Annotated in this window: 58 protein-coding genes and 1 pseudogene (1 of these 59 running past the window's edge); 11 read left to right on the top strand and 48 right to left on the bottom strand. The window is 39.6% G+C overall.

Features of this window, described 5'->3' with window-relative positions:
• Positions 1-97: pseudogene (locus QL998_RS03140) on the top strand (IS5/IS1182 family transposase); the annotation flags it as partial.
• 569 nt (positions 98-666) lie between these two features.
• A complete protein-coding gene (locus QL998_RS03145; RefSeq protein WP_290192146.1) occupies positions 667-3,258 on the top strand; it encodes a TonB-dependent receptor in 2,592 nt (863 codons plus the stop codon).
• 59 nt (positions 3,259-3,317) lie between these two features.
• Here the strand turns inward: QL998_RS03145 and QL998_RS03150 are convergent, their stop codons facing one another.
• Complete coding sequence (locus QL998_RS03150; RefSeq protein WP_007378637.1) at positions 3,318-3,923, bottom strand: peroxiredoxin C; 606 nt, start codon at positions 3,921-3,923, stop codon at positions 3,318-3,320.
• A 364-nt stretch (positions 3,924-4,287) separates the two neighbouring features.
• Positions 4,288-5,001, bottom strand: coding sequence for a fatty acid metabolism transcriptional regulator FadR (gene fadR / locus QL998_RS03155; protein WP_004335692.1), 714 nt, complete (start codon positions 4,999-5,001; stop codon positions 4,288-4,290).
• A 542-nt stretch (positions 5,002-5,543) separates the two neighbouring features.
• Between fadR and dsbB the strand changes: the two genes are divergently transcribed.
• Both dsbB and QL998_RS03165 read left to right on the top strand, forming a co-directional pair.
• The gene (gene dsbB, locus QL998_RS03160; RefSeq protein WP_007584117.1) at positions 5,544-6,062 is read left to right on the top strand and encodes a disulfide bond formation protein DsbB; all 519 of its coding nucleotides are present in this window, start codon (positions 5,544-5,546) and stop codon (positions 6,060-6,062) included.
• Position 6,063: 1 nt separating this feature from the next.
• On the top strand, positions 6,064-6,366 hold the full coding sequence (locus tag QL998_RS03165) for a DUF6170 family protein (RefSeq protein ID WP_182196604.1): 303 nt from the start codon (positions 6,064-6,066) through the stop codon (positions 6,364-6,366).
• A 24-nt stretch (positions 6,367-6,390) separates the two neighbouring features.
• Here the strand turns inward: QL998_RS03165 and QL998_RS03170 are convergent, their stop codons facing one another.
• Positions 6,391-6,687, bottom strand: coding sequence for a helix-hairpin-helix domain-containing protein (locus QL998_RS03170; RefSeq protein ID WP_024589927.1), 297 nt, complete (start codon positions 6,685-6,687; stop codon positions 6,391-6,393).
• Between the two features lie 314 nt (positions 6,688-7,001).
• Between QL998_RS03170 and QL998_RS03175 the strand changes: the two genes are divergently transcribed.
• Positions 7,002-7,319 (top strand): YebG family protein, encoded by a 318-nt coding sequence (locus QL998_RS03175; RefSeq protein WP_007584105.1) that lies wholly within the window; start codon positions 7,002-7,004, stop codon positions 7,317-7,319.
• 275 nt (positions 7,320-7,594) lie between these two features.
• On the opposite strand, the gene putP is transcribed toward QL998_RS03175, so the two are convergent.
• Entirely contained in the window at positions 7,595-9,073 is a 1,479-nt protein-coding gene (gene putP, locus QL998_RS03180) for a sodium/proline symporter PutP (RefSeq protein ID WP_101217622.1), read from the bottom strand.
• Between the two features lie 332 nt (positions 9,074-9,405).
• On the opposite strand from putP, the gene QL998_RS03185 reads away from it, so the two are divergent.
• Positions 9,406-10,632, top strand: a complete 1,227-nt coding sequence (locus QL998_RS03185) for an HDOD domain-containing protein (RefSeq protein ID WP_290192147.1) — start codon at positions 9,406-9,408, stop codon at positions 10,630-10,632.
• 149 nt (positions 10,633-10,781) lie between these two features.
• Here QL998_RS03185 and QL998_RS03190 read toward each other — a convergent pair whose 3' ends face one another.
• From QL998_RS03190 to ccmA, 10 genes are read right to left on the bottom strand one after another with little or no spacing between them, the layout of a single operon-like run.
• Entirely contained in the window at positions 10,782-11,513 is a 732-nt protein-coding gene (locus tag QL998_RS03190) for a VacJ family lipoprotein (RefSeq protein WP_007585858.1), read from the bottom strand.
• A gap of 9 nt (positions 11,514-11,522) precedes the next feature.
• Positions 11,523-12,773 carry a c-type cytochrome biogenesis protein CcmI gene (gene ccmI, locus QL998_RS03195; protein WP_024606197.1) on the bottom strand — a complete coding sequence of 417 codons (1,251 nt, stop codon included), beginning with the start codon at positions 12,771-12,773 and terminating at the stop codon, positions 11,523-11,525.
• Positions 12,774-13,235 (bottom strand): cytochrome c-type biogenesis protein, encoded by a 462-nt coding sequence (locus QL998_RS03200; protein ID WP_007585854.1) that lies wholly within the window; start codon positions 13,233-13,235, stop codon positions 12,774-12,776.
• Positions 13,235-13,804 carry a redoxin family protein gene (locus QL998_RS03205; RefSeq protein ID WP_007585852.1) on the bottom strand — a complete coding sequence of 190 codons (570 nt, stop codon included), beginning with the start codon at positions 13,802-13,804 and terminating at the stop codon, positions 13,235-13,237. Before QL998_RS03205 ends, QL998_RS03200 begins: the two co-directional genes overlap by 1 nt.
• Positions 13,801-15,771 carry a heme lyase CcmF/NrfE family subunit gene (locus QL998_RS03210; RefSeq protein ID WP_290192148.1) on the bottom strand — a complete coding sequence of 657 codons (1,971 nt, stop codon included), beginning with the start codon at positions 15,769-15,771 and terminating at the stop codon, positions 13,801-13,803. The genes QL998_RS03205 and QL998_RS03210 overlap by 4 nt, the downstream gene beginning before the upstream one ends.
• Before the next feature lie 2 nt (positions 15,772-15,773).
• The gene (gene ccmE, locus QL998_RS03215; RefSeq protein ID WP_002959283.1) at positions 15,774-16,253 is read right to left on the bottom strand and encodes a cytochrome c maturation protein CcmE; all 480 of its coding nucleotides are present in this window, start codon (positions 16,251-16,253) and stop codon (positions 15,774-15,776) included.
• Positions 16,250-16,453, bottom strand: a complete 204-nt coding sequence (gene ccmD / locus QL998_RS03220; RefSeq protein ID WP_002959284.1) for a heme exporter protein CcmD — start codon at positions 16,451-16,453, stop codon at positions 16,250-16,252. The genes ccmE and ccmD overlap by 4 nt, the downstream gene beginning before the upstream one ends.
• Before the next feature lie 2 nt (positions 16,454-16,455).
• A complete protein-coding gene (locus QL998_RS03225) occupies positions 16,456-17,193 on the bottom strand; it encodes a heme ABC transporter permease (RefSeq protein ID WP_002959285.1) in 738 nt (245 codons plus the stop codon).
• Complete coding sequence (gene ccmB, locus QL998_RS03230; RefSeq protein WP_002959286.1) at positions 17,193-17,879, bottom strand: heme exporter protein CcmB; 687 nt, start codon at positions 17,877-17,879, stop codon at positions 17,193-17,195. Before ccmB ends, QL998_RS03225 begins: the two co-directional genes overlap by 1 nt.
• Positions 17,879-18,499, bottom strand: coding sequence for a cytochrome c biogenesis heme-transporting ATPase CcmA (gene ccmA / locus QL998_RS03235; protein ID WP_100218342.1), 621 nt, complete (start codon positions 18,497-18,499; stop codon positions 17,879-17,881). Before ccmA ends, ccmB begins: the two co-directional genes overlap by 1 nt.
• A gap of 103 nt (positions 18,500-18,602) precedes the next feature.
• On the opposite strand from ccmA, the gene QL998_RS03240 reads away from it, so the two are divergent.
• Positions 18,603-21,056 carry a flagellar hook-length control protein FliK gene (locus tag QL998_RS03240; protein WP_290192149.1) on the top strand — a complete coding sequence of 818 codons (2,454 nt, stop codon included), beginning with the start codon at positions 18,603-18,605 and terminating at the stop codon, positions 21,054-21,056.
• Positions 21,057-21,058: 2 nt separating this feature from the next.
• Positions 21,059-21,367 carry an EscU/YscU/HrcU family type III secretion system export apparatus switch protein gene (locus tag QL998_RS03245; RefSeq protein WP_138488715.1) on the top strand — a complete coding sequence of 103 codons (309 nt, stop codon included), beginning with the start codon at positions 21,059-21,061 and terminating at the stop codon, positions 21,365-21,367.
• A gap of 29 nt (positions 21,368-21,396) precedes the next feature.
• Here QL998_RS03245 and QL998_RS03250 read toward each other — a convergent pair whose 3' ends face one another.
• The 31 genes from QL998_RS03250 to QL998_RS03400 form a co-directional block, all read right to left on the bottom strand.
• Positions 21,397-21,798 (bottom strand): DUF2802 domain-containing protein, encoded by a 402-nt coding sequence (locus QL998_RS03250; protein WP_024595394.1) that lies wholly within the window; start codon positions 21,796-21,798, stop codon positions 21,397-21,399.
• A 17-nt stretch (positions 21,799-21,815) separates the two neighbouring features.
• On the bottom strand, positions 21,816-22,313 hold the full coding sequence (locus tag QL998_RS03255; RefSeq protein ID WP_002959294.1) for a chemotaxis protein CheW: 498 nt from the start codon (positions 22,311-22,313) through the stop codon (positions 21,816-21,818).
• A 24-nt stretch (positions 22,314-22,337) separates the two neighbouring features.
• Entirely contained in the window at positions 22,338-23,132 is a 795-nt protein-coding gene (locus tag QL998_RS03260; protein WP_024606202.1) for a chemotaxis protein CheW, read from the bottom strand.
• 3 nt (positions 23,133-23,135) lie between these two features.
• A complete protein-coding gene (locus QL998_RS03265; protein ID WP_002959298.1) occupies positions 23,136-23,906 on the bottom strand; it encodes a ParA family protein in 771 nt (256 codons plus the stop codon).
• Positions 23,907-23,918: 12 nt separating this feature from the next.
• On the bottom strand, positions 23,919-24,878 hold the full coding sequence (locus QL998_RS03270; RefSeq protein ID WP_165742702.1) for a flagellar motor protein MotB: 960 nt from the start codon (positions 24,876-24,878) through the stop codon (positions 23,919-23,921).
• A gap of 1 nt (position 24,879) precedes the next feature.
• Positions 24,880-25,644 (bottom strand): flagellar motor protein, encoded by a 765-nt coding sequence (locus tag QL998_RS03275; protein ID WP_024606204.1) that lies wholly within the window; start codon positions 25,642-25,644, stop codon positions 24,880-24,882.
• The gene (locus tag QL998_RS03280; protein WP_165742703.1) at positions 25,637-26,800 is read right to left on the bottom strand and encodes a chemotaxis response regulator protein-glutamate methylesterase; all 1,164 of its coding nucleotides are present in this window, start codon (positions 26,798-26,800) and stop codon (positions 25,637-25,639) included. The genes QL998_RS03275 and QL998_RS03280 overlap by 8 nt, the downstream gene beginning before the upstream one ends.
• Positions 26,801-26,858: 58 nt before the next feature.
• Positions 26,859-29,081 (bottom strand): chemotaxis protein CheA, encoded by a 2,223-nt coding sequence (locus tag QL998_RS03285; RefSeq protein ID WP_165742704.1) that lies wholly within the window; start codon positions 29,079-29,081, stop codon positions 26,859-26,861.
• Positions 29,082-29,096: 15 nt separating this feature from the next.
• Positions 29,097-29,870, bottom strand: coding sequence for a protein phosphatase CheZ (locus QL998_RS03290; RefSeq protein ID WP_165742705.1), 774 nt, complete (start codon positions 29,868-29,870; stop codon positions 29,097-29,099).
• 17 nt (positions 29,871-29,887) lie between these two features.
• Positions 29,888-30,271 carry a chemotaxis response regulator CheY gene (gene cheY, locus QL998_RS03295; protein WP_004588308.1) on the bottom strand — a complete coding sequence of 128 codons (384 nt, stop codon included), beginning with the start codon at positions 30,269-30,271 and terminating at the stop codon, positions 29,888-29,890.
• A 40-nt stretch (positions 30,272-30,311) separates the two neighbouring features.
• The gene (locus QL998_RS03300) at positions 30,312-31,022 is read right to left on the bottom strand and encodes an RNA polymerase sigma factor FliA (RefSeq protein WP_002959310.1); all 711 of its coding nucleotides are present in this window, start codon (positions 31,020-31,022) and stop codon (positions 30,312-30,314) included.
• Positions 31,023-31,048: 26 nt separating this feature from the next.
• Positions 31,049-31,909 carry a MinD/ParA family protein gene (locus tag QL998_RS03305; protein ID WP_002959312.1) on the bottom strand — a complete coding sequence of 287 codons (861 nt, stop codon included), beginning with the start codon at positions 31,907-31,909 and terminating at the stop codon, positions 31,049-31,051.
• On the bottom strand, positions 31,902-33,383 hold the full coding sequence (gene flhF / locus QL998_RS03310; RefSeq protein WP_165742706.1) for a flagellar biosynthesis protein FlhF: 1,482 nt from the start codon (positions 33,381-33,383) through the stop codon (positions 31,902-31,904). Before flhF ends, QL998_RS03305 begins: the two co-directional genes overlap by 8 nt.
• Before the next feature lie 21 nt (positions 33,384-33,404).
• Positions 33,405-35,516, bottom strand: a complete 2,112-nt coding sequence (gene flhA, locus QL998_RS03315; RefSeq protein ID WP_165742707.1) for a flagellar biosynthesis protein FlhA — start codon at positions 35,514-35,516, stop codon at positions 33,405-33,407.
• Between the two features lie 72 nt (positions 35,517-35,588).
• Positions 35,589-36,719 (bottom strand): flagellar biosynthesis protein FlhB, encoded by a 1,131-nt coding sequence (flhB, locus tag QL998_RS03320; RefSeq protein ID WP_024596365.1) that lies wholly within the window; start codon positions 36,717-36,719, stop codon positions 35,589-35,591.
• 9 nt (positions 36,720-36,728) lie between these two features.
• Entirely contained in the window at positions 36,729-37,508 is a 780-nt protein-coding gene (gene fliR / locus QL998_RS03325) for a flagellar biosynthetic protein FliR (protein WP_024606209.1), read from the bottom strand.
• Between the two features lie 2 nt (positions 37,509-37,510).
• On the bottom strand, positions 37,511-37,780 hold the full coding sequence (gene fliQ, locus QL998_RS03330) for a flagellar biosynthesis protein FliQ (RefSeq protein ID WP_002959325.1): 270 nt from the start codon (positions 37,778-37,780) through the stop codon (positions 37,511-37,513).
• A gap of 40 nt (positions 37,781-37,820) precedes the next feature.
• Entirely contained in the window at positions 37,821-38,561 is a 741-nt protein-coding gene (gene fliP / locus QL998_RS03335; RefSeq protein ID WP_024606210.1) for a flagellar type III secretion system pore protein FliP, read from the bottom strand.
• 4 nt (positions 38,562-38,565) lie between these two features.
• Positions 38,566-38,949, bottom strand: coding sequence for a flagellar biosynthetic protein FliO (gene fliO / locus QL998_RS03340; protein ID WP_007377952.1), 384 nt, complete (start codon positions 38,947-38,949; stop codon positions 38,566-38,568).
• Positions 38,946-39,344 carry a flagellar motor switch protein FliN gene (gene fliN, locus QL998_RS03345; RefSeq protein WP_024599211.1) on the bottom strand — a complete coding sequence of 133 codons (399 nt, stop codon included), beginning with the start codon at positions 39,342-39,344 and terminating at the stop codon, positions 38,946-38,948. The genes fliO and fliN overlap by 4 nt, the downstream gene beginning before the upstream one ends.
• A gap of 20 nt (positions 39,345-39,364) precedes the next feature.
• Positions 39,365-40,456: a flagellar motor switch protein FliM gene (gene fliM / locus QL998_RS03350; RefSeq protein ID WP_024606211.1), complete on the bottom strand. Its 1,092-nt coding sequence runs from the start codon at positions 40,454-40,456 to the stop codon at positions 39,365-39,367.
• Positions 40,457-40,465: 9 nt separating this feature from the next.
• A complete protein-coding gene (gene fliL, locus QL998_RS03355; RefSeq protein ID WP_024606212.1) occupies positions 40,466-40,993 on the bottom strand; it encodes a flagellar basal body-associated protein FliL in 528 nt (175 codons plus the stop codon).
• 57 nt (positions 40,994-41,050) lie between these two features.
• Positions 41,051-43,129: a flagellar hook-length control protein FliK gene (locus tag QL998_RS03360; RefSeq protein ID WP_290192150.1), complete on the bottom strand. Its 2,079-nt coding sequence runs from the start codon at positions 43,127-43,129 to the stop codon at positions 41,051-41,053.
• 89 nt (positions 43,130-43,218) lie between these two features.
• Entirely contained in the window at positions 43,219-43,665 is a 447-nt protein-coding gene (gene fliJ / locus QL998_RS03365; protein ID WP_182196621.1) for a flagellar export protein FliJ, read from the bottom strand.
• Positions 43,665-44,999, bottom strand: coding sequence for a flagellar protein export ATPase FliI (gene fliI, locus QL998_RS03370; protein ID WP_182196618.1), 1,335 nt, complete (start codon positions 44,997-44,999; stop codon positions 43,665-43,667). The genes fliJ and fliI overlap by 1 nt, the downstream gene beginning before the upstream one ends.
• 18 nt (positions 45,000-45,017) lie before the next feature.
• Positions 45,018-45,824: a flagellar assembly protein FliH gene (gene fliH, locus QL998_RS03375; protein WP_165742710.1), complete on the bottom strand. Its 807-nt coding sequence runs from the start codon at positions 45,822-45,824 to the stop codon at positions 45,018-45,020.
• Between the two features lie 3 nt (positions 45,825-45,827).
• The gene (gene fliG / locus QL998_RS03380) at positions 45,828-46,868 is read right to left on the bottom strand and encodes a flagellar motor switch protein FliG (RefSeq protein WP_165742711.1); all 1,041 of its coding nucleotides are present in this window, start codon (positions 46,866-46,868) and stop codon (positions 45,828-45,830) included.
• Positions 46,861-48,576 carry a flagellar basal-body MS-ring/collar protein FliF gene (gene fliF / locus QL998_RS03385; protein ID WP_024594884.1) on the bottom strand — a complete coding sequence of 572 codons (1,716 nt, stop codon included), beginning with the start codon at positions 48,574-48,576 and terminating at the stop codon, positions 46,861-46,863. The genes fliG and fliF overlap by 8 nt, the downstream gene beginning before the upstream one ends.
• Before the next feature lie 20 nt (positions 48,577-48,596).
• A complete protein-coding gene (fliE, locus tag QL998_RS03390; RefSeq protein WP_165742712.1) occupies positions 48,597-48,929 on the bottom strand; it encodes a flagellar hook-basal body complex protein FliE in 333 nt (110 codons plus the stop codon).
• A gap of 156 nt (positions 48,930-49,085) precedes the next feature.
• A complete protein-coding gene (locus QL998_RS03395) occupies positions 49,086-50,552 on the bottom strand; it encodes a sigma-54 dependent transcriptional regulator (RefSeq protein WP_182196615.1) in 1,467 nt (488 codons plus the stop codon).
• A complete protein-coding gene (locus tag QL998_RS03400; RefSeq protein WP_008168789.1) occupies positions 50,549-51,661 on the bottom strand; it encodes an ATP-binding protein in 1,113 nt (370 codons plus the stop codon). The genes QL998_RS03395 and QL998_RS03400 overlap by 4 nt, the downstream gene beginning before the upstream one ends.
• Before the next feature lie 132 nt (positions 51,662-51,793).
• Between QL998_RS03400 and QL998_RS03405 the strand changes: the two genes are divergently transcribed.
• A complete protein-coding gene (locus QL998_RS03405; protein WP_197236509.1) occupies positions 51,794-52,390 on the top strand; it encodes a DNA-3-methyladenine glycosylase I in 597 nt (198 codons plus the stop codon).
• Positions 52,391-52,633: 243 nt separating this feature from the next.
• On the opposite strand, the gene QL998_RS03410 is transcribed toward QL998_RS03405, so the two are convergent.
• Together QL998_RS03410 and QL998_RS03415 are read right to left on the bottom strand one after the other, a co-directional pair.
• On the bottom strand, positions 52,634-53,617 hold the full coding sequence (locus QL998_RS03410) for an IS110 family transposase (RefSeq protein WP_182196609.1): 984 nt from the start codon (positions 53,615-53,617) through the stop codon (positions 52,634-52,636).
• Positions 53,618-53,900: 283 nt separating this feature from the next.
• Positions 53,901-55,337, bottom strand: a complete 1,437-nt coding sequence (locus QL998_RS03415; protein ID WP_101216692.1) for a sigma-54-dependent Fis family transcriptional regulator — start codon at positions 55,335-55,337, stop codon at positions 53,901-53,903.
• A 432-nt stretch (positions 55,338-55,769) separates the two neighbouring features.
• Here QL998_RS03415 and fliS point away from each other — a divergent pair, with 432 nt between their 5' ends.
• On the top strand, positions 55,770-56,171 hold the full coding sequence (gene fliS, locus QL998_RS03420) for a flagellar export chaperone FliS (protein ID WP_182197105.1): 402 nt from the start codon (positions 55,770-55,772) through the stop codon (positions 56,169-56,171).
• 8 nt (positions 56,172-56,179) lie between these two features.
• Positions 56,180-56,494 carry a hypothetical protein gene (locus QL998_RS03425; protein WP_182197103.1) on the top strand — a complete coding sequence of 105 codons (315 nt, stop codon included), beginning with the start codon at positions 56,180-56,182 and terminating at the stop codon, positions 56,492-56,494.
• 94 nt (positions 56,495-56,588) lie between these two features.
• Here the strand turns inward: QL998_RS03425 and fliD are convergent, their stop codons facing one another.
• Positions 56,589-57,671, bottom strand: partial view of a flagellar filament capping protein FliD gene (gene fliD, locus QL998_RS03430; protein ID WP_182197101.1) — the 3' portion only. Its footprint extends 351 nt past the window's final position; 1,083 of the gene's 1,434 nt are visible here — the last part of the coding sequence; its start codon lies beyond the right edge, outside the window; it ends in the stop codon at positions 56,589-56,591.

The raw sequence follows: 57,671 nt of genomic DNA on the forward strand, positions 1-57,671 counted from the left end.
AGGGATAGCCACGCGGTATGAAAAGCTTGAACGAAATTATCATTCAATGCTCGCTTTAGCATTTACTATGATGTGGCTACCAATGTGGGCTGATTGATATATGTACTACAAAGATCAACAGCCCCTAGTTGTTCTAAATAAAAAATTTTTAACGACGTTATAGTGCAATTTAATTCGTTAAATTGATCAAAGATTTATGCAGGTTGATATTACTTAGCCATTATCAGCAATTACTCCTGCATTACCCCACCTCCTGTATCTAGCAGTCGTAAATCAGAAAATTCCAATGCCTTTAGCATCAACTTTAACCCCTCAAATTGATTAAGTATTACTGCGAATTGGTATTACATAATTGAATAAATTAAAAGCAGAAAAACAAACATAAGTTTTAATTTATAGAAATAAATTATTACAAATTATTTCTATCACTAGCTATTCCACACATGGCTTCATCTAGCTATATAATAATTATTAACTCTATGTCCTATTCACGCTTAGTTTCACCTAGAAAAAAAAGTATAAATAAGGTCATAAAACCCACAAAAAAGCATTGTAACTAATACTTAAATCACAAATTAAGCTAATTGCTAACACTTAAGTTACATGATATTAATACCCGCGCTTGTTAAGCAAATAATTTTACAATATATAAACAAGGACTTAAGGATGAAGCAATCAACTGCATTTACACCAAGCATTATTGTGGGCGCAACACTCGCATTATCAGCAGGTTTTACAACAACAGCCTACGCAGCAGAAGAAGCTAAAAAAGTAGAGCGAATTCAGGTTACTGGTTCTCGTATTAAGCGAACTGATATTGAAGGGCCTTCTCCGGTACAATCAATCGGTAGAGCTGAAATCGAAAACATGGGTTACGATAATTTACAGCAACTCCTCGAAAGAATGCCTGTAGCAGGTAGCGGTACTTTCTCTACTCGTGGTAACAACCAAGATTCAACCGCTAACGGTTCAGCTGCAGTAAGCTTACGTGGCTTAGGAGCCGATGCAACACTGGTACTAATTAATGGTCGCCGTGTATCAATTAGTGCCTTTGCTGAAGGTATCACCAACTCATTTGTAGATATTAACAGTATTCCTGTTTCTGCTATTGAGCGTATCGACATACTAAAAGATGGCGCTTCAGCTATCTATGGCTCAGATGCAGTAGCGGGTGTAGTGAACGTTATCTTAAAGAAAGATATTGATGGTGTTGAGATTAACCTAGGCTATGGCGGTACAGATGGTCCAAATTATGAAGAAACAACAGCAAGCCTAGTTTGGGGTACAACAAGCGAAAAAAGTAGTGCATCTGTTATTATCGATTACTTTAAAAACACATCTCTTTCTTCTGATGAAATGGGCAGCCTTGGCACTGCAAACCAAGCACCTTATGGTGGTGAAGATTTCCGTTCATCTCGTGGTTTCCCAGGCTACTTTATTGTCGATGACGTTAAAACAATCGACCCAGCCTGTCCTGCTGAAAATGCAACTTCAAGTGGTAGCTGTTTATTTGATTACGGCCCATATGGATATGTTGCCCCAGCATCGGAGCGTGTAGGCGCTATTTCACAATTTGAATACCGCTTTGATAACGGTATTACTGGCTTTTTAGAAATGGCTGTTCAGCATAATAGCTCTGTCGCGGCAGGTGCACCAACACCACTTGATGAAGATGCAGGCCTTACGGTACCCGCTAATCATCCAAACAATCCATTTGGTGAAGACATTCAAATTGGACGTTACCGTACAGTAGATGCAGGCGCTCGCCAATGGGACATTGAATCAGACACCTTACGCTTCGTTGCAGGGTTGAAAGGCGAAATAAACGATTGGAGCTGGGAGACAGCGGTACAAAAAGGTCGCAGTAAATCACTACAAACAGGCGATCGTACACAAGGCTGGGTACGCACTGACTTTCTACAACAAGAAATTGATGCTGGCAGATATAACCCATTTGGCGGCACATATAACGACCCAGCTGTAATTGACAGAATCACAACCAGCTTAGTGCGTCGTGGTGAGTCTCATATGACCTCTTTTGACGCTAACATTACAGGTGAAGCGTTTAGTTTTGGTGGCGAAGCTGTAATGATGGCCGCCGGTATTGAGTACCGTGAAGAAGATGTAAATGATATCCCTGATGATCAATTTCAACGTGGCTTAATATTTGGTACTGAATCAGTATCAGCTTCTGCTGATCGTGAACAATACGCAGCCTATGTCGAGTTTTCTATCCCTCTTGCTGAAAACCTCGAACTGCAATTAGCCGGTCGTTACGATGATTATAGCGACTTTGGTACAACAACAAATCCAAAAATAGCTCTGCGCTGGGCACCGACTGATAAAGTAACGGTTCGTGGTTCTTGGGCGCAAGGCTTTAGAGCGCCTTCGTTAGCGCAAATAGGCTTAGGTCCATCACAAAAAAGCCAATTTTTTGTTGATACACAGCGCTGTGAACAAACAGGATTAGATTGCCAAGCACTTGATTACAACATTGAGTTCTCTGGTAACCCTGATTTACAAGCAGAAGAGTCAGAATCATGGAACGTGGGCGTTATCTGGGCACCTACAGCTGAGTTTGGTTTAAGTGTTGATGTATGGAGTATTACTCAAGATAATAAAATCGACGAAGAAGAATTTGGTCCTATTTATGCTGCAGAATGTGGTAACCAAAATAGTACCGTATGTGTCCGTTTAGCCCCTACAGGCGGTGCAAGCTTAGGCACAATACAAAAAATACACAGCACATTTAAAAATTTATCATCGCAAGAAGTATCTGGTGTTGATGTTTCAGCAAACTATAACCACTCTCTTGGTGACTTAGGTTTACTTAAATTTAATTTAGAGTGGGCATATCAGGATAAGTTTGAAAAAGATGGTCGTGATTACACGGGTGAATATGGTTACCCAGAGCATCGCTTTATTTTCTCAACCAACTGGGAAATTGGTGAGTTTAACACCAATATAAATATCAGTTATGTAGGCGAATTTGAAGATACGCCTGATATCGACTTTGATGGCAATTTAGACTTTGATAGTAATACTTCACGTATGATTGACTCACAAACGCTTGTTGATTTACAAACGTCGTACCGTATTACTGAGTCAGCTAAAATATCTTTAGGTGTTAATAACTTATTTGATGAAGAGCCACCATTTGCAATTGGTGATGGCGATGGCGATTTATACGGTTATGCATCAGCTGTGCATAATCCTCGTGGCCGCTACTTGTACACTAAAGTAAGCTTTTCTTTCTAAATAAACGACACAAAAAAACCGCCAATTGGCGGTTTTTTTATTTAAAACTAAGGGCTAAATTATAGCTCGCCTTCGTTTTCAGATAAGAACTTAGCAACGCCTTCAGGGCTTGCGTCCATACCTTTTTTACCTTCAGTCCAACCAGCAGGACATACTTCACCGTGTTCAGTGTGGAACGCTAGCGCGTCAACCATGCGAAGCATTTCGTCGATGTTACGACCTAGTGGTAAATCGTTCACTACTTGGTGACGTACATTGCCTTCTTCGTCGATTAAGAATGAACCACGAAATGCAACACCCGCTTCTGGATGTTCAACGTCATACGCTTTACAAATTTCGTGTTTAACATCTGCAACTAGTGCGTATTGAACTTTACCAATACCGCCGTCTGCAACAGCAGTGTTACGCCATGCGTTATGTGAGAATTGTGAATCGATAGAAACACCAATTACTTCTACGCCACGCTTTTGAAACTCTTCAAAACGCTTATCAAATGCAATAAGTTCAGAAGGACATACAAACGTGAAATCTAGTGGATAAAAGAAGATAACTGCTTTTTTACCTTTAATTGTTTCATGAAGGTTATAGCTATCTACAATTTCACCGTTACCAAGAACAGCTGCAGCGGTAAAGTCTGGTGCCTGGCGGCCTACTAATACACCCATTTTATTCTCCAAATATTTTGAGTTTGTTTTCAATTGCTTTCGCAATGCTGGTACTTATATGGGCGCTAAAAATTAAAAACCAATAGCGCACACATATAATTAACTGTCATTTTAAAGTTATTCACTACAAAAGAACAATCGCATTTAACGATGTGAGCAATCGAAAATAACGAACACTTACAACTTGCATTAATCTGCTTGAATAATAGGTCTATTTTGAAGTGTAAATTGCGTTGTAATTAGATAGAACTTTTGACGTTACTGAAGAAAGGTTAATACATTAAATTGTTTAAAAATTCATATAATGTGGTATTAATTTTTACAGGTACAAAAAAACCTGCAAATGCAGGTTTCTCGTTTAGATTTAATCCATTATATCTGAGGGCATATCACCTCGGATTTTTTGCCAAATCTCACCTGTTTGATGACCGTATTTACGCATCATCGAAATAGCACCATCGTGCTCTTTATTTTCTGCCAAGATTGTTAAATCTTTATAAAACTGACGAGCAAGTTCACGAGTTCCAGCATCAGAGAAGTAATGACAACCAATCTTTGAATAAAAACCTCTAAAACCGTTGAGTATTAATACATAAATACGGTTATTACCCGCAACGGCTAATTCGTGATGAACTTTGTAATCGTAGTCAGCAAATGCCTGCGCAGTATCTTCTAGCTCATGACTTTGTGATAAAATTTCAATTACACGTTCAGGATTTAACTTAATTGCAGCACGTGTATAAATAGCACTAATATTAGTACGTGCAGATAAAAGCTGATCTGTCAGCTCTGGCATCTTGTCTTCATCTAAGCGCGCTAGTGTTTCAAGAATATTTAAGCCAGACGTCTCCCAAAAGTTATTTACTTTTGTTGGTTTACCATGCTGAATTGTTAACCAACCATCACGTGCTAAACGCTGTAATACTTCTCTCAAGGTCGTTCTTGTTACACCAATTAACTCTGAAAGTTCTCGCTCGGCAGGTAGAATTGAACCTGGAGGGAAATCGCCGTTCCAAATAGATTCAACTATATATTCTTCAGCAAATCCTGCTGGGCTTTTCGCTTTAAAAATTCTCATCCAGTTCCCACTCGAATTAATCAACACTCATCGTTTTACACGAATAACTGACTGATTGTACCAGACGAAGCATAACTAACAAGTAAAGTCAGGTATATTAATAAGCAAATGAGTAGAAATTAAAGATTAATAAATAATAAAATTTAGGTTTCTCTAATATCGCTACAATGTATAAATATACAGAGCAATATTCATTGTAGGTACATTGTAATTATTGATATTTTATTTACACCATACCTAACTGAATCAACTTAAAACACATAAGTACATTAAAAAGGAACACCTATGCAACAGAGTGTTCTAACCGCAACTTTAAAGAATTGATTAGGCAATGTACCAATGTTGTATAAGTAAGCGATATAACTAAGCTTATGTATCAATGGGAACTAAGTAGAGCGTCATGTAGCCTCTGCTGAGGCTGCATTGAGTGATCAATAATTTCATCTTATAAAAAGCGACTTCGGTAGCTTTTTTTTCCTTTTTGTTGCCGCATACATTATCCTAGGTCATAATCTAACGTCTTATTTAAACGCGGAATTTTTATGAACTGGCTTGCGCAATTACCCACCCAACGTACCCCGTGGCTTTTATTTACAGCTATCGTTTTTTTACTTGAAGTGACCGCCCTTTTCTTTCAATACCAAATGGGATTGGCGCCTTGCATAATGTGCATATATCAACGAACAGCCGTACTGGGTCTATTAGGCGCAGGAATCGTAGGTTCGACTAAACCACAGAGCAAAGCAGTTCGTATATTAGCGTATGTAATTTGGGGTGTATCGAGTGTTTGGGGATATTTAATTGCTCGCGAGCATATTGATATGCAAACCACCACAGACCCTTTTGCATTTAGCTGTGAGTTTGAACCAAACTTCCCATCGTTTATGCCGTTACATGAATGGATACCTAGCTTTTTTCAGGCGACCGGGGATTGTGGAAATATAGATTGGCAATTTGTTGGTTTGAGCATGCCTGCTTGGATGGAAATTATATTTGGGATTTTCTCACTAACACTATTTATTATAGTTATTGGCCGTTTATTAATTAAAAAGTCGATTTGATATGTTTACATTTTTTTCAAGCCAATTAGATGAGCTTAAGCACCTAAAGGTACGCAAGCGCCAAGACGTAATAGCACTTTCTTTAAGTATGTTATCGCCAACTGATAAAGTGTTACTAAGTATTATTAAATTAATATTACTAAGTCCACTATTTTTAATATTCACGGTATTTAAAGGTTGGATATTAATCCCGTTTTTGATACTCGGCGGACTTTGCTACCCACTTTTAACAACACCTATTGAAATCAACTTTGCTAAAAAACACTTAAGCGATGCATTAAAACAATTTAATCAGGGCGCATAGCGCCCTGATTGTTATCTACTGCTATTAAAGTGAAATTTTCCCCTCTAATTTGGCTAATAGTTTTTTACCAATTCCTTTAACTTGCGATAAATCACTAACGCTTTTAAATTCGCCGTTTTCTTCACGGTAATCCACAATTGCCTGCGCTTTTTTCTTACCTATACCCGGTAGCTTAGCAAGCATATCTGCATCAGCATTATTTATACTAATTGTCTCAACTTGAGGCATTTGCTTAGTTACTTCCGATAGTTGTGCATATACGGTAGTTGCAGGTAGTAAGCATAATAAGCTTATTATGAATAAATTTTTTAACGTTTTCATCAAACTTGTCCCTATTCTTCTTTTCTTAATTTTGAATGTTGCTCAGGAAAACCAAAAAGTAAGGAACTGAAAAGCTCATCACTTAAAGTGTACCTAAACGCATTATCACTATGATCCGAAATCCTGAAAATGCAGCTGGTACAACAAAGTGATTGCTTAACTAAAGTAAAGTTACCGTTTTTTGTCAAATTTAAGACACCTAAAAATTAATACTTCGCGCTTGCAAATTTACGCCCAAACCATTACTGTACATAAAAACAGTAATCTAATGGTTTTTACAAACCACGGTGCCAAGCAATTTTGCAGGAGAAATCATGGCTGTTGTTGTTAAATATGTTGTAGAACGAAACGGAGTCGAGCGTATGACGTTTACTACCAAAAAAGAAGCTGATGCTTATGACAAGATGCTCGATATAGCAGAATCACTTGAGCTAATGCTAGAAAAGGTAGACGTACCGCTTAGTGAGCAACAAATTGAATCACTTGCATTAGAAATAGCGAAAAGCAAAGATGACTTTATGACCATATTAAAGGGCGGCAAAGATCCAGTTGTTACCAAAGCGCCAGCAAAAAGTAAAAAGTCAGATAACGTTGCATCAATTGAAGATAACAACGATAAAAAAGCAAGTTAACTCGTAGATTGCCCTCTCCTCGGACGGGACAAACTAAATAAAAAAGGGAGCAACTTAGTTGCTCCCTTTTTTATTATACCAATTCGCTTAATTAAGTGATCTATTTTGAGGATGGAAAAACGTGTTGATAGCTAGGCAAAAAATTTGATATTTAGTTGTTCTAAATGATAATTTTTTAACGCCGGTAACAACACGTTTAGCACCGCAAAATGATTAAGTCTTATCGCGGATTGGTATTACTTACTACTCATTTTAAAATGAATAGTAATTGCTATTTAAAGCTCTTTTTCTACTTCATCAAATAAAGCAGTGATGTTTTGCTCTGGCTCTTTTGTTACTAAGCTAACAACAACAATTGCGATACTCGCTAAAATAAAGCCAGGTACTATTTCATACATAAAGCTACTTAAACTTTCACCATTAATAGTAAACGGACCATAAATCCAAACAAGCACTGTAAACGCACCTACTAACATACCAGATAAGGCGCCAGCAAAATTCATACGTTTCCAATAAAGACTAAACAATACAAGTGGTCCAAAAGCAGCACCAAAGCCTGCCCATGCATTACTTACTAGGTCTAAAATAGAGCTATCTCTATCGTACGCTAAATAAATTGCAAACAGGGCAACAAATGCAACGCTAATTCGACCAACAGTAACTAATTCAAAGTCGCTAGCATCTTTACGTAAAAATGTTTTATATAAATCTTCAGTCAATGAACTTGAGCTTACTAGCAATTGCGATGAGATAGTACTCATAATAGCAGCCAAAATTGCAGCTAGTAAAAAGCCAGCAATAAGTGGGTGAAACAATAACTCAGAAAGAATTAGGAAAATCGTTTCAGGATCTTCAACTACAATATTATTTTCATAAGTATAAGCAGCACCAAATATACCAGTACCAACAGCACCAAGGGCAGCAACAATCATCCATGTCATACCAATACGGCGAGCTTTAGGCATATCCTTAACACTACGTACCGACATAAAACGAACGATGATATGTGGTTGACCAAAATAACCTAAACCCCATGCCATTGCAGAAATAATACCTAATGCAGAGCCTGCTCCAATCCAGTTAAGCATATCTGGATTTACACTATGTAAAGTAGATTCCAGAGGTTGTTCAAGTAAAGAGTATGCAACAGTAGGCACTAGAATCAGTGCGATGAACATGATACAACCTTGCACGAAATCAGTTAAGCTAACCGCTAAAAAACCACCAAACAAAGTGTATAAAACAACAACACCCGTTGTAATGTATAAACCCACTTCATAACTTAAACCAAATGAGCTTTCAAACAATTTTCCGCCGGCTACAACACCAGATGACGTGTAAAGAGTAAAGAAGACTATAATCACAACAGCTGATACAACACGTAATAAGTTTGACTTATCATTGAAGCGATTTGAGAAGTAATCTGGGATTGTTATAGAGTCATTTGCTTTTTCAGTGTACACACGTAATCTAGGTGCAACTAACAGGTAATTTAACCAAGCACCAATCACCAAACCAATTGCTATCCATGTACTACTAAAACCAGTAACAAACATCGCACCAGGTAGGCCCATTAAAATCCAGCCACTCATGTCAGATGCACCTGCAGATAGTGCAGCAACACTTGGTGATAGATTTCGTCCACCTAACATGTAACCTGATACATCGCCAGTAGATTGCTTATATGCATATAGTCCGATACCTAACATTACAACAAAATATAATGCTAGTGAAATAATCATTCCTGTTTCCAAATTAGCCTCCGCATAATTATTAATAACAGGCTCTTGATCCGAATATTGACTCTTAAAATATTATAATAAAGACACTATTAGGATAAAAACCATTCTCGCTGACTATATCATGCCTAACAATAAAATCTCCAACTTGTTGCTTCCAGCTGATACAAAAATACTCATGTTGAATAATTTTAAAGCGAATTGGTAAAATATAATAAATTAAATAGAAGAAACACCTTAATTTATAATGATAATTTATTAATCTAGCAAATATACGTAATGCTATTTTGAGTCTTTTGCCATATATTATTACAATAACTAATTACATTAATCTTACGGAACTATTTATGTATTTTTACGCTGCACGCCAACCAATTTTAGACAGAGATAAAAAGCTCATCGGGTATGAACTTTTATTTCGCGATGGCGTTGATAACGTATTTCCCGATATAGACGGTGACGAGGCAACTACACGACTTATAGAGGGTAGCCAGTTTAATTTTGGTTTAGAAGATTTAACCGACAATAAACCTGCCTATATAAACTTCACCCTAGAAACACTATCAAAGGGTTACCCTACACTACTAGGTAAAGACACTATAGTTGTAGAAATACTTGAAACTATCCAGCCTGGTAAGCGTTTATTAGCTATCGTTAAAGATTTAAAAGATAAAGGTTACACTATTGCTCTTGATGACTATATTCATCAACCTGTATGGCGTCATTTTTACCCATTTATTGATATTATTAAAATAGACTTTTTAGCATCTGATATAGATACAATAAAAACGGTTCTTAATGATTTAAAACTGCACTCGCATATTAAGTTACTTGCCGAAAAAGTAGAAACCTATGAAATTTACCAACAAGCTCTAGAGCTTGGTTTTGATTATTTCCAAGGATTTTTCTTCTCAAAACCTGAAATGGTACAAAGTAAGGCTCTACCGCCTTCAGAAATGGCATTAGCTGAATTACTTTACGAAACATCAAGCGTTGATATGGATCTTAAAAAAATCACTGATGTGTTTGAGCGTGATGTAAACCTATCTTACAAATTACTTAGGTATTCAAATTCTGCTGCCTTTGCAAGGCGTGCTGAAATAAGTACCATTAAGCAAGCCCTTATAGTGCTTGGTGCTAACGAAATTAAAAAACTATTATCATTATTATTTGCAGCGCAAGTATCAGCAGATAAACCTGTAGAGCTAATTAGGCTATCGCTTACGCGCGCTCGTTTTGGTGAGTTACTCGCTATATCCCATGGACAATTTAAAGATACCGGCATGGCATTTTTAACCGGTATGATGTCTCTTATGGATGCTATTTTAGATGAGAGTATGGAAAGCGTTATGAAAAAGCTTCCACTTTCGAATGACATAAAAGCAGCGTTATTAAACGATGAGGGGTTGCTGGCAAAATATTTAAACTTAGTTAAGTATTATGAACAAGCTAACTGGTCAGCCGCAAACGAATTAACGAAAGAGCTAAACCTAGGTGAAAAAGTTCCTGATGCCTATCATGAAGCGCTAGCTTGGGTTAATGAGCAAATGCAGTTAATAGTTAACGAAAAATAAGTAACCCGAACTCTGGTTAAGGTATTTACTAATATATTGAATCATAATGATACTTAAGTTTATTTTTCTCTAGCCAAAGTTCAGATTATATATAAACAGTCAATAAAAACGCCAGCATTTAGCTGGCGTTTTTATGAGTGGCTTTTCAATTATAAACTTTCTAAAAAGTCTTCATCAAAATCAGCTGGCTCTTCTTTTATAGGTGGGTTGCCATCGTACAGCTCGTATATTTGACGCTGAAAGTAAATATCTTTTACAAATAAGTACGGATCAAGTGAATCATTTAGTAACCCTTCTTGTGGGATTAATGATGCACGCGCCTCAACGGCTTTTAAAACAAACACTAGAATAGTTTGTGGAGTCGTTAGCGCAACTTCAGGCAATACAAAGTTGTCGACTACATCACCGGTCAGGTTACGTGCTGTTGTAGGACCCATGCCAGGTAGCATTAAATAAGCGCCATCACCCACGCCCCATACACCTAACGTTTGTCCAAAGTCTTCATCTACAATTTCAAGACCAAGTGAACTGGCAACATCAAAAATACCAAAAATACCAACCGTAGAGTTAACTAAAAAACGCGCTAAGCTCACACTTGCATTACCCGGCTTACCTTGCAAACCCGCATTAATCATATCGACAGGTGCTGTAATATTACCTGTAAAATTAACAATACCGTTTCTTACCGGTACAGGCGTTACTTCAACATAACCTACAGCAACTGGGCGCAATAAATAAGCATCCAGTACATCCATATTAAAGTCATATAATGGACGATTAATACTTTGCAGCGGATCTCTATCATCTACTTTGCTTTGTGGTACTTGAGCACACCCGGCTAGTATCAATAAACATAAAAAAGTAAAACTGTGTTTTAACATCTAACGTCCTTAAGGTATTAATGTATCAATTTGAAGTTGGTAGTCACTTACACTTTCACGCTTTAACGACTCTGAATGACCTTCTAGCTCACCAGAACTTGGCATAACCGAGTCATCTATAGAAATACGCGCCGAAATAATAATATTTTCTGCACTAGATAAGTTAAGCCCTGCAACCATTGCACTACTATCACTCAACTCAACTGTAATTGGAAATGAATATTTAGCGAGTTTAACAGCAGCTAATGGCATTGGCGAACCACTTGCTGCTTTTGCAAATATAAACAAGATACCGTCTTTTGGCTGTTTATCTATAAGCTCTTTTGCAATGTCGACTGTAACTGCAATAGCACCCGTTGTAGTAACTGGCATAACAGAGCCATCCGTTTGCATTTGCTTCTCTATATCAGCGATACGCTCAGAGATCATGCTATAACGAGAATCATTTTTTTCCATACTCGCAAGTAAAACTTCAAATGCAGCTTTGGCTTGAGGCCAATCTTTACGCTCATAAGCAATGAGTGCTAATAACGAAATTGCATCTAAATTGGTAGGCTCTACTTTTAGTACTTTTGAGAGCATACCTGCCGCACGGGTCATATTAGCTTCGCTGCCTTCTAGTAATAAAACTTGGCTGTAACTAATAAGTACCTGCATATTATCAGGATTCATACGAAGTGCTTTATCAAATGACTGCTGCGCCATGTCAAATTCATTAAGCGACATAGCAACTCGTCCAAGTAGCATCCAAGCGACTTCGTCATCACCTGAGCGGCTAAGCTTTGTACGAAGTGCTAATGCAAAAGCCTGCAGCTCATTTTGGCTAAGCGGCTCACCTTTTTGCATTACAGCACGCTCGCCGTAATCAGCTAAATTATCCATTGCATCATGCCAAGCCGAAATTTGCTGCTGGCTACCCGTTAAACCATAAAAAACACCTGTTAGAGCAAGAACAAATGCGCCACCAGTTAAAGCAAAAATACGATTATTACCTTTGCTGTTTAGTGATTTTTCTGGTGATAACTCATTCAATAAACGGCGTTTTAATTCAATAATTGATTCTGCATGATTTACGGTATCAATACGCTGATTATCTAAATCGGTTTGTAAATCAACTAAACGCTGCTCATAAATGCTAATTAGCTCAGCATTGGCGTTATGAGTAATTGTTTGAACGCGCTCTTTTTTTAAAAAAGGCAACATCACAAACCCAAGAGCAACCAGTGTGAGTAAAGCAAAACACGCCCACATTAAAATCATTTAACTTTGCTCCTGACGTTTATTTTGTTCAATTAGCTTAGCTAACAGCATTTCGTCGTCACTGCTCCACGTTTGTTTTACTGATGCTTTTCGCTGGCGAATAACAATAAAACCAAAGCCGACTATGACAATTAATACAGGTAATACCCAAAGTACTAAAGTCGCTGGTGTAACTGGTGGGTCGTAATGAACAAAATAGCCAAAGCGGTCAATCATGTAATCAATCACTTCGTCTTTGCTCTTACCTTCTTTAACCAATACGAGCACTTTATCGCGCAAGTCTTTAGCAACAACAGCGTCAGAGTCCGCAATGTTTTGATTTTGACACTTAGGACAGCGCAGCTCTTTAGTTAGCTCTTCAAACAATATCGCTTGTTTGTTGTTATCAAATTGATAGCGATCTTGCTCTGCAAACGCACTGATGCTTACAAAAAGGCTAAGCGTAAGTAGTAACCATTTCATTATTTAAGCTCCTGCATAATTGGCGCAAATTTAGCTCGCCATACTCGCGGGTTTATATCGCCCGTGTGATGCAACAAAATAGTGCCGTTTTTATCGACTAAAAATGTTTCAGGCGCACCCGAAACACCTAAATCCAACGACAAAGTACGATGTAAATCCAAGATATTAAATTGATATGGGTCACCCGCACGTTGCAGCATATCGCTCACTTCTGTTCGAAGTGATTGCATATCAAACGGGCCATCAAAGTCGGCGTCGTAACCTTGTACGTAATAAAGCCCAATAATTTTAACGCCTTGCTCACGTAACTTAGTTAAATAACCAAGTTCAACTAAACATGTTGGGCACCAAGTACCCCATACATTTAGTAAGTAAACTTCGCCTTTTAAAGACTCGTTAGTCCACGGCTTATTGTCTTGCATTAAATCAGGTAAATTAAATGCTGGCATTTCTTGACCTAACCGACCCGTTTGAATTTCACGAGGATTAGCAAAAAGGCCTTGGTATAAAAATACACATACAAAAGCAAATACTAAAAGCGGCGCAATAGCTAAAATTTTACGGTTCATAAAACATTCTCCGATGCAGCTCTACGCGCTGTTTTAGCTGATGTGCGGTAGCGTTTATCAAATAAAATCATAAATCCAGCTAGGGAAATAAGCACACCACCAATCCACATCCAACGAACAAACGGTTTATGATAAATGCGAAGTGACCATGCACCTTGGCTCAACTGCTCACCTAACGCTAAGTATAAATCACGTGTAAAGTCTGCATCTATGGCCGCCTCGGTCATAAACTGCATACCAATATCATACTTACGTTTTTCGGCATGTAAGCGTGTTACTAGCTCATTATTTTTAAGCACCGATACAACACCAGCATGACCACTGTAGTTCGGCCCGCGAATAGTTTTAACACCATCAAAGCGGTATTCATACTCGTTAAGCTGAACTGTGTCGCCTTGTTTCATCGATACGTCACGCTCAACCGAATACGCCGATGTAAGCGTTACACCTGCAATAACAAACGAAATACCAATATGCCCAAGCACCATAGCCCAGTAACTTACACCTAAGCGTTTTAAACCTTCTTTTAAGGTGCCATGCACAGCAGATTTAGTGTAAATGTCGATCCCAGTTGATATGGCAATCCAAACCGCAAGCGTAGTGGCTAGTAGCGTAAGTGGTTTTACTAAATCGTAACTTGAAAACAACCAAGCACAGGTAATCACTACACTGGCTAATACGCCCATTAATATTTTGTTTTGTAAGAAAGCCCATTTATTTTGCTTCCAGCGTAAAAATGGTCCTATACCCATCAAAATAGCAAATGGTACTAAAATTATTGCAAACATCTTATTAAAAAATGGTTCGCCAATAGAAATACTGCCCAAGCCCATTTCTTTATGAACCATAGGTAATAACGTACCCAGTAATACGATTAATGTAGCAACTACTAAAAATATATTATTGAGCCATAACGCCACTTCGCGTGATACAAACTTGTATCGGCCTTCACTATGTACTTGCGATACACGCAGTGCATATAACGCTAAGCCACCACCTACAACGATGCCTAAAAAGGCGAGTATAAATAAGCCTCTATCAGGGTCTGTTGCAAAAGCATGCACCGATACAATAATACCCGAACGTACAATAAAGGTGCCTAACAAGCTTAATGAAAATGCTGCGATAGCAAGTAGTACGGTCCACGATTTAAATACACCACGTTTTTCGGTTACGCTTAATGAGTGTAGTAATGCTGTTGCAACAAGCCATGGCATTAATGATGCGTTTTCGACTGGATCCCAGAACCACCAGCCGCCCCAGCCAAGCTCTGAATATGCCCACCAGCTACCAATTGTGATTCCTAGCGTTAAAAAGCCCCATGCAGTCATTGTCCACGGACGTGACCACTTAGCCCATGTGTTATCAAGTTTGCCGGTTAACAACGCAGCAATAGCAAAAGAGAAAGCAACTGATAGCCCTACATAACCCATGTACAGTAATGGCGGGTGAATAATCATGCCCGGATCTTGAAGTAACGGATTTAAATCACGCCCTTCAACAGGGAAATAAGGAAGTAGGCGCTCAAACGGGCTTGAAAGTAGTAAGGTGTACATCATAAAACCCACACCTAAAAAGCCAAGTACGCCCAATACGCGAGCACGTAACACCCAAGGCAATGATTTAGAACGCGCAGCGACAACGGCGGTCCAACCTGCTTGCATTACTAACCACAGTAAAATAGCGCCTTCATGACCGCCCCACGTAGAGGTGATTTTATAGTACCAAGGCAGCGTACTACTTGAATGATACGCTACGTAAGATACGGTAAAGTCGTCTGTTAAACTTGCATAAATAAGTGCAGCAAAAGAGATTAGTACAAAAGCAAACTGGCCTATTGCTAAAGATGGAGCCGCACGCATTAATCGAAGATTACCAGTATGCGCGCCCCAAAGAGGAAAAATACACAGTAAAACGCTTAGCACCATGGCAAGCGTTAAAGAAAAATAACCAATTTCTGGGATCATAGCTAATTACCACTATCTAAGTTGTATTTTGGTTTTTCGTGCTTAATACCTTTAACTGCCTCTGCAACTTCTGCTGGCATATATTCTTCGTCATGCTTTGCTAGCACTTCAAATGCTTCAATAACATTAGGCTCGACTAATACGCCCTGCGCTACAATGCCTTGCCCCTCACGAAACAAGTCTGGCAATATGCCTTGATAACGCACTGTCACTAATGGACCTGTATCTATTAGCTTAAAGCTTACTTGTAAGCTTTGTTCATTACGCTCAACCGTGCCTGGCACAACCATGCCGCCAATACGTAACTTTTGACCTATATGTGGTTTTTCTTTGTTAGGGCCTTTGCCATCAATTAATTCGCTTGGCGTATAAAAAAGATTAATATTTTCTTGCAGTGCATAAAGCACTAAACCAATTGATCCACCAATACCAAACAGTACGGCAATAATTACCAATAGGCGCTTTTTACGTCTAGGATTCATGAGATTTGTTCCTGCTTAGCTTTTTTAATTCGCGCTTCACGTATTATTTGTTGCTCCACTGAAGCCATAATACGCTTGGTGTCTCTCAAAGAGTTCACTAAAATACCGAGTAAAATAAGTGCGCATGTACCAAAAGAAAGCCAGACATAAAATCCATAACCTCCCATTGCAATAAAATCAGAAAAAGAGTCAAACTGCATAATTACCCCTTATTTAACAACGAGCGCACCCACGGTCGGTGCTTTTCACGTTGCAAAATTTCATTTTTAAGACGAATTAAAGTCACTGTTCCAACAAAAGCAGCAAAGGCTAAAATATTAACCATAAGAGGCCAGAACATACTTGGATCTATTGCTTTTGTGTCTAGCTTTGTAATGCTTGCACCTTGATGTAACGTATTCCACCACTCAACAGAGTAATGAATAATAGGTAAATTAATTACGCCAACAATTGCTAAAATAGAAGCCGCACGCCCTGCTGACTTCTTATCTTCAAATGCATGGTAAAGCGAAAGCACACCAAGATATAAAAATAATAAAATAAGCTCAGACGTTAAACGTGCATCCCATACCCACCAAGCCCCCCACATAGGCTTACCCCATGCAGCGCCAGTAATTAGCGCTATAGCAGTAATACATGCACCAACAGGCGCAATAGCAATAACAGCAAGCTCGGCATTTCGTAGTTGCCATACAAGTGCAACAATGGCGGCAATTGCCATTGAGGAGTAGGCGCCCATGGATAAAATGGCAGAAGGCACATGAATAAAGATGATACGGTAGCTGTCTTTTTGTTGGTAATCGGCAGGTGCAAAACCAAGCCCCCATACCCATCCAACAATCATACTAACTACGGTAACTACGGCAAAATAAGGCAGTAACGTATTGCATAACTGGTATGCACGCTCTGCTTTAGCATAGGGATGTAACCACTTCCACATTAACTTACACTCACTTTTAAAGCTGACGATATGGCAATTGGTGCGCTAATAATAGCAATAAGTAACATTGCACCAAGGATGGCAAGCTGCCCACTATAATCCAGTGACATTGTACTGGTATCGATAGCCGACGTTGCAAAAATCAAAACAGGAATATACAAAGGCAGTACGAGTAAACTCATCAAAATACCTCCTTTTTGTAGCCCCACAGTAAGCCCAGCGCCTATTGCGCCAATAAAGCTCAATAATGGTGTGCCTAATAATAATGTTAAAACGGTTGCTGTTAATGCCGTACTTTCTAGGTTTAACAACAACGCAAACAACGGGGTCATTAATACAAGTGGTAAACCTGTTACCACCCAATGAGCAGCCACTTTAGCGAGTACGGTTAGCGATAATGGATAAGAGGATGCAATTAACTGCTCCAACGAGCCATCGTTAAAATCATCCCTAAACAACTTATCTAGGCCCAACATGGTAGAGAGTAATGCGGCAACCCAAATAATACCTGGCGCCATTCTCGCAAGTAGACCGGGCTCAGGCCCTATTGCTAACGGAAATAATGAAATTACAATTAAGAAGAATAAAATAGGATTTACAATTTCGGCGCGCTGGCGAAACGCAAGTTTTACATCTTTGGTAAATACCGCACTAAATAGCAACCAATAAGAGTGTTGACGAGTCATTAGTGGCGATACTCCAGTGTAACCGTTTGTAAGTTACTAAAGTGGGTCGTTAAGTCTTGGTGGGTCGTTAATAAAATGGCACCACCGCTTTGTAAGTGTTCAGTAAATCGCTGCTGTAAAAAGGCGACACCGCTTTTATCAAGCGCGGTAAATGGCTCATCAAGTACCCATAATTTAGCATCACTTAACCAAAGCCTAACTAGCGCTACACGTCGTTGTTGTCCAGCAGATAGCATTCTAACGGGTACATCTTCGAGTCCAACAAGGCCAAGTTGCGCTAAAATAGGATATAAATCAGGCTCATTTATGTAGCCATTGATTTGTAACCAGTGGCGAACATTTTCAACTGCACTAAGCTGAGTACTTACACCTGTTTTATGCCCTATAAAAAGCAGCTCTCTGGCATACTCTTCATAGTACTTAGATATAGGTTGTTCTTGGAACAGAACAGACCCTTCATCAGGCACAGAAAAGCCAGCAATAATACGCAATAGCGATGTTTTACCAGCCCCATTAGGACCCGCTAATTGCATGATTTGACCGCTATTAAGGCTAAAATTAAGATCCGCAAACAAACAACGATCTTGCTTGATGCAGGTGACGGACTTAATGTGTAACAAGATGACGATTCTCTCTGCCAAAAATTAGGCGTTAGTCTACCATAATGATAGGGTAATACGAATATTGCTTTATAATCGATTAACAAAAACTTGATTTAAAATAATGAATACACCAACGCAAATAACATTATCTAACTCATTGGTTATCAATCAATCTGCTCACAGCCAGACCAATGAGTTACCACAGTTACCTAGTGAGGTACTTGCGGCTAAAAACATCCAATTTTCGAAAGACTCGATTACGCTTGATGTATTTATTGATAAACATTGGCAAACATTAAGGCTTGGCACTTCAAGCGCACCACAAAACCTGCAAAAAATAGTCAGTGCTAACATACAAATCAGCCCTGATGGTAAGCAGCTCAACATCTCGCCAAACAGTACAACCCTTACTTTAAATCAGCCAGTACAATTACAGCGCTTGTTAAATTATGTAAGCACGGGCACTGAGGTACAAAGCCAACCAATGGATGTACAGGTTGCTGTATCCCCGTCTCCCAAGTTAGTTATTGATAAACTCAACGCAAATATTGCCATAAATAAAGACGTAGCCCAGTTACTTACAACTGAACAGCCTTTAAAAGTAGTTGTTAGTACGACTAATAAAGGCGCACAGATTAATGTTATTAACCGCTTTGCTGATACAGTTCACTCGCAACCACTTAGCCAAACTAAACTTACTAATTTACTCGCGGCCTTATTACCCAGTGCGCAGCTTCAAGTAACACCAAAACTGGCTATTTTAACTCATCCTCAAAAGTCAGGTTCATTTACAACACCTATTACTAATCAACAACTTGCCGAGCTACCTAATACACCGATTAAAGTAAATTTAGTAAACCAGGCAGATAAATTATTTATTAAAACTGATACAAACAATATAAAAGTAACGCTTAACAACTCATTCTCAAAACCATTTAACGAGTTACTTTTAGCGCAAAAAAGCAATGCACCTGAAGTAGCCGTTTCTGCGAGTAATATTAAAGTAAATCCATTATTGACCCTAAATAGTCCAATAAAATCGTGGTTACAAAATAGTTTTAGTGATTTAAAAACGCGAATTAATGATGCGGTTAAATATTTTGAAAATAAGCCTTTTGCTACAATAAGTAAATCTGAGTTAACGCAGCTATCAACTTCGCCTACGCAACAAAAAACGTCTTTAGCTATACAACTGAGTGAATCACCGCTAAATAGAGTTAACATTACTCAAAGTGTAAGTACTGCGTTAAATAACAATACGAGTAATATTTTGTCAGAGCATTTTTCAAGGCTCCCGCCTATTGTACAATTAACGCAACTAGTAAAAGGAAGTGTTAGTGTTTGGCAAACACCTGCTAACACAGCAACAACCTACACGCCAATAACAAATAATACTACCCCAGGTGAAGTGGCGAGCGCTAAGCCAAGTGATTTAAAAGCAAGCCAATTAAAACCCCTTATTACTAGTGAAAACAGTAAATCGAACACCTTGCTTAACCCTACCAATGAAGTAGTCACTAAAGGACTTACCACCTCCTCAGCACAGCTTGCAATAAACGATAACAATCAAAACAACACAAGCACAGTGAACACTAAAAGCATTACCTTGTTAACTGAGCCGTTATCTAATGCGCCCTCTCGTAGTCAAATGCTACAACCAATAGAAGCAAAACTATTAAGTACATTATTAAAGCTTCCTGATGCCACAACCCCTACAGATAGGCTGGCTTACAATAAACAACTTTTAAGCAGTCAAATTACTGATATTACAAATAAGGCAATAAAAGACACCCCTGATTTAACTCGCTTAATTAATCAAGCATTTAACCGTATGGTTTCAAGTAATAACATAAACCCTGCAACCATACAGCGTGAGATACTTGCTACTTTACAGCCCACTCAACTAGCGGGTGATATGCTGCAAAGTAGTTTCACTAAAGGGCTTGAGCAGGTGGCTGTGAGTATTTTAGCTGCGCCTCTGATTAGCCAATCCGTAACGCCTATCAGTTTTAATAATCAAACTGGCTTAGATGCTCTCTTACAAGTACTTATACCTACTTTTAAAATGGGTAACACGGGAGCAAAAATGCTTGAACAGCTTCAACAAGCTCAAGTACAAGCTTTGGCCAGCGAAATCGTACACGTTAAAAACACACTTACCCAAGTAAGTGTCTCAACACCAAATCAACAGTCAGACACAAACCCGCTTGCACAATTTTTATTACCGATGAGATTACCTCCAGAAGCAGCCCAAACAGAAATAACACTTGGACAGTATAAAAAGCCAAGCGCCGGTAAATTAGAAGATAAAAATGTATGGTTTGTCAGATTAAACTTTGATTATGCCCAACTTGGGCAGCTACAAATTACTGCAGAGTTAATGGATAAAGCAATCGATTGCCAGCTATTAGCCTCGAGCCAAGAAGTAAGTGCAATTGCTCACCCTCACTTAGATAATTTAAGATCAAAACTAGCTAAACATGGCTTACAAGTTGGCGAGCTCAATTTAAGGCGAGGCGATGCCAACAATCAGGCATTCTATAAATCTCACGCAATTATTAATATTAAGGTTTAGCTATGAGTGAAACACCGATTAATAAATCGGCCATTGGGCTTTTGTACGAAGCTGGTAACACACCCACTGTAAGTGTTAAGGGGTTTGGTGAATTAGCTGATGAAATAATAGCTGCGGCTAAACTAAAAGGAATTATGATCCACGAAGATGCAGCACTTGCTAAAACGTTGTCGCATTTAGAGTTAGGAGAAGAAATTCCTAAAGAGCTTTATTATGTTATTGCAGAGCTTATTGCGTTTTCGTATGTATTAAGAGGTCAATTTCCGCCAGGTTGGCAGGATTTTCAAGGTAAGTTAAATATTAAGGCTTGAGCCAATTTATCCGCACATAAAAAAAGGCGCTAAGCACCTTTTTGTTTATGTAATGAAAATAGTAATTCGGCTTCTGCTCGTGGTAGTTCGCACTCGCGTATTACTTCATCAAGGTCTGCACCTAACTCAACCATTTTTACAGCACGAGAGTAAATTTTAGCATCAGGGTCATCGTATTTTTGCGCCGCTTGCTGTTGCATTAAATCTTGGTTTTGTTGTTCAACTTCAAGCACTCGCTTACCAATACTTAAGAGCCCGGTTCTAATCTCCGAAATTTCACTGCGCAAAATATGAGTCTGCTCAGAGCTATCTTTAAGCTGCTGCGATACAGCATTAATTTCATTCGCGTGTTTATTTTTTAATGCAATAATTAACGCCAGCGATATAAGTCCTACCGCTAACGCTGATATAGCTATACTAAGTAACACCATAATTTATTTGGTAAAGCTTATATATCGCTTAACTCATCCCATTCGTCATCACTGAGTAACTTATTTAAATCAACCAAAATCAGTAATTCATTATCGCGGTTACAAACACCTTGAATAAACTTAGCGCTTTCTTCAGTACCAACATTTGGCGCACTGTCGATTTCAGAGCTGCGCAAGTAAACCACTTCCGATACGCTGTCGGCTAAAATACCAATAACTTGCTCTTCTGCTTCAATAATTAAGATGCGAGAGTTGTCAGTTGCATCAGCAGCTAGCAAACCAAAACGTGCGCGAGTATCAATAACGGTAACAACGTTGCCGCGTAAGTTAATAATACCAATCACATATGAAGGCGCACCTGGTACAGGAGCTATCTCTGTATAACGAAGTATTTCTTGTACTTGCATTACATTTACGCCGTAGGTTTCTTCCTCTAGCTTAAACGTAACCCACTGTAAAATTTCATCGTTATTATCTGCGTTTTTATTTGCTGACAGTAATTTATCTTGATTCATGCTATTACCCCGTAATGGTCATTACTACTGACGGCTATCTAAGCCTTTCTCTAATAATATATTTAAATTATCTACGTCTATCAAAGCACACATTTTTTCTTTTATAACGCCAGCAAGCCATGGGCGCTTGCTTTTATTTGTACGCCATTTTACATCTTCTTTACTCAATGTAATGTTATTTATCAACTTCTCAGCTAATAAACCCCACTGGCTATCACCTAATGTAATCAAATATTGATAATCTAAAGATGCCTCTAATTTATCATCATATTTTTCTGGCATAACCCAACGCGCAGTATCAACAACATTAAGCTTTTCTTCTCTGTTGAGCATAACGCCTTTAAACCATTTTGGCTTACCAAACAAATGATTTACTTCACCTAATTGATGTATTCCACCTAGTGCTTTTAATGGCACAGCCAAGGTCAAGCCAGCAACTTCAAAAAATAGTGCCTGAAATTCACCATCAAAATAGTCTGATTGGCTAGTAGTTACAATCTCCAGCTCTGGCTTTTCTATAGTAGTAATTGCAGGTGCTATTACTTCCTCGTCAACCACTTCATTAACTTTTTCGGTTTCAAACGCTGGCTCAGCTATTGGCTCAATTTCAACATTGAGCAAGTCATTATCAAATGTGCTCTCTGCTGCTTTTAATTGTTCTTTAGGTTTTGAATGAATATGCTTGTGTTGTGAATCATCAGGGATTTGCTCAAGTAATTTTGCAACTGGCTCAAGGTTATCTACAGGCTCATCTTCACATAACAAAGCCCCGAGGTATTGTTTCATTACTTTTTCATTAGCAAACAATTGCTTACTCATTCATTAACCTTGTTCAATTAAATATTCTAGCAGTGCTTTATATGCGTATACACCGCGTGAGCGAGGACAATACTCTACAGGTACTTTTTGTGCAAAGCTTGCATCTCTAAATTTGGTATCCACCGGTATCACACCTGGCCAGACTTTATCACCATATGTACTTTGCAATGTTTTGTATGCCTCTAACGATGCTTTGGTACGTTTGTCGTACATGGTAGGAATTATAGTATATTGATAATCTTTTGCTTGAGAGGATTGCATCAAATCCATAGTACGCATCATTCTATCAAGCCCTTTGAGTGCTAAAAACTCCGTTTGCACCGGTACTAAAATTCGCTCACTTGCTGCAAGCGCATTGACCATTAACACCCCTAAAACTGGAGGGCAATCTAAAATGGCATAATCGTAATGTTCGCTAATTTTTGCAAGCGCTTTTTTTAGTATTAACCCCATCCCTGTTTTATTACCCATACTTCGATCAAGCGTAGCTATTGCCATAGTTGCAGGTAAAATATCCAGGTTTTGGAGTGTTGATGGACACAAAGCTTGGAGTATCTCTTCACTTTGCATACTTGTTCCACGCGCAAAAATATCGTACACACTGACTTCTAAATCCTCGGAGTCAATGCCAAAGTAATAAGTGAGTGACGCATGAGGGTCTGTATCTATAAGCAATACACGCTTGCCTTGTAATGCCAAAATACCGGCAAGACTCACTGCGGTAGTTGTTTTACCAACCCCCCCTTTTTGATTAGCGACAGTCCAAATTTTCACATTACATCCTAATTACTGTTCATTGCGCGTTGTTATGCGAATACCACCATGAGGCAAACGAATTATTTTTATTGTATCGTCATCTGAAGGAAGCTCAATTTCAGGTTCAACCACTGCAGGCTCATCAGTTTGCTCGTCACTTTTAACCTCTTGTTTTGGCGGTAATCCATACTTAGAAAGTGCGATAACAACTTTACGATTTTCTGCGCGCCCTTGTTCTGTATCGTTACTTACAAAAGGTGAATATTGGCCATAACCTTCTATCGCCATTCTAGCTGAATTAATGCCTAATGCTTCCAGCTCTACTAAAATTGACGTGGCTCTAGCTACCGACAGTTCCCAATTTGAGCGAAATATTTCATTACGAATACTTTCATCATCAGTATAACCTCGTACTCTTACATAGTTATCTACTGGTGCAATAATATCTTTAACAATCTTGACGACCTGTTTTGCTCGAGAGTGTGCAACTGAACTACCACTTGAAAATAACATACCTGAGCTTAGCTCTATAATCAGCCAATCTTGGTTCAGCTCTAAACTGGCTTCTCCATCACGGATTTCATCAATAAGCGCTGACTGTAATTTAATTAATAAACTATCAAGAGGTTTGCCTAAATACTTTTGCTGGATGTTGCTTGTATCACTTTGGCCGTCGAGTAGCTCAGGACCTTGCTCTTCTTTTAATATACTTTCGCCATAAAGAACTTCTTGTTCAGGTGTCACTCTATCTGTCAATATTCCATTACCGTTGACACCTTCACCTTGCTGGGAGTATTGGCGAGCTGACTTATCAAAAACCTGTTCAAGGGAATCTGACAATATTTGGAATTGTTCTTCTTTATTAATCGCTATCGCATACAGAACCACAAAAAAAGCAAACATAATAGTCATATAATCGGCATACGATACAAGCCAACGTTCGGTATGTTGACTTTTAGCAGCAGAGTGACGAAGTCGTCGGCGTAACATGTTATTCGTCCACTAAATTAGGGCGCTCTACACGATAGGCTTCAAGCTTTAATTCTATATTTACTGGGCTTTCACCTATGCTTATTGCAATAACGCCTTCAGCAAGCATTTCATGGTAAAGCATTTTTTGCTCTACACGCTGTTTTAACTTATTTGCCATAGGTAAAAACAATAAATTAGCTAAACCAACACCATAAATGGTCGCAATAAATGCCGTTGCAACGCCGGCGCCAAGCATTTGTGGATCGGTAATAAACGACATTGCCTGTATTAAGCCAAGCACCGCACCTAAAATACCAATGGTAGGGCTGTAACCCCCCATTGCTTCATAAACACGCGCGGCTTCAAGCAAACGATCACGCTCTAGCAGTAAATCAATTTCAAGCGTGTCACGTAGTTTTTGCTCTGAGCAGCCATCGACAAGTAAGCTTAAACCTTTTGCTGCATACGCATCTGGGTGAGCTAAGGCTTCATTCTCAAGCGCTAAGTAACCTTCTTGACGTGCTTTATGAGACCATCGTTTAACTTGCTCTATTGCGTCTTCAATATCGTATTGTGGTGCAACAAAAACCCACGAGCTCATATTTAGCATCTTTTTGAATGTGCTAGCAGAGGTTTGCAACATAACAGCGCCAAGCGTGCCACCTAGTACAATAATAAGCGCAGGGCCATTAAATAAAGCTGAAACAACACCGCCTTCTAAAGAATAACCTAGACCTATTGCACTAAGTGCTACCAATAGTCCAAATATTGAGAGTTTATCCACAACCTACCTCTCTCATTATACGCGCTGCAACATCGCTCAATGCTAAGCTTTCACTTGAAAGCCCCGCATTAGCAATGGCTTGGGGCATTCCATAAACGACACAGCTTTTCTCATCCTGTGCCCAAATAGTTGCCCCCGTTTGTTTTAACATTCTTGCACCATCACGACCATCAGCGCCCATACCTGTTAAAACAATAGCAAGTACATCGCCTTGATACGTTTTAGCTGCACTAGCAAACGTTACATCTACGCTTGGTTTATAACTTATTCTCTCGCTATGATCTTCAAATACGCGCAGCGTTCTATTTGCTCCACGCCCCTCTACCATCATCTGCTGTCCGCCAGGCGCTAAATAAGCAGTTCCTGGTTGTAAACGATCGCCTTGTTGTGCTTCTTTCACTTTTATTTGGCACAAACCGTTTAAGCGCGCTGCAAACGCGGGTGTAAATGCAGCTGGCATGTGCTGTATAAGTAAAATAGGGTGAGGAAAATTAGCAGGCAATTGAGTCAATATAGTTTGCAAAGCAACAGGACCACCTGTAGAAGTACCAATAGCTAAAAGTTGATATTGTTTTCCACTTGCTCGCATTGAGGTAACATTTGAACTTGTCGATGCAGCAGGCGCAGCTCTTTGAAAGCTTCTACCAGGCTGCTTGGTTTGAGTTGTTGATGTGCTTGCTCTTTGCGAAAGTGAACTTGTTGGTTTAGTTGAAATGGCTGGTTTAACTGGTGTTGCCGCTCTAAATGTTCGCGGTAAACGTCTTCGCCCTATATCTTTTACTTTACTTTGCAAAAGCTTAATTGCATCTTCATTATTGCGCGCAATATCTTCAAATTTTTTCGGTAAAAAATCCATTGCGCCAGCATCTAACGCATCAAACGTTGCTGTTGCACCATCACGTGTAAGTGATGAAAACATTAAGATAGGAGTTGGGTTACTCGCCATTATCTCTTTAACTGCGCTAATACCATCAAGCACAGGCATTTCGACATCCATGGTGATCATGTCAGGACGCAATTGAGCTGCTTTCTCAACAGCCTCTCTGCCATTAACAGCAAAGCCTATAACTTGTATATCGCTATCTTGCTCAAGGATTTCGCTTACTCTACGGCGAAAAAAGCTTGAATCATCAACAACTAAAACTTTAACGGCCATTTAGCTCTCTTATTAAATTTATGCGTAGGTATATATTAAATATATACCTACTTTATTATTAGCCTGCGTAATGTTTTAACATGTTTGGAACGTCTAAAATCAGTGCAATGCCACCATCCGAAGTTATTGTAGCCCCTGCCATACCTGGCGTTCCTTGAAGTAACGCATCGAGCGGCTTAATCACTACTTCTTCTTGGCCAATCAATGAGTCAACAACAAAGCCTATTTGTTGCGTACCAATTTGTACAATAACGACGTGACCTTTAGATTTTCGCTGAGAACGATCTGAGCCTTTTACTAACCAATGCTCAAGGTAAAATAACGGTATCGCCTTTTTACGCACAATAATTGTTAATTGCCCATCAACTACATTCGTCTTCGTTAAATCCAAATTGAATATCTCACTAACACCAGCCAGTGGTAACGCAAATGTTTGTGCGCCAACAATGACCATTAATGTCGGTAATATAGCCAAGGTAAGTGGTACTTTTATTTCTAAAATAGTACCGACACCAAGTTCAGACTGAATGCTTACTGAGCCATTAAGTTGCGTGATCTTAGTTTTAACTACGTCCATTCCTACACCACGGCCTGAAATATCAGATATTTCTTCTTTTGTAGAAAAGCCAGGTGCAAAAATCAGGTTATATGCTTCGGTGTCAGAAAGTCGACTCGCTTGGTCATGATCGAGTACGCCTTTACTAATTGCAATTTTTTTCAGTTTTTCAGCATCCATACCTGCACCATCATCTTTGATGGTTAGCAAAATATGGTCGCCCTCTTGAGACGCTGATAAAGTAACATTACCTGTTCTAGACTTACCTGCAGCTTCACGGACAGCGGGCATTTCAATACCATGGTCAACTGAGTTTCTAACTAAATGCACAAGTGGATCTGCAAGTGCTTCAACTAAGTTTTTATCTAGATCGGTTTCTTCACCAATAAGCTTTAAATCAATATCTTTATTTAAGCTACGTGCTAAGTCGCGTACAACGCGAGGGAAGCGACCAAATACTTTCTTAATTGGTTGCATTCGCGTTTGCATAACCGCACCTTGAATATCCGCAGTCACTACATCTAAGTTAGAGATTGCTTTACCCATCGCTTCACTGTCTGAGTTAGTCGCTAAACTAACCAAACGATTTCGTACAAGAACTAACTCACCAACCATATTCATAATTTGATCGAGTCGTTTTGTATCTACGCGAACGGTGGTTTCTGCAGCTGGTGGCGCTGATTTTTTTGGAGCTGCTGCTGGTGGTGCTTTAGCTGCTGGCTTCTCTGGCGCTTTTTCAACTGGTTTTGGAGTAGGAGCTTTAGCTGGCGCAGCTTTTTTTACTGGTTCACTCACTTGTTTAGCTGGCGGTGAAACAGGTTCAGGTTGTTTTGCAGCTGGCGCACTTTCTATCGATTTAGGAGCAGTACCTTTACCATGAAGTTCATCAAGAAGCGCTTCAAATTCGTCATCACTAATTTCATCATCTGATGAATTAACTGTATTTGCCGCTGGTGTAGCTGGTTCTACAGGTGTTTTATTGGCATCATTTTGTTCAGGTTTGCTAGTAACTTCACCAAAACTGCCAACACCATGTAACTCATCTAATAAGCTGTCAAATTCATCATCAGTAATATCACCATTAAAATCACTACTACTACTTGCTACTGGTTTTTCAACTGCAGGACCTTGTCCTTTACCGTGTAGCTCATCAAGTAAGCTTTCAAATTCGTCTTCAGTGATTTCATCTATTTCAGCATCGCTAACCGAAGGCGCTCCGCTAAATAGTTCATCAAATGCAAACGGATCTTCATCATCAGCTACCGGTGTATCCACCACTTCATTATGAGGTTGTTCAACCTCTGTTTGTGAAGAGGCTTCATTGGCTTCGGCTTCTGTTGGAGGTAGACCTAAGATATGAAGAGTATGAAGTAATTCAGGATCTGCAGGTTCAGGCTTGTCTCTGTTTTGGATAGTCGCAAACATCTCATTAATGGTGTCTAGTGCTTGTAAAATAACATCCATTAACTCTGAGTTGACTGTTCGCACGCCTTGACGTAGTAAATCAAATACGTTTTCAGCACCGTGACAAGCATCAACAAGCTCTGTCATAGCTAAAAAGCCTGCACCACCTTTTACAGTGTGAAAACCTCTAAATATAGCGTTTAGTAACTCGGTATCTTCTGGATTATTTTCCAGCTCAACTAACTGTTCAGATAAAAGCTCTAGGATTTCTCCAGCCTCTACAAGAAAGTCTTGTAAAATATCTTCATCGACTTCAAACATGCAGTTACTCTCCTCTTAGAAGCCCAAACTTGATAAAAGATCATCAACTTCATCTTGATCAGATACAACATCATTACGCGATTCTTTATCAATAATAGGGCCTTCAGGACCTGCTAAAGTTTGTGTGGCAACTGGTTCTTTTATTTTTTGTTGTTCTACTTTATTCGCGGTGCTGTTACTGTCGTCTTGTTCAGCAAACGCAGTTAAAAGATGCAGTAAACTTTCTTCTACTTCCCTAACAAGTTCAATAACACGGCGAATAACTTGACCTGTTAAGTCTTGATAGTCTTGAGCCATTAATACATTTGTCATTAAGTTTTGAAGCTCATCAGTCTTATGATGAGAGTTGTTCATAAACTTATCGATGCTATGGCAAAGTTGCTTAAACTCACCAAGCTCAATCTCGCGGCTCATTAAACGATCCCATGTCGGTTTGATATGAGATATTTCGTCCGCTAACTGTTGGGCTATAGGAAGACTCGCTTCCACTGCATCCATTGTTTTATTAGCCGCATTTTCTGTCATTTCTATAACATAATTAAGCCGCTTTTTAGCATCTGGAATCGCATCTGTCGTTATATCAGTTAAGCGAGTATCAAGCTCAAAACTTTTAAGAGCTTCGTGCAGTTGACGAGTCAACTTTCCAACTTCAGCAAATAATTCAGATTGCTCTTTAGAAGCAGCCTCTAAAATCAACTGATTTGCTTTGTCTTGCTCATCATTTTCTAAAAAAACAACGAGCTGACGAGCTTGTTCTAACGTTATTTGAGGCGCAGCTGGTGCTGGCATAAGCCTCTCCCCCATCATTAGCCTAAGCGTTCAAATACTTTTTCTAATTTAGTTTTTAATGTTCCAGCCGTAAATGGCTTAACAATATAACCATTCACGCCAGCTTGCGCCGCAGCTATTATTTGTTCTTTTTTAGCTTCTGCCGTTACCATTAATACAGGGATATGTTTTAACTTCTCGTCTGCACGTATTGCTCTTAAAAGATCAATACCCTGCATTCCAGGCATATTCCAATCCGTAACTACAAAATCAAACACTTGATTTTGCAACATAGGCAAAGCTGTAGACCCATCATCAGCTTCTTGAACGTTAGTGAAACCTAAGTCACGTAACAGGTTTTTTATAATGCGTCTCATCGTTGAAAAATCATCAACTACAAGAATTTTCATGTTTTTATCCAAAACATCCCCCAGTGAGGTATTAACCTTTGTTTACTTACTACTAATTTATCCAGTCATTGATTTTAGCTTTAAGCTTAATCATCGCCTGACCATGTATCTGACTTACACGCGATTCACTTACATCGAGTATATGTCCTATTTCTTTTAAATTCATTTCATCGTTGTAGTACAAAGAAAGCACCATTGCATCACGCTCTGGTAATGACTTAATTGCACTTAGCAAAGACTCATTAAACCTATCATTTTTAACATTATTAAAAGGTTTATCTTGTGCTAAATCTTGGCCTACAGGAGTAATAACATCCTCATCTACACCAAGGTCTTCAATGCCTAATATTTTACTCGTATTCGCATCATTTAAAATATGATGGTACTCATTGAGCGAAATTTCAAGTTTTTCAGCAACTTCTATGTCCGTTGGTTCGCGGTTCAGACTACTTTCGAGCTCAGTAATTGCTTCTGCAACTTGCCTGTTTTTACGGTGAACTGAACGAGGAGCCCAATCACCACGGCGCATTTCATCAAGCATAGCACCGCGAATACGAATACCTGCAAAAGTTTCAAAGCTTGCGCCTTTTGTTGCATCAAAGTTTTTCGAAGCTTCTATTAAGCCTATCATTCCTGATTGAATTAAATCATCAAGTTGAACGCTAGGTGGTAATCGAGCAATTAGATGACATGCCACTTTTTTAACAAGTGATGCATGCTTCTCAACAATCACATTTAAATTTTGTGTTGATTGATATCCCATAGCTCTATTCACCAGTGTTGTCATAATTAACCGTTTACTAGTTTCTCAATGAAAAACTCTAAATGCCCAGATGGTTGGTTGGGTATTGGCCATTTAACTGCTTTTGTTGCCAGCGTTTTAAACGCAAGAGCGGCTGGCGAATTTGGAAAGAGCTCTACTATTACTTTTTGACGACGCGTTGCTTTGCGCATATTTTCGTCATAAGGAACCGTTGCTACTAGCTCCATTGACACATCTAAAAAGCGATCGGTAACTTTAGATAGTTTTGCAAACAATTCAGTACCTTCACGCATACTGCGGACCATATTTGCAACAATTTTGAACTTATAAACACCATGCTCGCGGCTTAATACTTTAATAAGTGCGTAAGCATCGGTTATTGATGTTGGTTCATCGCACACTACAACCATTACATCTTGTGCTGCTCGTGAGAAGCTTAGCACCATGTCTGAAATACCAGCGGCTGTATCTACAATTAAAATATCGAATTCGGTATTCAATTCGCTAAACGCACGAATTAGTCCAGCATGCTCCGATGGTGATAACTCAACCATACTTTGCGAACCCGATGTAGCGGGTACAATTTTAATACCAGCAGGACCTTCAACTAAAATTTCGTCAAGCTCACATTCACCAGACAAAACGTGTGACAAATTACGCTCTACACGTAAACCAAGCATCACATCACAATTTGCCAAACCTAAGTCAGCATCCAGTACTAGTACTCTATTACCTTGCTGCCCTAGTGCTATAGCAGTATTTAGAGAAACATTTGTTTTCCCCACCCCACCTTTACCACCGGTTACAGCGATAACTTTAACGCCGTTGTTATTGTTTTGACTCATTTTGCGCAGGCCGCTTGCTTGATCTAATACTGTGTTAATCATACATCCCTACTGTACTTGGCGCCACTGCTTGATGCCTTGAATGTTGTGCTTTTGTTCTTTTTAAATATAATTGCTCAGCCTTTTTCACTAGTTTTTCAGCATTTGCAACACGAATATCTTCTGGTACTCGTTGTCCATTAGTAAGATACCCTATTGGAAGGCGATTTTGAATCGCAATACTAATAATCTCACCCAAACTTAATGATTCATCCAACTTGGTAAAAATACAACCACTTAACTGTACTTTTTTAAAGTGGCGTACAGTTTCTTGTAGTACATTAATTTGCGCTGTGGCACTGAGTACTAGGTAGTTTCGAATATCCACACGCTGGTTGCGCATTAACGTATTTAACTGCTCAGTTAAGCGTAAATCTCGCTGGCTCATACCTGCCGTATCAATTAACACTAGACGTTTATTTCGTAAATGATATAAAACTTCAGCTAACTCATTAGCATCTTTAACTTGTTTTACACCACAACCAATAATACGACCGTAAGTTGCAAGCTGCTCATAAGCACCAATTCTGTACGTATCAGTGGTTATTAAGGCAACTTTATCGGCGCCATACTTTTGTGCACCTAGAGCTGCAAGCTTAGCAACTGTCGTGGTTTTGCCCACACCTGTTGGACCCACTAACGCATATACACCACCTTGGCGAAGTATTTCGTTATTGGTTGTTTGCATTTGATCTTCAACCATTGTTAGCAATGCTTTCCAGCCTTGTTGACGAGACACATCATCAGGTACAAAACATGCCATTTGCTGTGCTACTTCTTTATCGATACCCATACCGACTAAACGGTCAACCATACAAGCGCGTGTTGGATCGCGACGCGCCATATCTTGCTGCATCAAGCCTGATACTTGGTGCTCAAGTAATTGACGAATTGCGTTCATTTCTTCACGCATTGTTGTCATTTCTTCGCTTTCATTATTAGGTGCTTGTTGGCGAGTGGTTACTGGGCTATCTAAATCATCAAAGTCGCGGTCTAAATCATCAAAACCTAAGCTATCCGCTTGAGTTTGTGGACGAACTGGCGCAGAAGCTTCAGGAGCAAACATATTTTTAGTACGCTGCCCCATATTAGGTTCTTGATAGTTATCAGTAGTATCAATACCCGATTGTGAAAACATAGAAGCAAGTTCAGGGGAGCGAGGACGCGGTGATTGTCGCTCTAGTAATGCTTGTAAGCTGTCAGCAACCTTTGCTTGTGGCTCAGGCTTAGCACGCTGTGGCTCTGGTCTTACAAAGTTATGCATGCTTTGCTGTGGCGCTTGAGCACGAGGCTCAGCATTACGTTGTGGTTGCGCTGCTACTTTAGGGGCTGCTTTGTCATAATCAACTGCCGCTACAATTTCTACACCGTTAGCCAGCTTCTTATTTGACATAATAACCGCATCAACACCTAACTCATCTTTAACTTCTTTAAGTGCTGTGCGCATATCTTTAGCAAAAAAACGTTTAATTTTCATGATTCAACCCCTGTTAAAATCTTATTGTTGGCCTACCGAGCTTACAATTTTGATCTGTCTTTCGTCTGGTACCTCTTGATAAGACATCACTCTCAATCCTGGAATGGTGTACTTAACAAAACGAGATAACACAGTGCGTAACATTCCTGACGTTAGCAATATAGAAGGTTCGCCGGCCATTTCTTGATTTTGATGCGCTTGTGTCAATGACACTTGAAGTCGCTCTGCAAGTCCTGGCTCAATACCGGCACCTTCATCGCCTGCATTTTGTAATGACTGATGCAACATCTGTTCCAACTCAGGCGCCAAGGTTATGACAGGGATTTCTGATGACATTCCCACCGCATCTTGAACAATTAATCTACGCAGTGAAATACGCACTGCAGCCGTTAATACATCAGGGTCTTGACTACGTGGGCCATACTCAACAAGGGTTTGAACAATTGAGCGCATATCGCGAATAGCCACGCCTTCATTTAATAAATTTTGTAGTACTTTTACAATAACAGTTAATGGCAATACATCAGGTACTAGTCCTTCCACTAAGCGAGGATGGCTTTTAGCAAGCATATCAAGTAGGTTTTGAACTTCTTCATGCCCTAGTAATAACGCTGCACTGTTAGTTAATAACTGGCTAATATGAGTGGCAACTACCGTGGCTGAATCTACAACGGTATAACCTAGTGATTGTGCTTCATCTTTTTGATCTGGTTTTATCCATACTGCATCAAGGCCAAACGCAGGATCTTTTGTTTCAACCCCTTTAATTGGACCAAATACTTGTCCTGGGTTAATCGCTAGTTCGTCGCCATGCTTAAGCTCGCTTTCACCGGTTGAAACCCCCATTAGTGTTATTCTGTAAGCGTTAGGGTCAAGCTCTAAGTTGTCGCGTATATGTACCGGCGGCACTAAAAAACCAAGCTCTTGAGAAAGCTTTTTACGCACCCCCTTAATACGATTAAGTAGCTCACCACCTTGTGATTGGTCCACTAACGGAATTAATCTATAACCGACTTCTAAGCCAATTACATCAACCTGCTGAACGTCATCCCAGCCTAGTTCTTTTTGTTCTTGTTTATTAGCAACACCCGTTGCAACGCTTCCGCCATTAGCGGCCTCTTCAGCTTCTGTCGCAGCAGCTTTTAATTTACTTTGCTGTGTGTAGTAAGCTAAGTAACCGAGTAACGCACCTAAACTTAAAAAAGCAATATGCGGCATACCAGGCACTAAGCCCATGATGATCAAAATACCAGATGCAATAAAGAGTGACTTTTCGTTGCCTAGTTGTTTCTTAAATTGGTCCCCCATATTGAGCGACTCATTTTGGCGTGTTACAACAATCGCGGTACCAATTGAAAGCAGTAAAGAAGGGAGTTGAGCAACTAAGCCATCGCCAATGGTAAGTAATGTATATACTTCCATTGCATTGCCAAAACTCAAATTGTGCTGGATCATACCGACAAATAAACCACCAACAATATTGATGATTAGTATAACAATACCTGCAATCGCATCACCTTTTACAAATTTACTCGCACCATCCATTGAGCCGTAAAAATCAGCTTCGCGAGTTACTTCCTCGCGGCGGTCACGCGCTTGTTCTGCGCTGATAAAGCCTGCGTTCAAATCAGCGTCAATGGCCATTTGTTTACCCGGCATTGCATCAAGGGTGAAACGCGCAGATACCTCAGAAATACGACCAGCACCTTTAGTAATTACTACAAAGTTAATAATGATCAGGATTAAAAATACAACCAAACCAACAGCGTAGTTACCACCAATAACAACTGAGCCAAACGCTTCAATTACTTTACCGGCAGAGTCACCACCATTATGGCCTTCAAGTAATACAACTCGAGTACTGGCAACGTTAAGTGCTAAGCGCATAATTGTAGCGATTAGTAATACAGAGGGAAAAATACCAAATTCAACTGGCTTCATCGTGTAAACAGTTACAAGTAAAACCACTAATGCTAGAGCAATATTAAACGAGAAAAGGATATCGAGTAAAAATGGCGGTAGTGGTAAAATCACCATTCCCAAGGCAGCAAGCACAAGCAAAGGTGTACCTACCCCTTTGGCATAGTCTTTTTTATCTCTGTTAAGTTGTTGTAATACCGCTTTAAAACTCATAATTCTACAATTTCAAAAAATTGACACTACGTAGAATTTGCAATAACTATTCCAAGTTACTCAGTTAACGGTTTAATACTTGTAGGCATCGGGGATTGGCAGCTTTTTATTGAGCTTAGTTGGACGTTTACCGCGCCCTTTATTAAAGCGCTTAAGCTGAAATACATACGCTAAAACTTGCGCTACTGCGGTAAATAGCTGATCGGGTATTTGCTCCCCTACTTCAGCCGTATGATAAAGCGCTCGGGTCAACATGGGGGATTCTAATATAGGTACTTCATTCCCTATTGCTACTTTTCGAATTTGCATCGCCATTTCATCAATGCCTTTAGCAAGCACTATAGGAGCACCTGCGCGCTCCGTGTCGTATTTTAATGCTACAGAGTAGTGAGTTGGGTTGGTAACAATAACATCAGCGTCAGGAACATCTTGCATCATGCGGTTTTGCGACATTTGCCTTTGTGTTTGCCTAATGCGCGCTTTTATTTGTGGGTCACCTTCAGAGTTTTTATACTCATCTTTAATTTCTTGCATTGTCATTTTAAGTTGTTTGTTATGGTTGTAACTTTGAAATGGTGCATCAATGGCGGCAATAACAATTAAAGTGCACGAAAGGCCTAAAAACATCCACCCTAAAATCTCTAAGGCATGAATAATATTACCCGGCGCACTTTCTAAACTTAAATGCAGTATTTCATCAAAATAAGTATTAATTAAAAACACTGCAAAACTTGCTACTAAACCAAATTTTAAAAGTGACTTTACAAGCTCAATAGCCGCTTGTGGGCCAAACATCCGCTTAAAGCCTTTCATTGGCGACATTTTACTTGCTTTAGGTGCAGCAGCTTCCCAGCTAAAGTTAAAACCACCGAGTAACGTATTACCAATAAATGCAGCCAAAACGATAATTAACACAAACATAGCCATAGGAAACATCAACGCGTCTGCAACCTCTCCCCACACGGCAAACATTTTAGTGGTATCAAAGGCTTCGTTGCGGTTTAAGCTAAGGGTTCGGCCCATTACATTGTATAAACCTTTACCAATTTCAGGACCATACATCAAAAGCGATATAGCCGAAAAAATAAGTACAAACATGGTACCTAACTCTTTTGAGCGTGCTATTTGGCCTTTCTTTTTAGATTCTTCAAGCTTTTTGGATGTCGGTTCTTCTGTTTTTTCTTGTCCTGAGTCTTCAGACATGACTTTCTCCTAAGGTGAGCAACCAACTAAAGTACACATTAGCTCAACCATTTTTAACCATTGAAACTCAAACTGAGTAACAAAGTTACCTAGTGTCGCCCAAATAATAATAAGTCCCGCTACTAAGGTAAACGGAAAACCAATAGAGAAAATATTTAATTGCGGCGCTGCACGCGTCATAATCCCAAACGACATATTAATAACGAGCATTGCGGTAAGCGGTGCAAGTGAGAGTACCAGTGCTGTAGTAAACATCCAGCCGCCCCAAGTCACTATGTCCCAGTAATGATCTACAGACCACCATGTGCCATCAATGGGTAGCACTTGAAAGCTATGCACCACCATTTGAATCATCATTAAATGACCGTTAAAAGCAAAAAATAGCAAGGTGGCCAAAATAAGGAAAAACTGGCCAACCGCTGGGACGCTTGCGCCATTAGAGGGGTCAATAACCGAAGCAAAACCTAAACCGGTTTGCATCGCAAGTATTTGCCCTGCTAACACAAAAGTATTTAATAAGAGTATAGATGCAAAACCAATAGCAACACCAATCAGCATTTGTTGAATAACGACTAAAATCATCTCAAACGAAAATAAATTAGTGAATGTAGCGGGCGGCAGAACAGGAACGACAAGAAAAGTTACAACAACTGATAACCCCATTTTTATGCGCGTAGGGACATTTTTAGCACCTAAACCAGCCATAATCATAATCATTGAGCTAATGCGTACCAGGGGCAGCAAAAAATCGCTCAACCATTGAATAACAACTGAAAAGGGGTATTCCACGTTTAACCTGCAATTTCAGGAATAAGTAATACTAGGCGAGTAAAAAAATCCATCAGTTCTTGAGTAAGCCAGTGCCCACCTACAATTAGCGCACTAATGGTAATTAATAAACGAGGTAAAAAGCTCAACGTTTGTTCATTGATTGATGTTGCCGCCTGAAATACAGCAACCACTAAACCAATAATTAGGCCTGGGACTACAATTGCAGACACCAATTTAATAACTAAAAACAGCGCGTCACTTAGAATATCAACAAAAATTTCCGGTTCCATGTTGTACTCCTATCGTTGGGTCATGTTAATGCTTTGCATACTAAGTCCCTAAACCAAAGCTTTTAGCTAGAGTCCCCATCACTAAGCTCCAACCATCAACAAGTACAAACAGCATAATTTTAAACGGTAAGGACACTATCATGGGGGAAAGCATCATCATACCCATCGCCATTAATACCGAAGCGACCACTAAATCAACAATTAAAAATGGGATAAAAAACATAAACCCAATTATAAATGCCGTTTGCAGTTCGCTGGTTACAAAGGCCGGTATTAACACTATTAATGGCGTATCTTGTGGCGAATTTAGCTGATCGTAACCGGCAATTTTAGCAAACGTTTCTAAGTCTTTGAGACGCACTTGAGAAAGCATAAATGCTTTCATTGGCTCTTTAGCAAGCTCTAAAGCCTCTACTGATGTAACCTGCTCATTTAAGTAAGGCTCTATAGCTCGCTCGTTTACCTGCTGATAAATAGGCGCCATTATAAAAATACTTAAAAAAAGTGACATGCCTAATAACACTTGGTTTGACGGTGTTTGCTGTAAACCAATTGCTTGGCGCAAAATAGCGAGTACAACAATAATTCGTGTAAATGAGGTCATCATAATTATGGCAGCCGGTATAAAACTCAGCGCCGTCATAATTGCTAAAACTTGTAACGTTACTGAGTAATCTTGTGTGCCATCAGCGTTTGTTGTAATAGTAAGCGCATCAATTCCCTCTGCGCTTACACTTGGTACAAACACCATGGCAAAAATAATAAGCAGCCACTTTGTCATAGGTTTAATTCTTTTTATTTTGGTTTGATTGTGGGTTTAAAAGTTTACCAAATCGTTTAGCGAGTTCAGGCAGTTCTTTTTCACTTAATGGGGTTTCTAACTTGTGTAAATAATTAATACTATGAGGAGTTACACCAAGCAAATGCTGAGCATTATCTATCTCAACAACCATTAAACGCTCACGAGAACCCAAAGGCAGGCTTCTGACTACTTTAAATTCATCGCTGTTTGCTAAATTTGGATTAAGCTTTTTAACAAAAAATGCCAGCACAATAATTAGTACTAGCACCATTACAAGCGACAGCACCATAGAGAGTATATCTCCAGTTGGTGTTGCCACATCTGCTTTTGAAAAAACGGAACTAGTTAAAGCAACTAATAAGCTCATCGTAGTTTTTTGATCCGCTCTACTTGGCTGATCACGTCAGTTAAGCGAATACCAAACTTGTCGTTTACTACAACTACTTCGCCATGAGCTATCAAAGTACCATTAACTAGTACGTCTAGCGGCTCGCCCGCAACACGGTCAAGCTCAACAACAGAGCCTTGGTTGAGTTGCAGTAAGTTACGAATATTAATTTTAGAGCGCCCTACTTCCATTGAAATAGTAACGGGGATATCTAAAATAGTGTCGAGTTTTCGTTTTTCATCGCCACTCATTTCGTGTTTTGAATCACTTAACTCATCAAGCTCTGCAACATGTGCTTCGCTACTATCATCTGGACCTTCGGCTTCTGCTAATGCTGCTGCCCATTCGTCCATTGTATCTTGATCATCGCTCATACTTTTAACCTTTTAATCAATTACCAGTCTAAGTCTACACCGTCAGAGAGGTGTAAATCATCTTCTAGTTCTGCTAATTCTGCATCTGAGTCAATTTTCTTGCCGCCTTTGGTAAATACATGCAGCTCAGATTTAACTGAATCAGGTCGTTTAATTTTTTCACTAATTTGAAGCGCAACATTATCGCGAGAGCGGCCCATCTTGGCTCTAAATGTAGGTAGTTCTTCAACAAACACGGTTATATGCTCAGGCATTTCAACCGGAATAATATCACCTGCTTTTAATTCCATAATTTGCTTTAAGGTCAAATCAACTTCAAGTAACTGAGTCGACATATCAACCTCAACATCCATTATTTCATCGCGAAGTGCTTTGCTCCAACGTAAATCAGTATCTTCAGTATCAGACTGAACACCCGCATCTAAAAGCTCTCGGATTGGCTCAAGCATCGAATACGGAAGTGCAATATGAAAATCGCCACCACCGCCATCAAGCTCAATATGAAAAGAGCTAATAACCACAACCTCTGTTGGACTTACAATATTCGCCATAGCGGGGTTTACTTCTGAATCGAGATATTCAAACGATACATCCATAACCGGAGCCCATGCTTCTTTATAATCTTCAAAGATTATTTTAAGGAGCATTTGCACAATACGACGTTCTGTAGGCGTAAATTCTCGACCTTCAATTTTTGCATGATAACGCCCGTCACCACCAAAAAAGTTATCTACCAAAATAAACACAAGTCGTGCTTCCATGGTAATAAGGCCGGTACCTTTAAGCGGTCTAAAACGCACCATATTTAAGCTGGTTGGAACAAATAGAGTATGGATATACTCACCAAATTTAATCATTTGCACGCCGTTAATAGACACCTCTGCGGTGCGGCGCATCATGTTAAATAGGCTAATTCGCATATGACGAGCAAAGCGTTCATTAACAATTTCCAGTGTCGGCATACGACCACGCACGATCCGATCTTGCGAAGAAAAATCGTACTGAAGCGTACTTCCTCCGCCATCTTCACCGTCGTGTATATCTTCCTCTTCAACGTCATCAACGCCATGTAATAGCGCATCAATTTCGTCTTGGGATAATAAATCGCTCACGCTAACCCCTTATTGCATCACAAAGCCGGTAAACAATACCCGCTCAATAACTTTGCTGCCTTCAACATCAATTAAAGCTTCCTGGACTTTTTCAAGTGCAGAAAAACGAAGTGTTTCTTTACCCGTACTCGTACTTAACTCATCGGCTGTTGTAGTAGAAAACACACTTAATAGAGTACCTTCTATTAATGGAATGTGTTTTTTAGCTGTTTCTTCATTTACTTCACCACGTACTAGTAACTGTACTTTAATTTGCACAATTCTGTCGCGACTTGAGCCAGGTACGTTAAATACAAATGGGCGTGGCATAGAAACATATAAAGCACTGCCTATTTCAGCTGAATCACCAAATCCAGTTGACAGATCTACAGAGATTCCCGCTTCTTCACCTAAGGTTTCGACTGACGCATCCGAGCCCAACATAAAAAAGTAACCTGCAGCACCACCTATTATAAGTAGTACAGCCACTATAATTATTATTAGTTTCTTTTTACTTTTACCGGTTTCTTCAATTTCTAAACTTGCTTCTTCAGCCATCATGATTCCTTTAATTGCAAAGGTACTTGCTTGTTTTAACTATTATAATAGCAGTACTTAGGCATAGTAATCTATTGATGATGAAGTTTGTTGTCGAGAACTTTGTGCAGTGTTATTTGCTTGCTCGTCGTTTTCATCATTAACTGACTTATTATTAGCCAAATTACCTTGAGTTCCACTCTCACTTTGATCAGCAGTTTCACCATCAGATTGCCCATAAGAAATAGTGCTTTCACCAAGCTCTAATCCCTGTTGCGCTAACATTTCACGTAAGCGCGGCATTGATTGTTCAAGTGCTTCTTTGGCTTGCTGGTTTTGTACTACAAAGTTTATATGTGCTTGTTCTGCATCGCTACGAATACGTATTTGCATACTGCCCATTTCGGGAGGATCGAGTCGAATTTCTGCTTCTTTATTATTAATGCTCAGCATTGAGCTGACGCGCTCTTGCAATAATTTAGCTGCATCACTTTTAACAATATTAATTGCCTGCATTACGCCAGGATCAATACTTACTTGCTTAACCTGTGACGTGCTTTGTAATTGTTGAGTTTGTATTTGGGTATCAAGTAAGCTCTGCTCGTAACTTAGTGAGTCGTATTGGCTTAATGTGCTCATTTGCTGAGTATTTAAAGCAGCTGTAATTTGCGTAAATACTTGTGCTACGCGTGCAGGTGTTTGTTCTGCAGTTATTTTTTTAAGGCCATCTTTTTGCATCAACTCAGATGACTTTGTGGCGTTTTCATCCTTTATAGAAGCTGTGGCAGCCTTACTTGGTTCAACATTTTCACTTGTCGATATTTTTGAGCTGACTTTTTGCGAGTCATTTACAGCGCTCTGAGTAACTGGCGCTACAAACATTTTTGAATCTGATTTTGCTGTATCGGCCAAACCTATTTCAATTGAAGCCTTTAACTCATTAACTGTTTGCTTAAGCACTGACAGCTGCTCGCCTTTTGGCTGTTCAGCTTTAATATAAGCGTTTAATTGTGTTAACAAGCTTTGTTTTTCAGTGATATTAAGCGTATCAATCTCAGAACTAAAAGACTGTTTAGCTACGCTACCCTGTGCTTCTTCATTATCAGTAATAAATTGCGCAAGCATTTGTTTAAGGTTGGCAGTGCGATTAGTAGTCGAGCTATTAGTCGAGTCGGTATTGTCTAATGTCTTAATTTGCGCATTAAGTTGCGAGCGCTGCTCAGGCGTTAAACTAGCAATGACGTTATTAGCTTTAATTAAGCTCGTATCCTTAGTCATTAAAGTATCTATTGCAGCACTTTTTTCACTTTCAGATGTTTGTGGAGTTGCTGGCGTAGGCACTGGTATTGGCAACACTATATTTTTTGAGCTTTTATCAACGGGTTTGCCTTGAGCTAATTGCTCCTTTAAATCCATTGAAACTAATTTAGCATCATTAACTATAGGGCCAATACTGTCATCAGGCTTTTTATTTATAGGATTTAATGGCTGTTCAATACCTTCGGCAACACCACTTTTATGATTTTTGCCTTCATTTAATGGTAACGAATTTAAAGGTAGTGAGCTTAAGTTATCGCTTTTTGAATCAGTTAATTTAGCCGCTTTAGAGTCTACACTAGTGGCAATCGGATTTTGCACTACACTCGCTTCTTCAGTCGATACTTCAGTCGATACTTCACTGCTTGTATTAGCAGATGCAATTCCTGGTGTGCTTTTTAATTCTGTATTTTCTATTTCTGTGTTTTCTATTTCGGTATTCTCTACCTGTGTAGCTTCTAGCTCTGCATTTTCTGATTCTAAACTGTTAGTTGTATCGAACGGCTTATTGACCGAGGTGCTCATTGCTTGTGCTGAATTAATTTGATCAAGCATCTCAACAGACACAAAAGTAACTTCGCCCGTTGCTATTTCATCTAGCTTTACGCTCAGATTTTCATTTTTTTCTGGCTGTTTATGCTTTGGAATAGCAATCGAATTTTCGGCATCGGGATTTATATTGCCTTTAAGCAAAGGCCCCATAGAGTTATGCGCTTCGTTTAGCTGGCTTAAAAATTCCTCGCCTAAATTTCCTTCGCCATTAGCTAAGCTATTGTCTTTAAAAGCTAACAGTGAATCTTTTTCAGAAGAAACTAAAAACGAAATGTTATTCATCGCCATAAATCACCTAATACCATTACGGCAATATGCCACCGCATACCGCCAAAAGTTGAATTCCACTAAGTAACAAAGCAATTAACGTGCCTGAATTACAAAGCTTTACGACGTTGAAAAAACTGATTAGCCGAAAATTCATCTAACATTTTTTGCTCATTTTTTGCCATTAACGCATTTGCTTTGAGTTTTTGATTTTCGATTAATTTGGCAACTGCTTTAGCTTTAATTTGCTGCTTAAGCCATAGAATTTTACGTTGAGTAACAACTTGCTTAGCGGTATTTACGGTACTTGCTTGTTGGCGAATTGCCTCTTCAATTTTAGCTATAAAAGCATGGTACTGACCAAACCCTGCACTAGATAAACCCGACTTACCTTTTAGGTGTAACTGCTGAGAGTATTCCAGTCTAAAATTGTTTAAACCTTGTAGCTTTTGTTGATTCGATTGCAAGTTTTGATTAGCTTGTAAGTAACTCATGCGCAAATTTTCTTCTTTATCATTTTCAATTTTGAGCAATAAATCGAGTTTGTTTTTAGCCATTATGCTTGTCCTAGTAACTGAGCAAGACCTTGCAGACCATCATCGTAACTAATGACATCTCGCATACCTTGTTGTAAAAATGCATTCACTCTTGGCATCATATTTATAGCTTGGTCGAGCATTTGATCGGTCCCTTTTTGATAAGCGCCTAACGTAATCATGTCTTTGTTTTGTTGGTACATTGAATACACTTGTTTAAGCACTCGGGCTTGTTGCATATGCGGCTCAGAAACAACTTGAGGCATAACACGCGAAATCGACTTTTCAATATCTATAGCGGGATAGTGCCCACTGTCAGCTAAATCACGCGATAGTACAATGTGGCCATCTAATATAGCTCGCGCTGCATCAGCAATAGGGTCTTGCATATCATCGCCTTCACTCAACACCGTAAAAAAGGCGGTAATTGAACCTTGCCCTTCACCGCCATTACCAGCACGTTCCACCAGCGCAGGTAATTTAGCAAACACCGAAGGCGGATAACCCTTTGTAGCAGGCGGCTCGCCTACAGCAAGTGCAATTTCACGTTGCGCCATTGCATAACGCGTTACCGAATCGAGTAACAATAATACGTTTAAACCCTGATCTCTAAAATACTCTGCAATAGTTACGGCGCTCTCACAGCCTTTTAAACGCATAAGCGGTGATGAATCAGCGGGCGCTGCGACAACAACTGAACGTTTGCGCCCCTCTACACCGAGTATTTCTTCAATAAATTCTTTTACTTCGCGACCACGCTCCCCCACTAAGCCAACAACAATTACATCAGCTTCGCTACCTCGGGTCATCATACCGAGAAGTACTGATTTACCCACACCAGAGCCTGCAAACAAGCCCATACGCTGGCCTTGCCCTACTGTGATAACCGAGTTAATAGCACGCACACCTACATCCATAGGCTTAGTGATTGGTCTTCTTGAAAGCGGGTTTATAGTATTTTGAGCAAACTTTAAATGATGCTCAGCATTAATTTTACCAAGGCCATCTAGCGGTCGCCCTAAACCATCCACCACGCGGCCTAATAAACTCATCCCTACAGGTAAACCTAAATTATTTACTTGAGGAATAACACGCGCACCAGGTAATACACCAGAGATGTGGTCGTTAGGCATTAAGTACAAAATTTGATCGTTAAAACCGACTATTTCGGCGTCTACAAAGCCGTTCATAGTTTCTATTTTACATTGGCTACCAACGGGTGCACGTAAACCTCTAGCCTCAAGGGTAAGGCCAACAACACGCGTTAAAATACCTGCCACAGCAGGCGCTGGAGTTTTAATATGTTGTTGATATTGAGATAAGCGTTCGCTTAAATGAGCACGTTGAGTTGACATAACACGCCAATAAAATAGTTAGATACCACTATTATGCAAAAAACTATCCAACGTTTCTTTGACACGTGTTTTAAGGGTCATGTCGAGTGACGATTGCGCTGTTTTAACTTCACAGCCACCGCGTTCAAGAGTGGGTTCTGCCATTAATTGCCAGTTATTATCAATAATGGTTTGTTCGCCATAGCTCTCTTTTATGAGTTCTAAGTCTTCGGGGTTTAAATGGATTCGTACTTTTTCTTGCTCCGCATTAAGTGAATCAATACTTTGCTTTAACGTATGTAAAATCGCATCTGGCGATGTTTTTACTTCTTGATAAATAACAGCTTCCGCTAACATGCTAGCAAGTTGTACTAATTGCTTCTCAGCTTGTTCGTCCACTTTATCTAGCGGTGCAGTTAGCCCCTCTAAAATGGCTTTTAAACTTGTTAACTGCTCTTCAATTAATGGTTTTACATCTTCAAGGCCTTGTGTTTTACCTTGCTCTAACCCTTCTTTGTAACCTGCTTCTTTACCTTCGCCAACGCCTTTTTCAAAGCCGTCTATGTAGCCTTGCTCATGACCTTGCTTGAGGCCTTCTTCGTAGGCGTCTTGCCTAATGCGTTCAAGCTCAACCATAGTAAGCGCAGGCAATTCTGGTTCTTGTGGCTCATCAATTGGCATTTCTTCAGCTAATTCTTTTTTATACAGATCACTAAGCGGTGTGCCGTAAGCCGTAGAGCGATTGCCAAAGCTGCTCTCATCTGGTGCTACATCTGGAATAGCCCAGTTTTTTAATAATTCATCTGCTTCATCAGCCCGAAGTGTGCGCCCTTTGAGTTTGCTCATGGCTTACAAGAACTCCTCGCCACCGCCGCCGCCCAGCTGAATTTCACCTGAGTCAGATAAACGACGCGCTGTTGATAAAATCTCTTTTTGCGCCGCTTCTACTTCACTTATACGGACAGGTGCCATAGCTTCTAAATCATCAGCAAGCATTTCGGCTGCACGCTTAGACATATTGCCCAGTATTTTATCTTTAAGGGCATCGTCGGTGCCTTTAATTGCTTTCATTAATACGTCTTGTTGTACTTCTCGCAGGATTGCTTGAATACCACGGTCTTCAACATCCATTAAGTTTTCAAACACAAACATTAAGTCTTGAATTTGCTGCGACATCTCTTCGTCATGCTCACGAATAGAGTCCATTAACTGCCCTTCTACATTGGTATCTAGGTAATTTAAAATATCTGCTGCAGCCTTCAAACCACCCATTTTAGCAGCTTGTGCACCTGCTTGGCCGGCAAATTGTTTTTCCATTATTTCGTTTAGTTCTTGTAGTGCTGCTGGCTGAACCTCTTCAAGGTTTGCAATCCGCATGGTTAAATCTAAGCGTACTTTTTCAGGAAACTGAGAAATAATTTCAGCTGACTGTTCTGGCTCTAAATATGATAATACAATGGTTTGAATTTGCGGATGCTCATTGCGAATAATACTAGCGACTTGCTTAGAGTCCATCCATTTTAATGAATCCAAGCCTTTAGCGCCTGAGCCCATAACAATTTGGTCAATAAGGCTAGCGGCTTTGTCTTCACCAAGTGCTGCTGTAAGCGCTTTTTTAATGAAGTCTTCTGACTGAAAACCAATGGTACTAAAGCTTTGAATTTGCTCTATAAATAAGTTGTGTACAGCGCTTATTTTAGCTTGTGATAAGTCCTGTAGCCCAGCCATCGCCATACCCACTTTTTGCACCTGCTTAGGCTCTAAGTGTTTAAGGATTTGCGCGGCATCTTCTTCTGATAAACTCAAAAGTAATATAGCGGCTTTATCTACCCCATCAAGCTTATCTACATCAAAGGCTGGCGGGAGTTGTTTTTGTTCTTGATCAGTCATCTTCTGTTAACCACGCTTTCACTACTTGTGATGATAGTTCTGGTTCGTTAGCTACAAGGGCACGGATTGCTTTAAGTAAATCTTCGTCGCCATGTAAATCTGGTAACTGCAGTGTACCATCACTTGAGAAACCAACCGAAGCAGAATCAAAGTCTTTATTTAGCATATCAAGCGTGTTGTCGCCAATATCTACGCCTGAGCTTAGTGCATCTTCGTCGTATTCTTCTAGTGTATCGTCTGGGTAAATTAAGCGTTTAAGCATTGGTTTTACTACAGCCATTATCAATACAATGATAACTAAGGCGCCTAGTACAAGGCGGGCTATTTTCATAAACCAGTCTTGCTCCCACAGTGGCACTTCTATTGCTAAATTTGTTGCTTCACGTACAAACGGCACGGTAACTACTTCAAGTGCATCACCACGTTGCATATCAAAGCCCACACCGCCTTGTAGTAAGCGACGAATATTTGACAATGCTTCAACCGAGCGTGGAGCCATGGTTGTTTCGCCGTTTTCTCCCACTTTAGGAATATAGTCAACAGCAACTGATACGCTTATTCTGCGTATAACACCACTTTGTTGGCGCTTGTGCGAAATGGTTGTATCGAGTTCATAATTACGTGTAGCTTCTTTGTGGCTGCGTGTTGGAGACGTAGCAGTGCCTGCACCACCTTGCCCAGCAACCTCAGGAATATTTGAATTTAGCGGTGGCTGATTTGTAAGCGCACCTGGAATACCAACAGCTAGGCCGCCAATGTTATTTTCTTCAAATGTGGTTTCGCTTCTAACCGCTGGTAGGTCTGGGTTATAACGCTTTTGAGTTTCCTCAATCGAGCTGAAATCCATACTCAAATCAACTTGAGCTGTATAGTTTGCAAGCCCAACAACCGGTATTAAAATACTGTCTATTTTTTCAAGGTACTCTTGTTCGCGCTTACGCTCTAAATCGTATTCTTTACGAGAGCGTGCTGCTAGTGAGCTTTGCGAACCTGAATTTAATAATCGACCATTTTGATCGGTAACTGTAACACGTGCAGGCTCTAAGCCTTGTACTGCTGAGGCAATCATATCGACAACAGAGTCTACTTCTTCACGGTCAAGTGAGCGCCCACGTTTAAGTGTTAATACAACGGTAGCTGATGGTTTTTTCTCTCTGCGGGCAAATACGTTTTCTTTAGGAATAGCTAATAATACTTTGGCGCGAGTAATGTTGTTAAGCTCTTCAATTGTGCGTGCTAATTGCTGTTCACGACCATGTTTTAGGCGCTCACGCTCCAAGCGTTGGCTTACACCAAAGCCCATATCTTGCATAATAATGTCAGAGCCTGATGCTGGACCTTGCTCTAACCCTTCACGGGTCATTAGTAGCTTAATGTTTTGGTATTCACTTTCATCAACCGATACAACATTGCCATCGAGTTGATATTCAATTTTTTGTGCATCTAAAAAGTCTAATGTTTGAATAAGCTCTTCAGTTTGCATTTTGCCTAACGGCCGCATATCTGGCTGACGAGCCCAAATAATAATGAAAATCGCGATAGCCAAACAAATCGCTAATGCTATTACCAGTGTTACTTGGCGCAATACATCAACACCACTTAAAGCACTTAAGTAGCCTGACTTTTGTTCTTGTTGATCATCACCACCACTTTGGTCGATACCGCCGCCAGCAAGTGCTAGGTCTGTAGATTGGTTAGATTGCGCCACAATAATTCTCCACTACCTAATTAAACAGGCATGTTCATGATTTCTTTATAAGCTTCAACAAGTTTATTACGAACCTGTACTGTAGCCTCAAAAGCAACTGACGATTTTTGAGAAGCAATCATCGCCTCAGCAAGAGATACACTTCGATCACCCATTTCAACCGCTTTTACTTTTTGACCTGCATCTTGCTGTAGACCGTGCACTGTATTTAGTGCATCACTTAGCATGTCGCCAAATTGTGCTGTAGAAGTAGACTGCACCTGAGTTGGCAGTTTATTAGTTTGATTATTACGGCCGGCTTCTAAAGCCATTGATTGCATTTCTTGAAATACAGCACTGTTTTGAATTTTCATAATTTATCTCTGACACGCAGTGAACTCTTATAAGTAATAAAGCACAAAGCATGCCAAATAATTAATCACTAAAATACAATAGGTTAACTTTAATTTGTGTGAGTCAGAGTTTTGACAACCCTAAGTTCGCAGCGCAAACTTAGGGTTTATAGGAGGTTAAGCTGGAAGTGAAATACCTAAATCGCGCATTTGCGCTAGTTTATAACGTAAAGTTCGTGGGCTTATGCCCAACGTTTCGGCAACGTCTTTACGCTTACCTTGGCAACGTGCAAGGGTTTCTAAAATAATGCGATGCTCTTTGTCTTTAAGCTCATCTTTATAGCTACCGGTATCTGCCGCTAGCAAACCTTGTTTAGGCTCATCCTCAGCATGCGACTTTTCATCATAATATGCAGAGCTTAAAGTGCTTTTATCAACACCTTTGTCTGCATGTGCTAATTCTGTTGGCGATACGGTTTGCGCCGGTGCCAATGAAGGCTCCATAACAAAGTTATTAGATACTAAGTTTTCGATAAAAATAGCATGCTCGTTTATTGTATCGCCACTTCGCAATATAAGTGCACGCTGTATAACGTTATCAAGCTCGCGCACATTACCAGGCCACGCATGAGCCAGTAACTTTTGCTCGGCAGCTTTATCTAAATACGCCATAGGCTCTTTGCTTTTACTTATATGGCGCTCAATTAAATGCTTAGCCAATACAATAATATCGCCTGGGCGTTGGCACAATGGTCGCCACATAAGTGGAAAAACATTAAGCCTGTAATATAAATCTTCTCTAAACTGATTATCTACTACAGCTTCTTTTAAATCACGATTACTGGTTGCCAAAATACGTACATCGAGCTGAATAGTTTTACGCCCCCCTAAACGCTCTACTTCACGTTCTTGCAGTACGCGTAAAAGTTTAGCTTGTAGCCCTAAATCCATTTCAGTAATTTCATCAAGTAAAATAGTACCGCCTTGTGCTTGCTCAAACTTACCCGGACATGCTTGAATCGCCCCCGTAAAAGCCCCTTTTTCGTAACCAAATAACGTGGCTTCGAGCATATTTTCAGGAATAGCCGCGCAGTTAATCGCCACAAATGGCTCATTACATCGGCTCGACTTATCATGAATATAACGCGCAAGTACTTCCTTACCTGAACCACTTGGGCCAAGTACCATTACACTTGCATCAGAGCGTGCTACTTTACTTGCAAGCTCCAATAATTGAATACTAGTTGGGTCAGCAACAACGGGGCCGTCGGTTTCTTTTGCTTTTTCAGGCAAATAACGGCTCACCATATTTAACAGCACTTCAGGTGCAAATGGTTTTGCCATGTAGTCAATTGCACCTAGGCGCATGGCCTCTACCGCATCGTCAATTGTGGCATACGCCGTCATCATCAATACAGGTAAATCAGGGTGGTTTAATTTAATACTGCGTAGTAAATCAAGTCCACTCATTGCGCCCATTTGCACGTCGCTTACAACAAGCGAAAATTGATCTTTTTTAAGCAATATCATTGCTTGCTCAGCACTGTTCGCTGCAACACATTCAATACCCGACATTTCAAGGGTATCTATTAAGGCTTCACGAAGCCCAGCGTCATCTTCGACAACTAAAATAGTGTTACTCATAATGAACCCTCTAATTTAGATGTTGCCTTAATAGGCAGTAACAAGCTAAAGCAGGCACCACCATGCGTATTATTAGTCACATCAACACGGCCTTGGTGTGCACTAGCCACCGAACTCACTACAGCAAGCCCTAAACCTGTGCCCTGACTTTTTGTAGTAAAAAATGGTTCAAAGATTTTATCGCTTTGGCTTAAATCAACACCTGGGCCATTGTCGCTCACACTAATACGAACCATATCTAAATCTTTTAAATCTCTTTGTGCGCTAATTTTTACTTTTGCACCGCCGCCAATAACTTGAATACTATTGTGCACAAGATTTTGAATAGCACTGGCCAGTGCCGTTTTATTACCGACTATTTGTATATCGGGTTCTGGTAAGCTTACATCCAGTTCACTTTCATTAAGTGCGACCATAGCATCAGCGCCTGCTTTAACTTCTGTTAAAAGCTGCTGCATTGAAACTTGCTCAACCACTTGCTGATCGCCACTTTTAGCAAATAACAGCATGTCGTTTACTTGAGTTTCTAAATCTTTTAAGCGCGACATTAACTTTGTTTGAAAGTTATCGCGAGATGCTTCGGGTAAGCGCTTAGACCCTAAATTAGCAGCATAAAGCATAGCGGCTGAGAGCGGCGTACGGACTTGATGCGCTAATGACGCAACCATTTTACCCAGCGCGCTTAATCGCTGCATATGTGCAACACGTTTCTGTAAGCGGCGGGTTTCGGTTAAATCCGTCATTAATATAAGTTGCCCAGGCTCTGGGGCTAAAGCGGTAATATCAAGTTTTATTAAGCGCCCATCTTTTAAAGACACTTCGTGACCATCATCTTGATGCGGCCTAAAAGAGCGCTGAATAACATTAAACCAGCGTTCGCCTTCAAGTGGCTCGCCAAGCATATCAATCGCTATTTGATTCGCTTTTGCAATCAAGCCTTTGCCATCTAGTACAACCACGCCTGCTGGCATGGTATCAACCAAATGTGAAAGCCAACTTGCTTGCTTGCGCAGATCGCTTAATTCACCAATGTACTCCTCTTGAAGTAAACATGGGTTATACTGATTTGCAGAAAAAAACTGTGGTTTTAGCACGCTAGCAAGAGCCATAATCAAATCTCGAATTGATGTAGATATATGTCTAAATGCACGATTTATACCAAAATTTATTTACATACTTATCATTAAGTTACATCAATAATTTGAGCGACATAAAAATGACGCACGCAAAAAGGAATAATAATGAGTGAGCAAATAAAGTGCCGTTGCCCGTGGCTCGACACCACTAAACCCGACTACGTTATTTACCATGATGAAGAATGGGGCGTGCCTCTTTATGATGATACAAAGCTGTTTGAATTTATCACGCTAGAATCAGCGCAAGCCGGCTTAAGCTGGTACACAATTTTAAAAAAGCGCAGCGGTTATAAAAAAGCATTTGCTAATTTTGATGTAAAAAAGGTAGCCCAATTCACACAAGATGACGTTGAGAGACTAATGCTTGATGAGGGTATTGTGCGCAATCGCTTAAAAATTTCGGCAACTGTTAACAACGCAAAGCGCTTTATAGAAATCCAAAAAGAATTTGGAAGTTTTAGTAACTACCAATGGCAGTTTGTGGGTAATAAGCCGATTATAAGTAATTTAAATAACGCTGAGGACTACCCAGCAATTACAGAGGGATCAACCGCATTTGCTAAAGACTTAAAAAAACGGGGTTTTAAGTTTTTAGGCCCTACAACGGTTTACGCTCATATGCAGGCCTGCGGTATGGTTAACGATCACAGTAATGATTGTTTTAGAAAAGAAGAAGTTATTGAGGCTTTTAGTAGTAAGTGATTAAAAGCCATAAAAGTAATTTGTTCACAAAGAGGTTAAGAGACGCTGTGCTTTAGAGAAGTAACGCGTAGGTTGACTATGGCTTCTCATTTACCCTCGTTTTTTCTCTTTGTGAAATAACGTTTTAATTAAATGATTAAAAGCTACGCTTTTCACGCGAGCAAGCTCAGCGTCTACCGCCAAGGTTTAAGTTTGTGTTTATCTTGTAGATACCATCTCTCATTTTAAGCTTCAAGGTCGTATTTAACTTTCTTGGAGCTTAAACGCTTCCTGGTTTTTTATTACACCAAAACATATATGAATTAGCTTTCGCATATTTGCACACACAGCTTGCATTGGTGTTTTACCATTATTTATTAACGTTAACTTGTGTCGTTTTATTGTTTTATTCCATTGCCCAGCAACAACGGCTGCCATATAAAGTTTACATCGAATTCTGGCTGGGCCAAGTTTACTGATTGATGTTCGCCCTTTTAATTTACCCGATTCATTATGCCGTGGGATTAATCCACAATAAGCCGCCGCTTCTTTGGCTTTATTGAATTTTTTAGCCGCAAATAAATACGTCAGCTCTCTCGATAGTACGGGCCCAATGCCAGAAATAGACTCAAGTAGTTTCCTGTTTCTTTTTAAATCAGGTTCATTATCTATGTGGTTATCAATGTCAGATTTAAGCTGTTTAATTTCATCGTCTAAAAACGCGATAGTCACTTTTATCGATTGGCAAACACGCGCGGAAACGTTGCTGAATTCACTTGCTTCTAATCGGTTAGCTTCTCGTTGTCGGTTACTCTCAAGCGCATCTAAACGACGAATAAGGGCTTTAAGCTCTCTAATTGCTAATGCTTCAGGTTGCCAATAATTAACGACTGCGTGCTTAGCACAGCCATAATGAGCAAGCATCGTTGCATCAGATTTGTCTGTTTTGTGAATTATGTTTAAAGCGTCTGCATACTTTTTAGCTTTACTGGGATTCGCTAAAATAATATTAAAGCCTTGCTCGTGTAAAAAATACATCAGCGCTTCATGATAAACACCCGTTGGTTCGAGGGTGATAACGAGCTCATTAGCAGCGCTTTTTGTTGTATTTAAAAGCCATTTTTCTATTGTTACAAAATCTTGGCGCTTGTTTTTAAAGACTTTTGTTTTAATTTTATTTGTAAGTTGGTCTCTCAACCACGATAAATCAATCTTCTCTTTACTAATATCAATGCCGATAAACATCATCTCTACTTACTCCCCTTGTACATACAGCATCTACTTAAATAAAAGCGTGCTTGGATACCATTCAGTTTGTGAGAATAGAAAGTCAGGGCTTTATCTACGGAGCAGTATTAAATACTAGACGCGAAGGCAAGCTCACTGACTTCGATGTGATAAATGATAGCTAATCATTTATCAATGAGAGATACAAGACGCGAAGCTTGCTTGCGTGACGGGCAAAGCCCGTAAAGTGATTGATCACAAATGAATAATAAATAACGAAAAGTATTTCACCATTTTCGTATTTCTAATCTCGTGAAAGATTATACTTTTTCATTTTCTCAACGAGTGTTGTTCTGCGAACCCCTAATATCTCTGCAGCGCGAGCTACAACGTAATCATAGCGCTCTAACGCTTGGGTAATTAAGCTTATTTCAAGTTCGGCTAAATAATCTTTAAGTTCAATACCATCATCAGGTAATAGCCCACTACCCGTTTGGCTAAACTCAGCGTCTGGCTCACTTTCGTAATCGCTAAAACCGGTGCTAAATATATCGTTAAAGGCGTCTTTTTCCATTAACTCTTCAGGGTATTCTGGCTCGTAGGCTTCAACTTCGATGTAACGATATTTATTAGGTAAATCGGGAATATCAACCACTTTTTCAGGAAACATAATAACCATACGCTCCACCAAATTAGCAAGCTCACGAATATTACCAGGCCAAGCATGTTCTTTTAAGCTCTCAACTGCGCGCTCTGTAAACTTAGCGGTAGAACCTGTTTGGTCGTTAACACGGCGCATTAACTCTTTTAAAAGCAGCGGAATATCATCAGCACGTTCACTCAGCGATGGGTTTTCGATAGGAAATACATTTAAGCGGTAATATAAATCTTCCCTAAAACTGCCCTCTTCAATCATTGTTTCAAGATTACGATGTGTAGCCGCAATAACGCGTACATCAGCCTGAATAGCCTTTGTACCACCAACTCGTTCATAACTTCGCTCTTGCAATACTCGCAGCAACTTAACTTGCATTTGCAGTGGCATATCGCCTATTTCATCTAAAAATAGCGTCCCACCTTGAGCGAGTTCAAAGCGCCCTTTACGAGCCGATATAGCACCAGTAAACGCGCCTTTTTCGTGGCCAAATAGTTCACTTTCGAGCAGCTCTGCCGGAATAGCACCACAGTTAACAGGTACAAACGGTCCATTAATACGCTTTGAAAGCAAATGTACATTACGGGCAACCACTTCTTTACCTGTGCCTGATTCGCCTAAAATTAAAACATTAGCGTCGGTTTTTGCCACTTGTTCGATTAAAAAGCGAACATCTTTAACCGCATCGGTTTCACCAACAAGTCCATCAAAAATTTTATGTGGTTTAGTATGCTTATGCTCATTAGGCAGCATACGCTGATACTGTTGGCAATCGTGAAGTAACTGCGTTGTCACTTCGTGATTAAACGGCTCACAGATAAGCCCCACTACATTAGCTATACTTAATAGGGGTTTTAGCGTTTCGCCAATTAATAAAAACGGTAATGTTGGATAGCGTTTAATTAAGCTTTCGTGGTCAAGTGATTGCAATGCTCCTAAAATGATCATGCATTCTTGCTGCTGATATTTTTTGCATTCTTGTTCAAAGCAGTCTTCGCTTAATAGTTGAGCAGCTTCACCAATAAAGCCAAGTGAAGCATTTAATCCTATTGCGCGGTTGTTATTATTATCTAAAATCAAGATCATATTTAGCGAGCCGTACTTTCACTAATTTGTATAATTAGTTAAATTGTAAGCCAGTTCAGCATGGATGCAAGCAATAGCGGCAGTTTTTTGACATAAACGCCAAAAAACAGACGGGCTAGTTAAGTCAATCATACTTAATAGTTAATCATTAAGTATGGGTTATAGTTTCAACTTAGTTATTACTTAACTATTACCTAACCATAACCTAGCTCTAAAAATTAATTTACTCGGCTATAAAAATGCTATTGTTAGTAAATAAACCCAATTATAAATTTAAGTTGAAGTTACAAATGCCGATATATAGATAAGCAAAAATGCTTGGCATTAATATTGCTTTGCTCTTATAAAAGTATAAAAGCTTTATTGGTTTTTTATATAAGTTTTTATATTGGCTTTCACATAATTTTATTGTTTTAAATTTTAGGATTTTCCATGGCTCACATCTCAGTAAAAAAATACGGTCAAGTTCGTGCTAGTAGTATTGCCGAAATGACTCCTTACGAACAAATAAACCTTATATTCAGTAATATTATCGGTCGCTTAGCAGCAACAAAAGGGTTTATTGAGCGCAAAGAAATACAAAAAAAAGGTGAAAACATTTCAGCCTGTGTTTTATTATTTGGTGCTCTGCAAGATGCACTTAATTTAGAAGTAGAGCAAGACCCTAGTATTTCTAACAATTTATTGGCACTTTACGATTACTGCCAACGCCGTTTAACTCAAGCTAACTTACACAACGATATTGAAGCAATTACTGAAGTATCAAGTATTGTTAAAGAAATTAAAGAAGGTTGGAATAACATTCCGCTAGATCAACGCAGCCCTGCGGTTTAATTTAAATTATGGACTCGCCAACATCTTCGCAGCAACTAACAAGCCATGCAGAGCAAATACAAACACTGCTTAGTAACATTGAAGTATTAGTAAATGATAATAATGCAGATGAAGCTCCGCCTTTTTTAGATACTTTAAACACTAAACTAAAACAATGGTGCGAAAACAGTGAAGGCCCAAGCGCAGAGCAATTAGAATTAATTCAGCTTCGTATAAATACTATTTTAGTTAAAGCAAATAGCGCTAAAAACGAGTCATCTAAAGCCATTATTAAACATAAAAAGTCAGGAAAGGCGATTAAGGCATATAGAGCAGCCAAATAAAATTCACCTCAAACAGTAAATATAAAAAACCGTTGTAAATAACGGTTTTTTTTATGTTTTTATTTAGCTATTAAAACTATATGCTATTTATATATTAAGAGTTATCTCGTACAACCCCAGGCATATTTTCCAGCTGAGCTTGAACATACGTACTGGTGTTATTGAGGCTCGCTACTAATAAATCCATTGCATTATATTGAGCATACAACCTTGATGATAGCGACTCCATTTTACTGGCAAGGTCCAAGCGCTGGTCATCTATGTCGTCAAGTTGGTTTGTTTTGCTGTCTATGCGGTTTTGGATAATACCGTCGGAATCGGTATAAAAGCTTAACTTTTCGTCAAACGATTGTGCAAAGCCATCGTCATCATCACCTACAAAAAACTGCTGAACTAAATCTACATCGCTTGCTATTTTTTCATTGAGTGTTTCTGTATTTAGCGTTAAAACACCGTAGCGGTCTGTTTCTACACCTAACTGCGAAAGCGATAGCGAATTACCACCACCTAAATCAACGGGATTTGTTATTTCGCTACGAAGCTTTGACATAACACCACGAAGCAGTGAATCCCCCGCCATAACGCCTGCGCCAGCTTCGCCGGAGGCACCCAAGTTATTACTAAGCTCTAACAGTTCGTTATAACTTGAAATAAAACTATTTAAACCTGTTTTAATATTATTATTGTTTTCGGTAACCGATATATCGCTTAAGTCGTCGTCAGTGGCATGTAACTTTTTGGCGGTAATATCCACGCCATCAATCACATTACTAAACTCATTAGTATTGCTTGATACAGTTAACGTGCCATCAATCGTTATTTGTGCATTTTGTGCAGCATTAACTTGCGTTAAATTAGTTGTATGATTAGCAGGGTCTGCGTCTGATACATCATAAGCTAGTCGAGATAACCCGCTTGTATCGGTATTACTGCCGTCATCGTCTTGTACGGTAATTGTTATAGCGTTGTCTTCGCCGGTTTCTTTACTAGTAAGCACTAAATGCTGACCGGTATCACTGGTTATTATAGTGGCGACAACCGAATCATTACTATCACTGCCAGTAAAAGGGCCGTTATTAATTTGGTCGCGTAAATCTTCTAATGTATTTGTAGCCGATAAAACAGTGGAAAAACTATTTTCGCCGGAGCCAATTGTAATTACGCCAGCTCCAATTGC

This window comes from Pseudoalteromonas sp. APC 3691 (assembly GCF_030408135.1).
Lineage (GTDB): Bacteria > Pseudomonadota > Gammaproteobacteria > Enterobacterales > Alteromonadaceae > Pseudoalteromonas.

What these genes read in the sequence shown, in the direction of transcription:
- QL998_RS03145 (WP_290192146.1), top strand. Translation starts at nt 667, where the DNA reads ATGAAGCAATCAACTGCATTTACACCAAGCATTATTGTGGGCGCAACA.
- QL998_RS03150 (WP_007378637.1), bottom strand. Translation starts at nt 3,923, where the DNA reads ATGGGTGTATTAGTAGGCCGCCAGGCACCAGACTTTACCGCTGCAGCT.
- fadR (WP_004335692.1), bottom strand. Translation starts at nt 5,001, where the DNA reads ATGAGAATTTTTAAAGCGAAAAGCCCAGCAGGATTTGCTGAAGAATAT.
- dsbB (WP_007584117.1), top strand. Translation starts at nt 5,544, where the DNA reads ATGAACTGGCTTGCGCAATTACCCACCCAACGTACCCCGTGGCTTTTA.
- QL998_RS03165 (WP_182196604.1), top strand. Translation starts at nt 6,064, where the DNA reads ATGTTTACATTTTTTTCAAGCCAATTAGATGAGCTTAAGCACCTAAAG.
- QL998_RS03170 (WP_024589927.1), bottom strand. Translation starts at nt 6,687, where the DNA reads ATGAAAACGTTAAAAAATTTATTCATAATAAGCTTATTATGCTTACTA.
- QL998_RS03175 (WP_007584105.1), top strand. Translation starts at nt 7,002, where the DNA reads ATGGCTGTTGTTGTTAAATATGTTGTAGAACGAAACGGAGTCGAGCGT.
- QL998_RS03185 (WP_290192147.1), top strand. Translation starts at nt 9,406, where the DNA reads ATGTATTTTTACGCTGCACGCCAACCAATTTTAGACAGAGATAAAAAG.
- QL998_RS03190 (WP_007585858.1), bottom strand. Translation starts at nt 11,513, where the DNA reads ATGTTAAAACACAGTTTTACTTTTTTATGTTTATTGATACTAGCCGGG.
- ccmI (WP_024606197.1), bottom strand. Translation starts at nt 12,773, where the DNA reads ATGATTTTAATGTGGGCGTGTTTTGCTTTACTCACACTGGTTGCTCTT.
- QL998_RS03200 (WP_007585854.1), bottom strand. Translation starts at nt 13,235, where the DNA reads ATGAAATGGTTACTACTTACGCTTAGCCTTTTTGTAAGCATCAGTGCG.
- QL998_RS03205 (WP_007585852.1), bottom strand. Translation starts at nt 13,804, where the DNA reads ATGAACCGTAAAATTTTAGCTATTGCGCCGCTTTTAGTATTTGCTTTT.
- QL998_RS03210 (WP_290192148.1), bottom strand. Translation starts at nt 15,771, where the DNA reads ATGATCCCAGAAATTGGTTATTTTTCTTTAACGCTTGCCATGGTGCTA.
- ccmE (WP_002959283.1), bottom strand. Translation starts at nt 16,253, where the DNA reads ATGAATCCTAGACGTAAAAAGCGCCTATTGGTAATTATTGCCGTACTG.
- ccmD (WP_002959284.1), bottom strand. Translation starts at nt 16,453, where the DNA reads ATGCAGTTTGACTCTTTTTCTGATTTTATTGCAATGGGAGGTTATGGA.
- QL998_RS03225 (WP_002959285.1), bottom strand. Translation starts at nt 17,193, where the DNA reads ATGTGGAAGTGGTTACATCCCTATGCTAAAGCAGAGCGTGCATACCAG.
- ccmB (WP_002959286.1), bottom strand. Translation starts at nt 17,879, where the DNA reads ATGACTCGTCAACACTCTTATTGGTTGCTATTTAGTGCGGTATTTACC.
- QL998_RS03240 (WP_290192149.1), top strand. Translation starts at nt 18,603, where the DNA reads ATGAATACACCAACGCAAATAACATTATCTAACTCATTGGTTATCAAT.
- QL998_RS03245 (WP_138488715.1), top strand. Translation starts at nt 21,059, where the DNA reads ATGAGTGAAACACCGATTAATAAATCGGCCATTGGGCTTTTGTACGAA.
- QL998_RS03250 (WP_024595394.1), bottom strand. Translation starts at nt 21,798, where the DNA reads ATGGTGTTACTTAGTATAGCTATATCAGCGTTAGCGGTAGGACTTATA.
- QL998_RS03255 (WP_002959294.1), bottom strand. Translation starts at nt 22,313, where the DNA reads ATGAATCAAGATAAATTACTGTCAGCAAATAAAAACGCAGATAATAAC.
- QL998_RS03260 (WP_024606202.1), bottom strand. Translation starts at nt 23,132, where the DNA reads ATGAGTAAGCAATTGTTTGCTAATGAAAAAGTAATGAAACAATACCTC.
- QL998_RS03270 (WP_165742702.1), bottom strand. Translation starts at nt 24,878, where the DNA reads ATGTTACGCCGACGACTTCGTCACTCTGCTGCTAAAAGTCAACATACC.
- QL998_RS03280 (WP_165742703.1), bottom strand. Translation starts at nt 26,800, where the DNA reads ATGGCCGTTAAAGTTTTAGTTGTTGATGATTCAAGCTTTTTTCGCCGT.
- QL998_RS03285 (WP_165742704.1), bottom strand. Translation starts at nt 29,081, where the DNA reads ATGTTTGAAGTCGATGAAGATATTTTACAAGACTTTCTTGTAGAGGCT.
- QL998_RS03290 (WP_165742705.1), bottom strand. Translation starts at nt 29,870, where the DNA reads ATGCCAGCACCAGCTGCGCCTCAAATAACGTTAGAACAAGCTCGTCAG.
- QL998_RS03300 (WP_002959310.1), bottom strand. Translation starts at nt 31,022, where the DNA reads ATGGGATATCAATCAACACAAAATTTAAATGTGATTGTTGAGAAGCAT.
- QL998_RS03305 (WP_002959312.1), bottom strand. Translation starts at nt 31,909, where the DNA reads ATGATTAACACAGTATTAGATCAAGCAAGCGGCCTGCGCAAAATGAGT.
- flhF (WP_165742706.1), bottom strand. Translation starts at nt 33,383, where the DNA reads ATGAAAATTAAACGTTTTTTTGCTAAAGATATGCGCACAGCACTTAAA.
- flhA (WP_165742707.1), bottom strand. Translation starts at nt 35,516, where the DNA reads ATGAGTTTTAAAGCGGTATTACAACAACTTAACAGAGATAAAAAAGAC.
- flhB (WP_024596365.1), bottom strand. Translation starts at nt 36,719, where the DNA reads ATGTCTGAAGACTCAGGACAAGAAAAAACAGAAGAACCGACATCCAAA.
- fliQ (WP_002959325.1), bottom strand. Translation starts at nt 37,780, where the DNA reads ATGGAACCGGAAATTTTTGTTGATATTCTAAGTGACGCGCTGTTTTTA.
- fliP (WP_024606210.1), bottom strand. Translation starts at nt 38,561, where the DNA reads ATGACAAAGTGGCTGCTTATTATTTTTGCCATGGTGTTTGTACCAAGT.
- fliO (WP_007377952.1), bottom strand. Translation starts at nt 38,949, where the DNA reads ATGAGCTTATTAGTTGCTTTAACTAGTTCCGTTTTTTCAAAAGCAGAT.
- fliN (WP_024599211.1), bottom strand. Translation starts at nt 39,344, where the DNA reads ATGAGCGATGATCAAGATACAATGGACGAATGGGCAGCAGCATTAGCA.
- fliL (WP_024606212.1), bottom strand. Translation starts at nt 40,993, where the DNA reads ATGGCTGAAGAAGCAAGTTTAGAAATTGAAGAAACCGGTAAAAGTAAA.
- QL998_RS03360 (WP_290192150.1), bottom strand. Translation starts at nt 43,129, where the DNA reads ATGGCGATGAATAACATTTCGTTTTTAGTTTCTTCTGAAAAAGATTCA.
- fliJ (WP_182196621.1), bottom strand. Translation starts at nt 43,665, where the DNA reads ATGGCTAAAAACAAACTCGATTTATTGCTCAAAATTGAAAATGATAAA.
- fliI (WP_182196618.1), bottom strand. Translation starts at nt 44,999, where the DNA reads ATGTCAACTCAACGTGCTCATTTAAGCGAACGCTTATCTCAATATCAA.
- fliH (WP_165742710.1), bottom strand. Translation starts at nt 45,824, where the DNA reads ATGAGCAAACTCAAAGGGCGCACACTTCGGGCTGATGAAGCAGATGAA.
- fliG (WP_165742711.1), bottom strand. Translation starts at nt 46,868, where the DNA reads ATGACTGATCAAGAACAAAAACAACTCCCGCCAGCCTTTGATGTAGAT.
- fliE (WP_165742712.1), bottom strand. Translation starts at nt 48,929, where the DNA reads ATGAAAATTCAAAACAGTGCTGTATTTCAAGAAATGCAATCAATGGCT.
- QL998_RS03395 (WP_182196615.1), bottom strand. Translation starts at nt 50,552, where the DNA reads ATGAGTAACACTATTTTAGTTGTCGAAGATGACGCTGGGCTTCGTGAA.
- QL998_RS03400 (WP_008168789.1), bottom strand. Translation starts at nt 51,661, where the DNA reads ATGGCTCTTGCTAGCGTGCTAAAACCACAGTTTTTTTCTGCAAATCAG.
- QL998_RS03405 (WP_197236509.1), top strand. Translation starts at nt 51,794, where the DNA reads ATGAGTGAGCAAATAAAGTGCCGTTGCCCGTGGCTCGACACCACTAAA.
- QL998_RS03410 (WP_182196609.1), bottom strand. Translation starts at nt 53,617, where the DNA reads ATGATGTTTATCGGCATTGATATTAGTAAAGAGAAGATTGATTTATCG.
- QL998_RS03415 (WP_101216692.1), bottom strand. Translation starts at nt 55,337, where the DNA reads ATGATCTTGATTTTAGATAATAATAACAACCGCGCAATAGGATTAAAT.
- fliS (WP_182197105.1), top strand. Translation starts at nt 55,770, where the DNA reads ATGGCTCACATCTCAGTAAAAAAATACGGTCAAGTTCGTGCTAGTAGT.
- QL998_RS03425 (WP_182197103.1), top strand. Translation starts at nt 56,180, where the DNA reads ATGGACTCGCCAACATCTTCGCAGCAACTAACAAGCCATGCAGAGCAA.